49 protein-coding genes (1 of these 49 only partly in view) are annotated in these 57,671 nt (G+C 57.9%); 33 read left to right on the forward strand and 16 right to left on the reverse strand.

The window, feature by feature from the left end; genetic code table 11:
- The first annotated feature begins 253 nt into the window (after positions 1-253).
- Complete coding sequence (locus tag UB31_RS42250) at positions 254-421, forward strand: hypothetical protein (RefSeq protein WP_197087134.1); 168 nt, start codon at positions 254-256, stop codon at positions 419-421.
- Positions 422-664: 243 nt separating this feature from the next.
- On the opposite strand, the gene UB31_RS26490 is transcribed toward UB31_RS42250, so the two are convergent.
- From UB31_RS26490 to UB31_RS26510, 5 genes are all read right to left on the reverse strand, one after another.
- Positions 665-982 (reverse strand): hypothetical protein, encoded by a 318-nt coding sequence (locus UB31_RS26490; RefSeq protein ID WP_045013007.1) that lies wholly within the window; start codon positions 980-982, stop codon positions 665-667.
- A gap of 230 nt (positions 983-1,212) precedes the next feature.
- Positions 1,213-1,806: a DsrE family protein gene (locus UB31_RS26495; RefSeq protein WP_082078621.1), complete on the reverse strand. Its 594-nt coding sequence runs from the start codon at positions 1,804-1,806 to the stop codon at positions 1,213-1,215.
- A 31-nt stretch (positions 1,807-1,837) separates the two neighbouring features.
- Complete coding sequence (locus tag UB31_RS26500) at positions 1,838-2,443, reverse strand: hypothetical protein (protein ID WP_245306063.1); 606 nt, start codon at positions 2,441-2,443, stop codon at positions 1,838-1,840.
- 23 nt (positions 2,444-2,466) lie between these two features.
- Complete coding sequence (locus UB31_RS26505) at positions 2,467-3,507, reverse strand: TAXI family TRAP transporter solute-binding subunit (protein WP_156175569.1); 1,041 nt, start codon at positions 3,505-3,507, stop codon at positions 2,467-2,469.
- A 122-nt stretch (positions 3,508-3,629) separates the two neighbouring features.
- On the reverse strand, positions 3,630-5,126 hold the full coding sequence (locus tag UB31_RS26510) for a coiled-coil domain-containing protein (RefSeq protein WP_245306064.1): 1,497 nt from the start codon (positions 5,124-5,126) through the stop codon (positions 3,630-3,632).
- 918 nt (positions 5,127-6,044) lie between these two features.
- On the opposite strand from UB31_RS26510, the gene UB31_RS26515 reads away from it, so the two are divergent.
- Complete coding sequence (locus UB31_RS26515; protein WP_245306065.1) at positions 6,045-7,262, forward strand: serine/threonine protein kinase; 1,218 nt, start codon at positions 6,045-6,047, stop codon at positions 7,260-7,262.
- Positions 7,263-7,323: 61 nt separating this feature from the next.
- Positions 7,324-8,328 (forward strand): nucleotidyltransferase family protein, encoded by a 1,005-nt coding sequence (locus UB31_RS26520; RefSeq protein WP_045013027.1) that lies wholly within the window; start codon positions 7,324-7,326, stop codon positions 8,326-8,328.
- 183 nt (positions 8,329-8,511) lie between these two features.
- On the opposite strand, the gene UB31_RS26525 is transcribed toward UB31_RS26520, so the two are convergent.
- Positions 8,512-8,898 (reverse strand): H-NS histone family protein, encoded by a 387-nt coding sequence (locus UB31_RS26525; protein ID WP_045013008.1) that lies wholly within the window; start codon positions 8,896-8,898, stop codon positions 8,512-8,514.
- Positions 8,899-9,571: 673 nt separating this feature from the next.
- Between UB31_RS26525 and UB31_RS26530 the strand changes: the two genes are divergently transcribed.
- Complete coding sequence (locus tag UB31_RS26530; protein ID WP_045001602.1) at positions 9,572-9,940, forward strand: H-NS histone family protein; 369 nt, start codon at positions 9,572-9,574, stop codon at positions 9,938-9,940.
- A gap of 22 nt (positions 9,941-9,962) precedes the next feature.
- On the opposite strand, the gene UB31_RS26535 is transcribed toward UB31_RS26530, so the two are convergent.
- The 3 genes from UB31_RS26535 to UB31_RS26545 all read right to left on the reverse strand — a co-directional run bounded on the left by UB31_RS26535 (position 9,963) and on the right by UB31_RS26545 (position 16,055).
- On the reverse strand, positions 9,963-11,420 hold the full coding sequence (locus UB31_RS26535; RefSeq protein WP_045013009.1) for an exopolysaccharide biosynthesis polyprenyl glycosylphosphotransferase: 1,458 nt from the start codon (positions 11,418-11,420) through the stop codon (positions 9,963-9,965).
- Positions 11,421-11,605: 185 nt separating this feature from the next.
- Positions 11,606-13,630, reverse strand: coding sequence for a hypothetical protein (locus UB31_RS26540; protein ID WP_045013010.1), 2,025 nt, complete (start codon positions 13,628-13,630; stop codon positions 11,606-11,608).
- 88 nt (positions 13,631-13,718) lie between these two features.
- Positions 13,719-16,055, reverse strand: a complete 2,337-nt coding sequence (locus UB31_RS26545) for an AAA family ATPase (protein ID WP_349643874.1) — start codon at positions 16,053-16,055, stop codon at positions 13,719-13,721.
- Between the two features lie 318 nt (positions 16,056-16,373).
- On the opposite strand from UB31_RS26545, the gene rfbC reads away from it, so the two are divergent.
- The 8 genes from rfbC to UB31_RS26585 are packed head-to-tail and all read left to right on the forward strand — an operon-like array spanning position 16,374 to position 25,043.
- Positions 16,374-16,931 carry a dTDP-4-dehydrorhamnose 3,5-epimerase gene (gene rfbC / locus UB31_RS26550; RefSeq protein ID WP_045001605.1) on the forward strand — a complete coding sequence of 186 codons (558 nt, stop codon included), beginning with the start codon at positions 16,374-16,376 and terminating at the stop codon, positions 16,929-16,931.
- Positions 16,932-16,944: 13 nt separating this feature from the next.
- Positions 16,945-18,003: a dTDP-glucose 4,6-dehydratase gene (gene rfbB, locus UB31_RS26555; protein ID WP_045013011.1), complete on the forward strand. Its 1,059-nt coding sequence runs from the start codon at positions 16,945-16,947 to the stop codon at positions 18,001-18,003.
- An 8-nt stretch (positions 18,004-18,011) separates the two neighbouring features.
- Complete coding sequence (gene rfbD / locus UB31_RS26560) at positions 18,012-19,001, forward strand: dTDP-4-dehydrorhamnose reductase (RefSeq protein WP_045013012.1); 990 nt, start codon at positions 18,012-18,014, stop codon at positions 18,999-19,001.
- Positions 18,910-19,827 carry a glucose-1-phosphate thymidylyltransferase RfbA gene (rfbA, locus tag UB31_RS26565; RefSeq protein WP_063775639.1) on the forward strand — a complete coding sequence of 306 codons (918 nt, stop codon included), beginning with the start codon at positions 18,910-18,912 and terminating at the stop codon, positions 19,825-19,827. The genes rfbD and rfbA overlap by 92 nt, the downstream gene beginning before the upstream one ends.
- Before the next feature lie 25 nt (positions 19,828-19,852).
- Positions 19,853-20,188, forward strand: coding sequence for a hypothetical protein (locus tag UB31_RS26570; protein WP_045001609.1), 336 nt, complete (start codon positions 19,853-19,855; stop codon positions 20,186-20,188).
- Positions 20,166-22,379 carry a peptidase domain-containing ABC transporter gene (locus UB31_RS26575; protein WP_082078623.1) on the forward strand — a complete coding sequence of 738 codons (2,214 nt, stop codon included), beginning with the start codon at positions 20,166-20,168 and terminating at the stop codon, positions 22,377-22,379. The genes UB31_RS26570 and UB31_RS26575 overlap by 23 nt, the downstream gene beginning before the upstream one ends.
- A complete protein-coding gene (locus tag UB31_RS26580; protein WP_082078624.1) occupies positions 22,376-23,803 on the forward strand; it encodes an HlyD family type I secretion periplasmic adaptor subunit in 1,428 nt (475 codons plus the stop codon). Before UB31_RS26575 ends, UB31_RS26580 begins: the two co-directional genes overlap by 4 nt.
- A gap of 22 nt (positions 23,804-23,825) precedes the next feature.
- Positions 23,826-25,043 (forward strand): hypothetical protein, encoded by a 1,218-nt coding sequence (locus UB31_RS26585; protein WP_245305426.1) that lies wholly within the window; start codon positions 23,826-23,828, stop codon positions 25,041-25,043.
- Here UB31_RS26585 and UB31_RS26590 read toward each other — a convergent pair.
- The gene (locus UB31_RS26590) at positions 25,040-25,927 is read right to left on the reverse strand and encodes a glycosyltransferase family 2 protein (protein ID WP_045001611.1); all 888 of its coding nucleotides are present in this window, start codon (positions 25,925-25,927) and stop codon (positions 25,040-25,042) included. The two genes, UB31_RS26585 and UB31_RS26590, sit on opposite strands and share 4 nt — an antisense overlap.
- Before the next feature lie 200 nt (positions 25,928-26,127).
- Between UB31_RS26590 and UB31_RS26595 the strand changes: the two genes are divergently transcribed.
- The 9 genes from UB31_RS26595 to UB31_RS26635 all read left to right on the forward strand — a co-directional run bounded on the left by UB31_RS26595 (position 26,128) and on the right by UB31_RS26635 (position 35,904).
- Positions 26,128-26,922, forward strand: a complete 795-nt coding sequence (locus UB31_RS26595; protein ID WP_045013030.1) for a WecB/TagA/CpsF family glycosyltransferase — start codon at positions 26,128-26,130, stop codon at positions 26,920-26,922.
- Positions 26,923-26,925: 3 nt separating this feature from the next.
- A complete protein-coding gene (wecB, locus tag UB31_RS26600) occupies positions 26,926-28,050 on the forward strand; it encodes a non-hydrolyzing UDP-N-acetylglucosamine 2-epimerase (RefSeq protein WP_045001612.1) in 1,125 nt (374 codons plus the stop codon).
- Positions 28,043-29,305 carry a UDP-N-acetyl-D-mannosamine dehydrogenase gene (wecC, locus tag UB31_RS26605; protein WP_045001614.1) on the forward strand — a complete coding sequence of 421 codons (1,263 nt, stop codon included), beginning with the start codon at positions 28,043-28,045 and terminating at the stop codon, positions 29,303-29,305. Before wecB ends, wecC begins: the two co-directional genes overlap by 8 nt.
- Before the next feature lie 68 nt (positions 29,306-29,373).
- Positions 29,374-30,435 (forward strand): Gfo/Idh/MocA family protein, encoded by a 1,062-nt coding sequence (locus tag UB31_RS26610; RefSeq protein WP_045001616.1) that lies wholly within the window; start codon positions 29,374-29,376, stop codon positions 30,433-30,435.
- Between the two features lie 48 nt (positions 30,436-30,483).
- Positions 30,484-31,953 carry an oligosaccharide flippase family protein gene (locus UB31_RS26615; protein ID WP_045013013.1) on the forward strand — a complete coding sequence of 490 codons (1,470 nt, stop codon included), beginning with the start codon at positions 30,484-30,486 and terminating at the stop codon, positions 31,951-31,953.
- A 22-nt stretch (positions 31,954-31,975) separates the two neighbouring features.
- Complete coding sequence (locus UB31_RS26620) at positions 31,976-32,482, forward strand: acyltransferase (RefSeq protein WP_045001619.1); 507 nt, start codon at positions 31,976-31,978, stop codon at positions 32,480-32,482.
- A gap of 112 nt (positions 32,483-32,594) precedes the next feature.
- Positions 32,595-33,773, forward strand: a complete 1,179-nt coding sequence (locus tag UB31_RS26625) for a DegT/DnrJ/EryC1/StrS family aminotransferase (RefSeq protein ID WP_045013014.1) — start codon at positions 32,595-32,597, stop codon at positions 33,771-33,773.
- Complete coding sequence (locus UB31_RS26630) at positions 33,770-34,768, forward strand: NAD-dependent epimerase/dehydratase family protein (RefSeq protein WP_045001621.1); 999 nt, start codon at positions 33,770-33,772, stop codon at positions 34,766-34,768. Before UB31_RS26625 ends, UB31_RS26630 begins: the two co-directional genes overlap by 4 nt.
- Positions 34,765-35,904, forward strand: a complete 1,140-nt coding sequence (locus tag UB31_RS26635; protein ID WP_045013015.1) for a DegT/DnrJ/EryC1/StrS family aminotransferase — start codon at positions 34,765-34,767, stop codon at positions 35,902-35,904. Before UB31_RS26630 ends, UB31_RS26635 begins: the two co-directional genes overlap by 4 nt.
- Before the next feature lie 24 nt (positions 35,905-35,928).
- On the opposite strand, the gene UB31_RS26640 is transcribed toward UB31_RS26635, so the two are convergent.
- Complete coding sequence (locus UB31_RS26640) at positions 35,929-37,263, reverse strand: glycosyltransferase family 4 protein (RefSeq protein WP_082078625.1); 1,335 nt, start codon at positions 37,261-37,263, stop codon at positions 35,929-35,931.
- Between the two features lie 327 nt (positions 37,264-37,590).
- On the opposite strand from UB31_RS26640, the gene UB31_RS26645 reads away from it, so the two are divergent.
- From UB31_RS26645 to UB31_RS26685, 9 genes are all read left to right on the forward strand, one after another.
- A complete protein-coding gene (locus UB31_RS26645) occupies positions 37,591-38,973 on the forward strand; it encodes a class I SAM-dependent methyltransferase (RefSeq protein WP_197087135.1) in 1,383 nt (460 codons plus the stop codon).
- 117 nt (positions 38,974-39,090) lie between these two features.
- Positions 39,091-40,341, forward strand: a complete 1,251-nt coding sequence (locus UB31_RS26650; protein ID WP_045013016.1) for an acyltransferase family protein — start codon at positions 39,091-39,093, stop codon at positions 40,339-40,341.
- Positions 40,338-41,342, forward strand: coding sequence for a glycosyltransferase family 2 protein (locus tag UB31_RS26655; RefSeq protein ID WP_045013017.1), 1,005 nt, complete (start codon positions 40,338-40,340; stop codon positions 41,340-41,342). Before UB31_RS26650 ends, UB31_RS26655 begins: the two co-directional genes overlap by 4 nt.
- On the forward strand, positions 41,342-42,265 hold the full coding sequence (locus tag UB31_RS40700; RefSeq protein WP_197090859.1) for a right-handed parallel beta-helix repeat-containing protein: 924 nt from the start codon (positions 41,342-41,344) through the stop codon (positions 42,263-42,265). The genes UB31_RS26655 and UB31_RS40700 overlap by 1 nt, the downstream gene beginning before the upstream one ends.
- A 93-nt stretch (positions 42,266-42,358) precedes the next feature.
- Positions 42,359-43,654 (forward strand): O-antigen ligase family protein, encoded by a 1,296-nt coding sequence (locus tag UB31_RS26665; protein WP_045001627.1) that lies wholly within the window; start codon positions 42,359-42,361, stop codon positions 43,652-43,654.
- Positions 43,641-44,408 (forward strand): class I SAM-dependent methyltransferase, encoded by a 768-nt coding sequence (locus UB31_RS26670; RefSeq protein ID WP_082078627.1) that lies wholly within the window; start codon positions 43,641-43,643, stop codon positions 44,406-44,408. The genes UB31_RS26665 and UB31_RS26670 overlap by 14 nt, the downstream gene beginning before the upstream one ends.
- Before the next feature lie 823 nt (positions 44,409-45,231).
- Positions 45,232-47,700 (forward strand): Ig-like domain-containing protein, encoded by a 2,469-nt coding sequence (locus UB31_RS26675; protein WP_050044835.1) that lies wholly within the window; start codon positions 45,232-45,234, stop codon positions 47,698-47,700.
- A gap of 325 nt (positions 47,701-48,025) precedes the next feature.
- The gene (locus UB31_RS26680; RefSeq protein WP_045001629.1) at positions 48,026-49,729 is read left to right on the forward strand and encodes a type I secretion system permease/ATPase; all 1,704 of its coding nucleotides are present in this window, start codon (positions 48,026-48,028) and stop codon (positions 49,727-49,729) included.
- The gene (locus UB31_RS26685; protein ID WP_045001631.1) at positions 49,726-51,042 is read left to right on the forward strand and encodes an HlyD family type I secretion periplasmic adaptor subunit; all 1,317 of its coding nucleotides are present in this window, start codon (positions 49,726-49,728) and stop codon (positions 51,040-51,042) included. The genes UB31_RS26680 and UB31_RS26685 overlap by 4 nt, the downstream gene beginning before the upstream one ends.
- Here the strand turns inward: UB31_RS26685 and UB31_RS26690 are convergent.
- The gene (locus UB31_RS26690; RefSeq protein WP_045001633.1) at positions 51,012-51,494 is read right to left on the reverse strand and encodes a hypothetical protein; all 483 of its coding nucleotides are present in this window, start codon (positions 51,492-51,494) and stop codon (positions 51,012-51,014) included. The genes UB31_RS26685 and UB31_RS26690 overlap by 31 nt on opposite strands.
- A gap of 434 nt (positions 51,495-51,928) precedes the next feature.
- Between UB31_RS26690 and UB31_RS40705 the strand changes: the two genes are divergently transcribed.
- Positions 51,929-52,540: a transglutaminase-like cysteine peptidase gene (locus UB31_RS40705; RefSeq protein WP_082078628.1), complete on the forward strand. Its 612-nt coding sequence runs from the start codon at positions 51,929-51,931 to the stop codon at positions 52,538-52,540.
- 42 nt (positions 52,541-52,582) lie between these two features.
- Here UB31_RS40705 and UB31_RS26700 read toward each other — a convergent pair whose 3' ends face one another.
- The 3 genes from UB31_RS26700 to UB31_RS26710 all read right to left on the reverse strand — a co-directional run bounded on the left by UB31_RS26700 (position 52,583) and on the right by UB31_RS26710 (position 55,531).
- Positions 52,583-53,584 (reverse strand): methionyl-tRNA formyltransferase, encoded by a 1,002-nt coding sequence (locus UB31_RS26700; RefSeq protein WP_045001635.1) that lies wholly within the window; start codon positions 53,582-53,584, stop codon positions 52,583-52,585.
- Positions 53,581-54,549, reverse strand: a complete 969-nt coding sequence (locus UB31_RS26705) for a hypothetical protein (RefSeq protein WP_045013020.1) — start codon at positions 54,547-54,549, stop codon at positions 53,581-53,583. The genes UB31_RS26700 and UB31_RS26705 overlap by 4 nt, the downstream gene beginning before the upstream one ends.
- Before the next feature lie 142 nt (positions 54,550-54,691).
- The gene (locus UB31_RS26710; RefSeq protein ID WP_082078633.1) at positions 54,692-55,531 is read right to left on the reverse strand and encodes a 2OG-Fe(II) oxygenase; all 840 of its coding nucleotides are present in this window, start codon (positions 55,529-55,531) and stop codon (positions 54,692-54,694) included.
- 316 nt (positions 55,532-55,847) lie between these two features.
- On the opposite strand from UB31_RS26710, the gene UB31_RS26715 reads away from it, so the two are divergent.
- Positions 55,848-56,090: a hypothetical protein gene (locus tag UB31_RS26715; RefSeq protein ID WP_045013021.1), complete on the forward strand. Its 243-nt coding sequence runs from the start codon at positions 55,848-55,850 to the stop codon at positions 56,088-56,090.
- A 54-nt stretch (positions 56,091-56,144) separates the two neighbouring features.
- On the opposite strand, the gene UB31_RS26720 is transcribed toward UB31_RS26715, so the two are convergent.
- Positions 56,145-56,483, reverse strand: a complete 339-nt coding sequence (locus tag UB31_RS26720) for an H-NS histone family protein (RefSeq protein WP_045001665.1) — start codon at positions 56,481-56,483, stop codon at positions 56,145-56,147.
- Positions 56,484-57,362: 879 nt separating this feature from the next.
- Here UB31_RS26720 and UB31_RS26725 point away from each other — a divergent pair.
- Positions 57,363-57,671: the beginning of a LuxR C-terminal-related transcriptional regulator gene (locus tag UB31_RS26725; protein WP_045001639.1), read on the forward strand. The gene runs 318 nt beyond the window's last position; 309 of the gene's 627 nt are visible here — the first part of the coding sequence; its start codon is at positions 57,363-57,365; the stop codon falls past the right edge of the window.

Below are 57,671 nucleotides of genomic sequence, written 5' to 3' on the forward strand. Positions count from 1 at the left end.
GGCTCTCGCACGCCGAGCCGCGCGCCGCGCACCTGCAATAGCGCGAACAATCTTGAACAGGCGGACGTGACCATGTTCATCCAGGATGAGGACGTGAACTAGCGCCGTCATTGACACCACCTGCGATCTTGTACGCGCCCTCTTCCTAACGGGAGGGTAGGATTCACAGAAATCCACTCCAGACAACCCGCAATTAGTTGCCATCCCCCATCGCTTAAGCCCAGCTTATGGGAAAGCGTGATTCGAGGGGATCATGGATCTGGAGCGCTTCAAGGACATGTCAATTGATGAGCTGTGGGATCTCCACAGCGTCGTCGATGCTATTCTTGCCGCGAGGCTCATTGCGAAGAAAGGCGAACTCGAAAAGCGTCTTGGGCTGCTCCACAAGAAATCACCGGTCGACCGTCAGTCAGAGCATTGATCGGGGGAATGCAAGATCGGTTCAGATCCGCCCTTGGAGAATGGCGCCGCGCTCGCCGCAAGTCTCGCAGCTCAAGTTACAAGGTTGACGTGAAATCGTTGAAGATTGCGCCGCGAAGTTTGCGATCAGGATCTCGGGCGAGGAGCGGACGCCTTGCTTGTCAGCGGCTCGGCCACGCCCCTCATATTCACCACAACTCTTCCCGATCAGAGCGTGCGCGTGCACAAACCGCGAATCCCCACCTCAATGCCTCATCGCTCTGTCCAGGAAATTCAATAGGGATGGTGTCACTTCATCGAACTCGACAACGCGGCGCCGCAGTTCATCCGCGACGTCTGCCGTTACATCGCGCGACCAACCCTCCGCCGTATTGAAGGCCACGATGCGAGTGGGATGCTCGTACAGGCCGTCTATCATGTGTCGCATCAATGTCGCGCGACTGGTGTCCTCTTCGGCCGTTTCGCACCAGGCTCGCCCGAGCCGGCCACCAAAATCCTCAAGCACAAGATAGACATCCTGGTCTGCCGCCACATGCGGTACAATGGATGGGGAGCGACCCATGCTCAGAAACTCCAGGCGAGGCAGAGGTATTTAACGGCAAAATGTTGCATTATTGAATTTAAAAGTAAATCGATATAATAAATTTCGGTTTAAGAACGGAATCACCGACGTGCTCTGTAGCCGCGATGCCGAATAAGTGGCGACTCCTTGCGAGTCGGAAAATGCAGGCCAGCCGACGTGCACTTTCTCCAAAGTTGAGTTCTACCTGTTCGTCTGTCGAAGCCGCCTCTTCACGGCTTAACGTAGGCCCATCCCTGCTCCTGCAGTTCCATCACTCTGACGACGCCTGATTTTACCACCTGCGCTTGCGGAACAATTGGTATGTCCTTGTTCTCGGCTTTTTGCATCTTCTCTTGAGTATTCCCGCAAGCCTTGAACGACACCTCTGGCGTGCTCAGGGCCATTTCCTCGATTCGAGCCTTCACCGGTGAAGTGTCGTTACGGAGCATGTGCAAGCCGGGGCCGAAAGTGATAACCTCAACTTTTACGTGTTCACCGAGGTCTTTATAGTATTGCGTGACATTGGTCGCGTTGTTCAATGCAAGATTCATCGCGGCCGAGTCGTTGCTGTTGACCTGGAGGATCAAGCGATGCTCCTTCGTGCTGGCAGATCGTGACATCATGCGAGCCATCGCCGATCGCTTTTGCGTTAGGGCAGTCGCCGTTGGATTTGTTGGCTTTGCTGCTGCGTGGTGCTTTGGCATAGGAGCCGGCGAAGTTGCTTGGGCAGCGCCGGCTTCCTGTGCTCCGGAGCCCGATAGGCCGACCAGTAATGAAATGATTGCCGCTGCTGTTCCTGTGATAACTTGCTGAAACATGCTCATTGTGCCTCTCCGAACAAGCCTCGATTCATTGTCAATTTCGGGACTTCGCAGCCGCGCGCGGCCACTTGCATATTGGTGCCATTTTCGCCCGCACGCTCTCGAAGCCTCCGAGCGCAAACACTGCGTCGTGGCCATTCTTGGTGCTCATGGAAAGATGCACGGCGAGTACGCCGCTATCGGGCAGAGACTGCACGAGGCGAATGACGTCCCCTCCGACAGCCACACCTTGCCTGGACACCGACGCTATTGCAGGGACCTGAAGAGATGGGCCGTCATTGATGCGCAGAGAAATGATGTCATCATTGCCGTGGCCAGAAATTTCGGATCCCTCCAACCACATTTCCGTCCGTCCACTGCGGCATCCTATCCAAAGCTTCATCGTGGGTCCGGCGCCGCCGCCCCGCGATGACGTCATCGCACTAATGATCGGCGAGTAATCCACTGGCGAGGTGGTCTCGCTAATGGTCCAGTTCGGGCCTTCACGAGGCGACGGGCTATCGGGGGATATCGTGCGGGACAATCGGTCCAAGCAATCCTGACGCTGCGTGCGGTCGACCAGAGAACAGGCACGAAGCTGTACCATGGGGTCTTCGAAGCCTTGCGCCCAAGCGATTCCGCTGCTGATTGCGAGCGTCATAAGGAGCACCACGACGAGGAATATCATTGCGAGGCCTGGATCGGCTGACGGTCAAGCCAGGCTTGTGCTGCTGGAAATCGCGTGAGGCCGGGCACTACCGCGGCCAGGTTGATCGATTTCCACTTCGGATCGAAGCCCGGCTCCTGCAGTTTTTCTATTCGAGAGAACAGGTGATCGACGAAGCGCGTAACACGTTGAAAGCGCTTCGACTTGAGCGGCCAGTTGAAAGCAACGAGCACGGTTGGCACGGCAACGGTCAATACGCGTTCGCCTTGCTTGATCAGATTGGGGTAATCCGTCGCGTCCAGCGAAGATGGCAAATAGTAATCTTCGAACCTGCTATCGTAGGGGATTGACAGGAATTTGAAGCCAGAGTCCCAACGGCCGCGCACGAAGGCATCTACAGGCTTTGACGTCACGAAGACGACGGCTGCGATCTCGCCCTTGCGCATCTGCTCGAGCGCGACTTGGTGGGGAATGAAGGTCTGATTCACCTCAAGCCGGAGGCGACTGAAGATCAGGGGCCCCGAATAGGCCGCAGCAGTACCCTTTGTGTTGAAGTTGACCGTCTTCCCGGCCAGATCGCTTAAACTCCGGATTTCAGGCCTGACGAAAATGTGCAGCTCGGACGGAAACAGATTGAGAATATATGCAATACGCTGCTGGATATCCGGCACCTGGCTCTTGTACTCTTCAAGCGCGTCAGAGTTGATGATCGCCGCATCGATGCCACGCAGGTAGAGCAGGGAATTGACGTTTTCTGTTGCGCCGCGTGTGACAACAGGAAGTACGTGCAGATTGTTTCCATCGTCGGTCACGCGTGCAATTTCCGCGGCAAGTCGGAGGGGGGCTCCTTCGAGAAGGCCTCCAGCAAGTCCGACGGTCCAGGCGTTCATCGCTGCAATTTCCGGTCTCACGTACTCCGCCCCATTTCGAGTCAGCTGAGTCTGGGACGGGCGCGAATGTTGCGCTTGCGGAATTGCGGGCCGTGGTTCCACGATCAAGAGCAACGGAGAAAGTACCATGAGAAAGGTCCATCGGCGTATTTCAATGATTTGCTGCATTGAAAGCTCCTTGGTCGAACCGTGTTAATCGCGGCAGTCTTCGCTTTGCTGTGTGCAACCAGATCGGGTTGACCAAGTCGTGGGCAGCCCGTCGAAATTTCGTGCTTGCCGTGACGACGCTGCTACTGGCGAACGGCGTCAAATCGCTCCTTCGCCTCCCTGATCCCCCCGGCTTCAGCCTTGGCGTAGAGCTCTCGTGCCTTAATCGGGTCGCCACGCATTCCGTAGGCGCCCCATTTCGTGAGTACATTCGGATCAAACGTTTCGGCGAGCGCGAACGCTGCCTGAGCACTACCCAGCTCGGCTGCACGTTCCAGGACAGCTCTTGCCGCGCCAATGTCGCCTTGCCGAAGCAGTCCGGTTGCACGGGCGGTCAGCCGCACCAGTTCGGCTGCGTAGTCGTGTTCGAGTTGCGTATCGCCGGCGCCGGCCAGGGGTCGAACCGTCTGCCCTTCAATGAAGGGTCCGCGCTCGATTTCGCCGGTAGTGGCGACGGCAGGACCGGCAGGCGGTGTCTTCGCCTTATCTGATGTTGCTGCAAGCTCCCCCAGAGACTGTGGCCGCTGCGGCAAGCGAAGCAGTCCCGCCCATGGTAGTTCTCGTCGAGACGGCGTGCCGGCTGCGTCTTCGCCTGGTTTGCCCGCCACGGACCTTGGCTCAGCAGCGCGACCTACTCTCGCTAGTTCTTCCTCAAGTCGGCTGGATCGATCGCGTTCGTGTCGAAGCAGCTCTTGCGACTCGTTTGCCTTATCGTCGTTTGCCGCAGCCTGCGCTTCGTATGCGAACAGTCTGGCGCGCGCCCGCGATAGATCCTGCACGAGTCCTTCTGCTTTTTCGCGGTCCTCTTTCAATGACAGCTTCGCTTTGGCGAGGGAGTTGTCCGCCGCCAGTTTGATCTGCGTCGTTTCTTCGTTCGCTCTCGCAATCTGCAAGGAACGCTTGTCGAGCTCGGATCGCGTCTTTCCGAGGTCCTCCTCGAGGTGCTTGGCACGTTCGTGCTCCTGTTGGAAGTTCGTTTGCAACTCTGTGAGCGCTTTCTCTGCCGCTTCCTTAGCGCTGATCGCCGCGGCAGCTCTGGCGGCCAGTGTTACCTGCGTCTCCAGTTCACGGCGGGCAGCGGCCAGAGCCTGCTCCAACTGGTTGGCCCGATCGCGCTCCCGCTGCGCAACGTCTTTCAGCTCCCGGAGATCGCGTTCTGCAGTTTGTTTGAGCTCGCTCCCGGGATCGTCGGCTCCAGGTGGTAGCGCCGCTTGGAGTTCGAGATCGCGGCGTGCGATGGTTAGGTCCTGTTCTAGCCGCTGTCCCCGCGCGCGTTCCTCCTGAAGCGATTTCTGCAGTCTTCCCGTTTCAGTTTCGGCGGCTTCCGCTATGCGGATCCATTGCTGGCGTGCTTGCTCTAACAACTTCAGGACGGATTCCAGCTCCTGTCGGGATGTTCGAAGATCGCGCGTAAGGGCCTGTACCTTCTGCTGTTCGCGGGCGATAGCTTGTCGCAGCTCCTCGGTATCGCCGCTTTTAGCTTGTGCGAGCTGCGGGACATCGGTGTTGTTGAGTTGTCCGCGGCGCGGCGAGCGCTGTCTCTCTCGGCTTGTCGTCCCGCCGGGGTCTGCTGTCGTCACGCGAGGCTCTAGCGCCACCGGAGTTGGCGTCAGCTCTGCGAGAGCGGGGGCTGTCAATACCAACATTGTCAGGACGGTACTGCAACCCACACCGAATTTGTTGGTGCGAGCGCGGCCGGACATAAATGGGAACCCTTATGCAAGCCTCACCCTGTTGCGGTTGTCGGACAGATCCGGCAGCCGAGTGTTGGCGCTTTAGCCATGTTCCTTGCTTGATTTATTCGGAACCTATTAAAATTAACCGCAATCTCATTAAATTTCAATATATTTATTTAATGTGGGTGTATTCTAGGGGCAGCGATCGCGGCTGACTTTCCACGCGAGCGGATAGATACGAGGCGGAAAAGAAAACCTGGTGTTGGCGAATGCCTGAGATCGGTGGCTCGTGCGTCGCGATCTTGGCGGAAGGGACTTCGGCAGTGCTCGAGGGTGTCTTGCACCCGCGCCATCGTTCCTATGGTCGGACTCGTGTGTGGAAATTTGTGGGGACCGAGTGGGTCCGCAGCTACCGCCGGCGTCTTTAGTGCTGAAAGACCATGTTGCGGTTCAAATCTCAAACAAATGAGACGATGAATTAAATTCGAAAATCCCGTTGCGTTAATTGTCGACGACGGCATAATCTAAGCTTGTAAATGTGTTCGGCTGGAGGGAACGATGTGGGATTTAATTCATAAAAATCACAGCTCAACCTCGTCTGCGCGGCAATTGGCCGAGATGCACCGGAAATTGATATGCATCGGCGAGAAAGAGCGGATTTTGAGAGAGCGGAGTGCCGATCGCGAGGCCCATCGGTATTTGCTCGATGCTCACAGGCTGTTTGCCCACGGGCGGCCTGTTAGAGACCATATATTGAACATGTCTCCACCTGAGACAGGTGAGAGCAATCATATGGTGGCGTGACCGGGGCGATTTACCGCGTTGAACGGCGAAGTGAGTTGCGGCATCCGGCTCTCTGCGGCGGTATCGTTGAAGTTAACTGGCGGCCGCCGCTCGTCCAGTCGGCGCAGATTTGTTGAGGCCGCGGTGCGCAAATTCCCATCGGAAATCATATTGAGACCGGCCGTCGACGCGCAGTTTGCGCTACTGGACGGTCGATCGGTGCTCTTCAGTGGGGCGAGACAGGAGATATATGAACTCGACAAGGTCGGGGCTTTCGTTTGGTGTAGTTTGGCGCAAAATGCCTCCTTGGAAGATATTTATCGGGGGCTTGGGAAGTTCGGTATTAGCGAAGGCATAGCCTGCCAATTCGCGAACCAGGCCATAGGCGCCTGGCTGGACAGAGCGCTTCTCGATGTTGATTGGGGAGCATCGAATGACTATTCCCTGTCAGCTATTCTAGATCGACGCAGGATCAGCATCTATGCCGCCAACCGGGGCCTATTGGAAAAATTGGTGTGTTTGTTCTGTGCTCTGGACGACGGTGCCAGCGATGATGACCTTGCCATCAAGGTCGTAGAGCTTGGCGGCCAAGTGATCTTCCGCGGAGATGACGCGAGTGTCCATAGGTGTGAAATCGAAGCATTGGCACCTACCATCAAGGCGTATATCACCGAGCGACTTATCCGAAGCCATCGTTCGGCCTTCGCTCTGCACGCAGCGTCACTTACGAGAGATGGTGGCGGCTTGTTACTGTGCGGCGAACCGGGAGCCGGGAAGTCTACGCTTACCCTGCGGCTGTTAGATGCGGGATTTCGGTATGCCGGCGACGACGTGGCGCTGATCGGGGTTGACGGAACCATCTCTGGAATTCCGTTTGCTCTCACCCTTAAGCAGGGGGCATGGGGACTATTCTCGCGATTGCAAGCCGATGGGCCCACCGCGACGTCTCGTCGATCAGATGGAACTTTAGTGCGGTACACGCCGGTAGCTGATCTATGCAATGCAACGCTGTCCGCAAACTGGGTTATCTTTTTGAACCGGATCACAGGCGGTCCCGCCAAGCTCAGGGCGCTTGATCAGCTCGAGTCGATGAAACGGCTGATTGAGAGTGCATTCGCTGTCGATGGGAAACTTTCGCAAGCCGGCTTTTCCGCATTGAAGCGCATTGTCGCAGGCGCGAGTTCATTTGAACTCACATACTGCGAGTCGATGGAAGCCCGGCGGATCATATTGGACCTGTGTGATGGTAGGGCATAGTCGGGCTTTGACAAGTCTATGCAATTGCTTGCGAGGTGTCCCGCCCGCCGGTGTCGAGTGGATGTCCGTAGTCGGTCTGGCAAATCAGACATTAACCACGCCGGGGCTCATTGACGTAGTCGACAAATTTACGTCGATGGTGCCGGACGATGTCTGCGCTTGCGTCCGCGATATCTATCGCCGGAACGTGCGGCGCAATGATCGGCTGTTCGCTCAATTGGAAGAAGCCGTTGCTGCGATGAATGACCGGGGAGTTACGCCGGTTCTGCTTAAGGGGGCAGCAACATTAGCTACCACGCCGTACGGGCGCCGAGGGGTGCGCCTGATGGCTGATCTCGATGTCATGGTCAGGCCGGAGGAAACGGAAAGGGCGGTAGCGGCTCTGACCGCAATTGGTTACGAGATTCCTGACCGAAGCCGTTCTGCAGGCCAAAGATGGTACGTTGAGCTTAACCGTTCGTGTGATGTTGGAGCAATCGATCTGCAACGAAGCGCACCTGGTCCGGCATGTTTCTACCGGGACTTTGGACATGCTCCGGATCACTGCCGGCTGGCACCACTGGGTCGTGGGATGGCGTATATTCCTACGCCGACTTACCAAGCGCTGATGCTGATCATACATGATCAGTTTCAGGATTATGGTTATTGGCTTGGCGACATCGATCTGCGGCATCTTGTCGAGTTGCGAGATCTGAACGGTTCGGTCGGTGGCATCGACTGGGCGGAACTTAGCTCCCATGTCTCGAGCGAATTGATGAGAAATGCCCTCGAAAGCCAGCTGCTCGCTCTCGCCGAATTGCTCGGCGTCGACGTTCCGTTGTCGCTCCGCTCGAGATTTATCCCCCGGCTGCAACTCGTGCGACGGCTGATGCAAGCCCGCTTTCCAGTTACACGGGTGCCTTTGCTTGCGATTACGGTTCTGGACCTCGGAAACTACAGGCGAGAGGCGGCAATCGAACACCAGCATGCCAGCAAGCGCCGCCACGGATCGTGGTCCATGCCAAGCGCCGACACGTTGCAGTTTCTATTGGGAAAGGCTGTCGGAGTTCGTGCGGGAAAGGTCTAACATTAGGCTACGCCAACCGTGTTCCAGAAAACAGAGTTGGTTTGAGCGCAAATCATTTCGGCCGAACGGCCTCTTGGCATCGGCTGCTTTCAATATCGGCAGATGCCCGCCGAATTTTCGCTGGTCTCAGCATGTGCTGGTCTCAGCATGTTAGGGCATGCCGTGTTTGTACTGCTTCGCGTGCTATGAATGCCCTCGGCCACCGGCCTTTGTATCCGGTGGCCCGCCGCTTTCAAGAATTCGAAACTCGTCCAATGAGTGTCCCGATTGGAGCGCGGCGACCAGCCAGCGAGGCTGTTTGCCGCGCCCAGACCAAGTTTCGGCGGGCCGGAGCGGGTTAAAGTATTTCGGTACGACCTTCGGGTATTTGCGGCGAGGCGGTTGCTCTGTCCCCGTCTCCGCCGCAACCATTTCGCTTTGACCAAGCCGATCCGGCCGGCTGAGTTGCGCTAGCCGTTTTTCCAGCTCCTGCTTTTCCGCAGTAATCTTCTCAGCAAGGATCTTTGTCAGCTCCTCGTGAAGGAGCCAAAGTTCCTCAAAATCCATGGTTTCGAGTTCTTGCCTATGCATAGCACTCTCGTCACCGTTCAACTGAAGTTGTCTGTCCCGTCATCCACGACTGTCGAGTAGCTAGCGCCCTGTGCGGCGAACTAGAGGTTTGCCGATGCTTGCTACTTAATTTGACGTCGCAATAAATATATTATAATTTATTTAAATTGCGTTGCTATAATTATTTTATCTAATTTGTCCGGCGAAATAAAATTGCTGGGCTGCAACGAGGCGGAAACATGTTGGTCCAGTATGCTCTCGGGCGTCTCCAGAAGTCGGTTAGTCAGTTTATCGTTCCATCGGGGGCACTGTCGGACGTCCAGGCGCTGGAGGTCCAAATCGAGCTCAGGTTGCGTGCCCTGAGGGACATAGAAATCATTCACACCCGTTTGCGGCAGTCCAAAGGGTATAATGTGAGAGGTGTACCCCGAAGGCGAAAAGGTGGCCACGGGAGAGGGGCGTACTCTAGAAGAGTCCAGCCTAACAGATTGTTCGTGCGCCCGATTTGACGTTTTACGGCTTGCGGCCTGGACTCGCAGGGCGGCCGGAATGCACTTTTTACGTGCGGCATTTATTGTTGGGGTCGGGGGGGCGGTTATATCGGCTCCATACATTTTTCTGTGTAATATTGAACTCACCCTTGATTAATGTTTTTCGCCGCAATATTAGTGAAGCGCAGCTATTGGGTAGTGGCATGGCACTGAAGAAACTAGAGTTAGAAACGATGTCGCTTGATGACCTGTGGTTACTCCACGAGGAAATCAGTGGCATTTTGTCGGCCCGCATCAAGGCGGAAAAGCACGAATTGGAGAAGCGCCTGGCGGTTCTTGGTGGCGGGATGCCGGTTTCGGCGGATCGCAGTGGGCCAGAGGGGGGCGCGGCTGGCAAACAGAGACGCAAGTACCCGCGAGTGCTTCCGAAATATCGGAACCCGCAAACATCCGAAACCTGGTCGGGGCGCGGCAAGCGGCCGAGATGGTTGGTCGCTGCTATGAAGTCTGGCCGCAGGATCGAGGATTTTCGGATAGGTGAAGCAAACTCGAAGGTTCGACAACGCGCATGATTTGATCTGCGCGACGTGGAGCCTAACAGGCATTGCGTCCCCGCAGGATCTCAATGGGAGTTCGAATCAGGATTGCGAGATCCAGCCGAAGGCTCCAGTTGTCGATGTACCAGAGATCATACTGTACGCGCCTTTCGATCATGTCAGCCGTAGGGGTTGGGCCACGGCAACCATGGATCTGCGCCCACCCGCTCAATCCTGGTTTGACCCTGCGGCGAAAGGCATAGTTCCGTACGAGCTTGTCGAATTGCCCATCGTGCGGTAGGGCGTGAGGACGCGGGCCTACCAGTGACATGCTTCCGTCAAGGACATTCAGCAGCTGCGGTAATTCGTCGAAGCTGGTTCGGCGCAGCCATTTGCCGACCCGAGTGACACGCGGGTCGATGGGGGTGGCCTGAATGATCACAGGTCCATCCTCAAGCACATGCATTGTCCGAAATTTGCGGATTGAAAAGATCTGGCCGTTGAAGCCGCAACGCTTTTGTCTAAAGAAGACGGGCCCTGCAGAATCCAATTTAATCGCGACGGCAGCCGCCGCGAGCCCCGGCGCAAGTATCATCAACGCCAGTCCCGCGCCGACAAGATCAATTATTCGTTTGCCCGCGCGTTCGACCGCCGTAAGAGGGCCGGGCTGGAGTTCGGCGCAGACCGCGCTTCCCAGGCTCCGGAGGGGGTGTCGAGCCCATTCGGATGCTGTCCCGACTGGGACGAACATGATAGGGAACGGTACTACCCTTAGATCGGCGACGAAGGCGCGAAGCTCGGACCAGCGCTCCGGGGCCGCTTCCAGCACGACCGCGTTGAGTTCGACGCTGCGTATGTAGTCAATTACATGGGCGCTGATCCGTCTTCGAAGGGCGGGACCTGATCCTATCGGAGGCAGGCTGAAGCGTCCTTTGACGCAAAAGCCCTGGGTTGCCAAAGTTTCCGAAAGCCCAGCATTTTTCGATAGCGGTTGATCGCTGATCAGAACGATGTTGGTGTTGGCGAACTTTCTTCCGCTCAGACCTTTTGCCAGAAGAACCTTAACGGCCCCCCGCTGCGCGATGAGGAGTGCTAAGCCGCAAACGGCGAAGACAAGTACTGGAGAATATTCAATATGGAGTTTGAAGCCACTCGCAGCCCAAATCAAAAGAAGCAACAATGTCCAGGCCATGCAGATTGCGCGAATCTGATTTCGGACGACGAGGAGCTCAGTTGGCCGATATAGCCCACGGGACTTCAGCAGAGAAACAAAGCACGCCGAGGAGACTAGCGTAAGACTGAAGGCGTTACCTGAATTGCCTCCATTATCCTGGACTTGATAGAGCCAGGTGGAGAGGGCGCCAGCAACAAAGATCGTCGCAATGTCAATACCGAGCGCCACGTGCTCGATTGAATCGTAACGAACAGGCCATTTGTGCCTGCGGGACCGGAGCGGCTGGGCTGCGATACGCGCCGTATCGCCCGGATCAGTGATATGCCGATTCACGAAATTCATTGGCGACGCGCCTGAAAATTAATATTTAATTATTTATTAATTAATCATATCCATCAAGTTAAAAATGCGCACTTGGGCGGTTAAATTTCAGCCAAAGTATTTTCTCGCCGGCGATCTGCGCTCCACCATCCGGGGTGGGTCATTGTCTGTGAGCCATGCGCGATGTTCGTGCGGCGACTCGGGAGCTAGGGACGCTGCCTGCGCATGTTAGGGAGATAAGTTGGATCGAGCTCGGAAACCAGATTATCCGCGAAAGCCCTTACGTCGACTGGCGCCGATTGATAGGCGGCAGCAATGGCGGCTCTAAGAGCAGGCCGCTTCGTAACCGCGATCTTGACGTCACGTTTTGTCAGCTCACGCAGGTCAGGATCATTTATTGCAGAGTCCGTGGCGAAAGCGACAGATAGACGTAGCGGAAGTAGGTCCAAATCATTTGGCGCCGTGTAGTATGAGATCTTTAGCAAAGTAACGACGTCATATTTGGTCGACTTGAGTTCCTTCGACATCGCTGCAAGCATCAGCCAAAGATCACCTCGCAACGGTGAGTGCCGCAAGGCATCTGCAAGGGTGTTCGAAACGTCCGACTGCAGGCCGTCTTCCCGCTGTGCGGCTTCAGCCCCGTCGATGGACGTTTGCGCCGCTGCGGCAAGCTGCCGTTCTCGCAAGCCGCTGTCGCGTGGCTGTGAGTGCAATGCGGAACCGAACATCGTCCCGAACCACACGCCGCTGGTCGCAGTTGGCGGACCAACGAGATACCTCTCATGCGTGAGCAGCCATGCTGATTGGACGGCCACCACGACTGCGACGGCGCCCAGCACTACGCGAGCGGATGCACTGCCGAGGGTAACTAAACGGAAGGGAAGCCACGTCGAGTTCCGGCTATTTACCCCATCCGCCGGCCGCGGCCGTCCCGAGGACGTGATCTCGCTACTCGATCGACTTTGCCCAAAAGCCAATCCGAAAAGCGCGGCCGCCAACAGAGACGCGCCGAAATCCAGAATGCCGTCCTCGATAAAGGCCAATATGGTCAGGGACACCGCGGCACTTGCGCCAACCGCCGCGTAGACATAGTCGTAGCGTCGCAGCAAGGAACGTCTGAACAAAGTGCAAATACCAAGTACAGTCACGATCAGTACACCCAAAAGGAATGGTCGGCCCATCTCGATCGCGACGGCAGCGGCAGCCGTTGGGCGCTCGCGCGATGCAATCGTGCCAATGTCTCGATGGATCGGGAGAAGCGCCACGTATGTTCCTGCACCGGATCCGACCTGATTTGTATCGAGGAGCATCCTTTCAGTCGCCATGTGGTTCTGCATCGATAGTGCGATCGTTGGATCGGTATTTTCCTTCATCGGTAGCATCGTGACGCTTGTAAGAAAGAGCACACCAATGGTGGCAAGAACGCCGACGGTGCTCCAAATCCGGTAGAACCATTTGCGTATCGCGAACACGGCGAGCAGCAGTGCCGTTCCAAGAAAAGCAGCAATGGCGATGCTAGAGCTGCCCTCAAGGAGAAGCGCCGCCCCACAGATGAGCATCGAAAAAAGTGCGAACGGCAGCGCTATGATTGGATTGGAGGCCAAACCTGACGGAAGCCTGCCCCGTTGAATTTTGTCGATCGTACGTACCACCATCGCGGCGGACAGCAAGACACCCAACACGGCAGGGACTGCACCACCCGCCAGGGAGGGAGCGTCCTGAGTGGACGGAAAACCATCCAGGCCGCCCGTGTGCCGCCAAATCATACGCGCGCACAAGAGTGTGGTGGCCGCTGCAAGCGTGTAAAGGAGTTGCGCCGCGCGCTGTCTCTCCTGAGCGACGAGGGCTGTAACAAGCCCCAGGGAAATGACCGCGCCGTACTGAACGGACGCCTGCAACGTCGCGCACATATCGACCGTGAGCCGCTCGGCGAGAAGCTCATTCAGCGCAGACGATGCGGTTGTCCATATCGGGTTGCCGAGTCCGCGGAAAGGTATTGGAGCGAGTTGCAGAATCATCCAAATGGCCGGGGCACTGATCGCGAGGGCGAGAAAGGGCGCTAGCAGTCTCGCAAAGCGGGTCAGCGTAGAAGAGGACGGTAAAACTGCTACGCCCAGCAATGCCGCCGCCAGAACAGCAGCCAACGTCGCCCGTATCTGCGGCGTCTCCGGCATGGCAAATGCGGAAATGACGATCGCCAGAAGTGTCAACATCAGGAGCCTAGCAACCATCTAACGGCATCCTTTGTGTCTGATTTTCCGGCAGATACCCGTCTCGCCAAACGATGGCTCGCTTGTCGTGCATATCCAGCAGATCATTTCAGGCATCCGAAAAGCCATAGCGGATATAATGGCTGTCATCATAATAATCGCTTCTGCGAGCGTCATATCGCGACATCGCTCTGATATCAGTCTTGTTGAGAATCGCGCCGATAAGCGCGTCGGAGACCATCGGAGCCGTATGGAGGGCATGCTGTATGACGTCTATCTTCGTGCGTCCCCATTCGACCACGAGAACGTAGCAATCGACCAAGGAACCCGTAACGCGTACATCCACAAGGGGGGTCAGCGGCGGAAGGTCGACAATAATGTAATCATAGTTCTGCCGGAGGCGATCAAAGAGTTTGGAGATCGATTCCGCGGACAGAATCTCGCTCGTGTGAAGCAAAGTTCCGCGCCGAACGGCCGGAAGAAATGCAAGATTGGTCTTGGGATCGTGCCAGATTGCTTCCTCAAGTGGACGACTACCATTCGCGACTTCAACAATGCCGGCCGTCGCTTTGGGAGCAACGCTCGACGAGAGTGAAGGATTTCTGAGGTCGCAATCGACGATGATCACTTTCTTGCCGCTGTGCCCGATCAGTTGCGCAAGGGAAGCTGCAATCGTGGTTTTTCCTTCGTTTGGGAGAGCCGACGTGACGCCAATCACCTGGTTGGACGCTTTCGCTGGGCTGTGGTCAATCGCAAGCTTAATCGATCGAATGGCCTCGGTGTATCGAGAGAGAGGCATGCTGACGACCGCATGATGGATCTCTGGAACGGTCGAGAGTGTCCGTTGGCTCAAGTCTTCGTGTGTCTGTTGAGCGCGGATCGTTCGCCGCCGCGTCTTGGGCACTAGCAGCAACGGCACGAGAGACAGGCAGGGCAATTCTAGTGCGGCCTCGAGTTGCGAAGATGTACGGAAAACGCGGTCCATTACGTCGCGGACGAAAGCAAGGAGAATTCCGAGCGCGAGCCCACCCAGCAGGCCGAAGGCAAGGACCACCTTGGTCTTCGGCTTACTCCGCGTTTGCGCGGCCGAAGCAGGAAAAATGACCCGCGTTTCGGAAATAGGGAACGTTTCCTGTTGCGCCGAGCCCATGTAGTGCTGCAGAAATGTCTCGTATAGCGCGCGCAAGCTCTTCGCCCGACTCTCTAGCTCCCTTATCGTTAATTCCGCCGAGTTTGTGACGCGCGATTGTGATACAGCTTGCGCGAGCTGTTTCTCCTGCTCTTGCAGCCGTTGCTGGGCGGCTTCAAATTCGTTGCGACTGGATTCGGCAAGTCGCCTGACCTCTTCGAGAATAGAGGTGCGAGTATCCCGCACGCGATTTCGCAGATTGACGACGGCGAGGTGATCGTGTCCATAACGTGTCGACCACTCGGCCTCGCGTCTGGAGAAATCGAGGTACTGCTGTCTGAGGCCGTTGATGATCTGGCTCTGAAGCACGTCGGCGCCGAGTGCCTCCGGAAGATCTGCCGCGGACGAATTCGTCGAGTTGCTCTGCAGAATGCTCTCGTAACGTTTGAGTTTTACCTGCGCGTCGGATGCCTGCGCCCGAGCGGCCACGAGGCGGGCATTGAGGTCATTGATCTGCTGTTCATCGATTGGTTTCCCGCCCGCGGAAACCATGTTGTTCTGCGATCTGTATGCATTGACGGCGCGTTCGGCGGTCAGCGCCTCGTCTCCCAGGCTGCGCAGCCGCTCCTGCAGCCAGCCCGTTGCGGTACGAGTGGCTTCAAACTTCGCGCTGAGCTGATCGGAAATGTAGACGTTGGCAACAGCGTTAGCGATGTCCGCGGCCAGCTGCGGATCGCTCGAGCTGAAATTGACTTCAATGACGTGGCTATAGCTCACCCGACCGGCGGAAAGGCGATCCAGAAAAGCGGCGATCGTGTTTTCTGAGAGCTGATTTGGCTTCGTAGATTGCCCACCTTCCGGAGGGTTTGATCTCCACTTCTGGATCCAGCGCTGAAGTGAAGACAGTGAAGAGCTCGCCTCCTTGAAGTCCGGATGATCAGCGAGCGCCAATTGCTTAATCACCGCAACCGCCGTCGCGCGCGATTTGATGATCTGCAACTGCGTCTCGATCTGAGCAACATCGACGAGAGGCTCGGAGAGAAGAGATTGTTGCTGAAGGAATTGCGCTCGGGGATTGCCAAGAAGAATCTGAACCTGAGCCGTGTAGGTCGGGGGAACCAATCGCAGATATAGCATGCTAGTCGCGCTTGCGAGGGCTGCAGTGACAAGAATCATCAGGTACTGGCGCCTGAGAAAGACAAGCGCCGACTTGATCAACGCTCCGATGTCCGCCCCGTCCTGCTGGCCGGATTGCATCTGCATGGTTAGTGGCAGGCGTGTTCTGTCGGTCTGCAGCGAAGGGGTCTGAAGCATCATTCTTATCTCTTTGCCGTAGATGGGATCGCGTCGATTCTAAAGACTGCCGATTAATTGAAAGGGGTGCGCGACATTAAAAACAATATATCTAATAAATTTAGGGTTGCCAAATTAAATGGGTATCGGCTATTAATATAAAATGCTAGCCGGTCGGAGCTGGCGACCGAAGGCGGCATTAAATCGTAATGGTGTAATTATATTCGGACCAGGCGGCCCGATCGTCTGAATCGGGTGCGCCGCTCGGTTAATTAGAAGACGTCGCATAGATCAAGATGGTTTTCAGCTGAGACGATTTAAAGGTGTCGGAGGATACCCACGATGGTGGAAGTACGATGTTTGGCGATCCCTGATGTCAAAATGGTCCGAACCGATCGCCTTTCCGACAGCCGTGGTTATTTCTGCGAGACGTTTCGGCGTTCGGCCTTTGCCGAGAAGGGAATTCCCCATGACTTCGTTCAGGACAACCAGTCATGCTCGGAGCGGGTTGGAACCGTTCGCGGTTTGCACTTCCAGCGGCCACCATTTGCGCAAGCCAAGTTAATCCGGGTGCTAAGCGGGGCAATTCTCGACGTTGTTGTCGACCTCCGGTGGGCGTCGCCGACCTATGGCAAGCATGTCTCGGTGAACCTGGATAGCGAGAACAACGATCAGCTGTTTGTTCCAAAAGGGTTCGCTCACGGCTTCTGTACGCTCCAGCGCCGGACGGTGGTCTTCTACAAGGTAGATGAGATCTATTCTCCCGAGCATGACGGCGGGCTCTATTGGGCCGATCCTGACTTGAGGATCGAGTGGCCGGTGACGGCATCGGCGGCTTTGGTTTCTCCAAAGGACCGGACGCTTCCCACGTTCGATCAACTTGCCTCGATTTTCGCTTAGGAAGGGGTGTGGGATGCGTGTCCTGGTAACGGGCGGCGCGGGCTTTATTGGTTCTGCGGTGTGTCGACAATTGGTGCTGAAGGCGGGTGCCGCGGTAGTCAATGTCGACAAGCTGACCTACGCAGCCAGCTTAGCTTCGTTGGCGTCGATCGACGGCATGAGTTCGTATCGCTTGGTGCAGCAGGATATCTGCGACCAGGAGGCGATGAATGACGTATTCGCCAGATGGGAGCCGAGCGCAGTAATCCATCTTGCGGCGGAGAGTCATGTCGATCGGTCAATTACAGGCTCTGCGGCGTTCATCAATACCAACATAGTCGGGACCTACAATTTGTTGGAGGCGGCCAGGAAATACTACGACGGATTACCAAGTGAGCGGCGCGAACAATTCAGGTTCATCCACGTTTCAACAGACGAGGTCTATGGCTCGTTGGGGCCACTTGGTTGCTTCTGTGAAGATACGCCGTACCGGCCGAGCTCGCCGTATTCGGCAAGCAAGGCAGCCTCAGACCACCTCGCTCTTGCGTGGTTCAAGACATATGGTCTTCCGATCATCGTATCGAATTGTTCAAATAATTATGGCCCCTTCCAATTCCCGGAGAAGCTCATTCCGTTGACAATCCTCAATGCGATCGAGCTCAAGCCGCTGCCGGTCTATGGCGACGGAAGCAATGTACGCGACTGGCTTCACGTTGAAGATCATGCAGCAGGGTTAATAAAGTTGCTGGTCGATGGCCAGCCCGGCGAGAAGTACAATCTAGGCGGCAATTGTGAGCGGTCCAATCTGAATGTCGTGACCCAGATTTGCGACTTGCTCGATCGGTTGTGTCCGGGTTCGGCCGCGAGGCGCTCGCTGATTAAGTTCGTGCCGGATCGTCCAGGGCATGATGCGCGCTACGCCATCGACGCGTCCAAAGTATACCGCGAACTCGGTTGGCAACCCGCGCGCACCTTCGAGCAAGGTCTAGTCGAGACCGTGGAATGGTATCTTGCTAGCCGCACTTGGTGGAGGTGTGCTCGCACCGAGGTCTACGACGGTTCTCGCCTCGGTCTTCTCGCCACGCAACACTGAGGTCACAAATGACTGAGCAACCGATTCTAATAGCTGGTCGGAATGGCCAATTGGCAAGATGCCTAGACGATCTCGCCGCTCTCCGCGGCCTGCGTACGGTGGCTCTTGGGCGCAACGAGCTTGACCTGGAGGCTCGCGTAGGAATCGACAGGACTATCGCTTCCCTCGCCCCCTCAATGATCGTCAACGCCGCCGCCTACACGGCAGTGGATCAGGCAGAATCGGAGCGCGGAAGGGCCTTCAGCATCAACCGGGACGGTGCGGCAGCGTTGGCAAATGTTGCATGGCAAAGGAACATCCCGTTTGTACATGTGTCGACCGATTATGTCTTCGACGGTGCGAAGCAGGGGGCCTACGACGAGGCGGATATTCCCGCACCATTAAGCGTCTACGGCGCCTCGAAGCTCGCGGGGGAGGCGGCTGTCTTGGCAGCGCATCCGCTTGCGACTGTGGTCAGATCCTCCTGGATCTACAGCCCATATGGCACCAACTTCGTTCGGACGATGTTGCGGCTGTCGGAAACGCGCCCGATTGTAAGGGTCGTTTGCGATCAACTTGGAAACCCGACCTCGGCGTCCGCGCTCGCGGCGGCGCTTCTCCAGATCGTGGAACGGGCGCTAACCGATGACCGGCGTACCGTCGCGGGCATCTTCCACCTCGCCGGCGAAGGGGCTACGAGCTGGCACGGTTTTGCGGAGGCAATCTTCGAAGGACTTGCCCGTCGTGGAGTGCGGCCTCCCAAACTCGAAGCGATCACGGCCGAACAGTATCCGTGCGCCGCGCGCAGACCTCCGAATTCGCGACTTGATTCATCCAAGGCCGAACGTGTGTTCGGAATTCGATTGCCGGCCTGGCAGCATTCTCTCGAAGCCTGCCTCGACCAACTCGTCGGAGAAGGAAATACCAATGCTGAAGGGAATCATTTTAGCAGGCGGCAGCGGAACCCGCCTCTATCCGATCACGCGCGTGGTCAGCAAGCAGTTGCTGCCCATCTATGACAAGCCGATGATCTATTATCCCCTGTCGACCCTGATGCTGGCGGGCATCCGAGAGATTCTGGTCATCACGACGCCGGCAGACCGGTGCCAATTTGAGCGACTGCTAGGTGATGGCAGCCAGTGGGGCGTTCGTCTCAGCTACGCGGAACAGCCCCGACCAGGAGGTCTCGCGGAAGCGTTCATTGTAGGCGCCGACTTCATCGGAAGCGATCGCGTGGCCATGATACTCGGGGACAATATCTTCTTCGGAGATGGCTTGAGCGAACTGCTCGCCAAAGCCGCGGCGCGCGAACAGGGCGCGACGGTCTTCGCGTATCACGTGCGCGATCCAGAACGATATGGCGTCGTCAGCTTTGACGAGACAGATCGCCCGGTGCGAATCGAGGAGAAGCCGAATAAGCCGGTGTCAAATTGGGCGATTACCGGCCTCTATTTCTTCGACAATCGCGTTGTTCAGTATGCTCGTCGCGTCGAACCGTCAGCGCGCGGAGAGCTTGAGATCACCGATCTGCAAACGCGCTACCTTTCGGCCAATGCTCTTCATGTGGAGCGAATGGGGCGGGGGTTCGCATGGCTGGATACCGGCACGGTCGAGTCGCTCATCGACGCGGGAATGTTCGTGCAGACACTTGAGAAACGCCAGGGAATGAAAGTGGCGTGCCTTGAGGAGGTCGCCTTCAGGCAGGGATTCATCGATCGCAAACAGGTCCTGGCGCTGGCCGAGCCGTTGGAGAAGAGTGGATACGGTAAGTATCTCAGTGAAATCCTTCGGTTCCCGCAGCCATTTCCGGCTCCGAAAATCGATGTCAGAGTCGATCAACATTAAATTGACGCCGCAAGGAAGCAAGCCGATGCATGACGAACTCTACACCGACGGGATTGACGAGGTCACAATCGGCGGATCGATCGTACGAGTGGACCTGGTAAGTCTTTCTCCCACGGAACGTGACGCCAACAATGCGCCCAAGAAAGTCTTTCTCCAGCGGTTGATCTTCTCAGCGGAGTCGTTCGCGAACTCCGTCGAGGTACTGCAGAACGCGCTTCAGGGGCTTGTCGACGCGGGCGTCATTCAGCGCTCTCAGCCGAGGGCGACCGTAGCGACGCCGCAAGCCTCCTCGTCGGCGGAGCGCATTTCGTTAGTTTCGGATCAACCGCGGTCTCCAAATGTCTCAACCAACTTCCGTTGAAATCGAGCGGTGTGAACCGGGCTCGTCAGCGTCCGACGACGAGGTTCGTTTCGCGGCGTGGACCGCACTTGAATGCCTTTCCAGGATTGCTACCCATCATGGTATCGACCTGCCGTCGGAGCGTCTGCGCCATGCCTATGCTGTCGGCGAACAGGAAGTCTCGACCAGCCTTGTGCTCCGCATGGCGCACGATGCCGGACTTCGTGCTCGATCGGCCCAGCTCGATTGGGAGGCGCTATGTCATCTCGGTGAAGCATACCCGGCCCTTGTTCAGCTCTCGAACCAGAACTGGGTCGTCGTCATGGGCGCTGGGACGCAGGGCGACGGTACGGAGACTGTAACGGTCTTCGATCCGCTGGCTGAGCGGAAGCACGAGCCGGTGGTTGTTGATACAGATCGGTTTTGTACGCGATGGTCTGGAACGGCGATCCTGTTCAAGCGCGAACGCCGGACAACGGACGCCCGCGGGGCCTTCGGACTGCGCTGGTTTGTACCGGAGATGCTACGGGAATGGCGTTTGTTCTCCGATGTCGCGATCGCTGCCGTCTTCCTTTATGCGCTCGGTCTCGCGCTTCCCATCTTCTTTCAACTCGTCATCGACAAAGTTCTTGTGCACGAGAGTTTCACGACGCTTTACGTACTCACGGCCGGCGCGATTGTTGCACTTTGCTTCGACGCCATATTCAGCTTTTTGCGTCGCTACCTGCTTTTGTATGCCACGAACAGGATTGATATCCGGGTCGCGACCAAGACATTCCGGCATCTTCTGGGACTTCCCGTAACGTTCTTCGAGCACATATCTGCCGGCGTCCTCGTGAAGCACATGCAGCAGGCCGGTCGGATCCGCGAATTCCTGACCGGCCGTCTGTTCTTGACCGCACTGGACGCGCTTTCGCTCTTTGTGTTCCTTCCTGTCCTGGCCCTCTACAGCATCAAGCTGACAGGCGTCGTACTGGCCTTCACCGCCGCGAGCGGGTGTGTGGTCGCCTTGTTGATGGGACCGTTCCGACGACGGCTCTATAGTCTCTATCAGGCCGAGGCCGGACGCCAGGCTCTTCTGGTTGAGACCGTGCACGGAATGCGCACGGTCAAGTCGTTGGCCATGGAGCCAACCCAGAACAGGGCGTGGGACGATCGCTGTGCGCAATCCGTTTCGATGCGCTTCGGTGTTGAAAAGATATCGGCGGGAGCTCAGGCGGTGACGGGCTTCCTCGAGAAGATGATGACGCTCGGCATCGTCGTTCTGGGCGCGCTGGATGTGTTCAGCGGCGAAATGACGATTGGCGCGCTGGTCGCCTTCAATATGTTGGCCGGACGCGTTTCGCAGCCGTTGGTTCAATTGGTGACCATGGTGCACGAATATCAGGAGGTTGCACTGGCCGTTAAGATGCTCGGGGAGGTCATGAACCAGCAGCAGGAACGGGACGGCCACCGCGAAGGGCTGCGGCCGGAGTTCGCCGGTCAAATCGAGTTCGAAAACGTGAGTTTCCGCTATGGCGACGGTCCACCCGTGCTGGACGATGTGTCGTTTTCGGTCGCACCTGGGTCGATCTTCGGAATTGTCGGCCGCAGCGGCTCGGGCAAGACGACGCTAACGCGACTTATCGCCGGAATGTATCCGGTGCAGCAGGGATTGCTGCGGATCGATGGTCACGATTCGCGTGAGCTGGATCTGGCCCATTTGCGGCGGAATCTCGGGATCGTACTTCAGGACAGCTTCTTGTTCCGGGGGACCGTGCGCGAGAATATTGCCTGCGTGAAGCGCGACGCGACGTTCGACGAAATCGTCAGGGCGGCTCGGCTAGCGGGCGCCGATGAGTTCATCGAGCGGCTGCCGAGAGGGTTCGACACCATGCTCGAGGAGCAGGCGTCGAACCTGTCCGGCGGGCAGAAGCAGCGCCTTGCGATCGCCCGCGCGCTGATCGTCGATCCGCGTATTCTGATCTTGGACGAAGCGACCAGCGCGCTCGACTCCGAGAGTGAAACGATCATCCGCCGCAACTTGCGCCGTATGGCGGAGGGACGGACCGTCATCATCGTATCGCACCGGCTCTCCATGTTGTCAGACGCGAGCCAGATTCTGGTAATTGACCGAGGCAGGATCGTCGACGTCGACCGTCACGATCGGCTGCTGTCGAAATGCACTATCTACAGGCATCTCTGGAATCAGCAGATGAGGCAGGTCGCATGACCGCCTCCAAGAATTCGCAAGCTGCAGCGGGGTTCGACAGAGCGGGGTCTCCGGCGGTTGCACGGCGGAGGCGGGGACTGTTGAGGCGAGCGCCGATAGAGCCGCGCGTCCTGGCGGAATTTCAGTCAGATGCCGTGGAGATCGAGCAACGTACGCCGCCGCGCGTAGGCCGGATCACGCTCTATTGCGTTGTAGCGGCGATAGCGGCCGGGGTCGTTTTTGCATGCGTCTCGCGTGTTGACACGGTCGTGACGGCGCAGGGCAAGCTGACTACCACGCGTCCCAACCTCGTTGTGCAACCGCTGGAAACCTCGGTTATCCGGGATGTTCATGTCAGGGCAGGTGACTCCGTTAACCGCGGTGAGGTGTTGGCGACGCTCGATCCGACATTTTCGCAGGCTGACCTTGATCAATTGCGCAGCCGGGTCGCCGCCTTCGACGCCTCCATTCACCGGATTCAGGCGGAGTTGGATGGTTCAGAGTACGTCGTTGTGGATCCTGCCGATTCCGACCAGGTCCTGCAACGCAAGGTGTTTATGCAGCGTAGGACCGCATTCGAGGCCCAAATCCAAAACTATGATGCTCAGATCGCGTCCGCTCAAGCCAATCTGAAGACTGCACACGACGAGGAGGATCTGCTGGGTCAACGATTGGACACGATGCGCTCTATCGAAGCCATGAGGAGCGCGTTGATGGCCAAGGAAGTCGGCTCAAGGCTGAACTTCCTGCTTTCCCAAGATGCGCGGCTTGAGGTCGAGAGCAATATGGCTCGCGTTCGCGGCAGCATCGTCGATAACACGCATCGTTTGGAAAAGGCACGCGCGGATCAGAGAGTATTCGCAGAAGAATTTCGGCGGACGGCCTATCAGGAGCTTGTGGAGACCATGCCGAAGCGCGACGGGGCCGCGGAGGAGCTCAAGAAGGTGCAGCTCCGCCGTCGGTTGATCGTACTGCAGGCCCCGGCCGACGCTGTGGTGCTCGAGGTTGCCAACCGAACTATCGGCTCGGTCGTACGCGAGGCCGAGACATTGTTCGTGCTGGTCCCTCGCGATGTGGCGCTCCAGGCGGAGGTCAGGATCGAGGGCAAGGACATCGGGCAGATTGCGGTCGGGCAGCCCGTGCGGATCAAATTCGAGGCATTCCCATTCCAGAAATACGGTACGGCGACCGGTGAGGTACGAGTCATCAGCCAGGACTCGTTCTCACCGGACCCGAAGGCCGAAGGTGCGAACCGCGCGCCAGCTCCCTATTATCGCGTACTGGTCGATTTGCGGGACACGCACCTTCGGCTGCCGTCGGAACGTGTTCAACTGATTCCTGGTATGGCGGTGGCGGCGGAGTTGAAGGTCGGAAAGCGCACGATCATTTCGTACTTCCTCTATCCCTTGATCCGCGGCCTGGATGAAAGCATTCGGGAATATTGACCTGGCAGCTGGGTTTGCAATCATGAACAGTCCGAATAGTAGTGTTAAGCTGGTGATGCCTGCTACGGCGAACAGGCCGTCGGCGAACTCTCCGCTGGTGAACTACGCGCTCAAGGGGTTGGAGCGCTGTTGGTTACCTAAAGAGCACCGTTGGTCGCACATTTATCACCTTGACGGTCGTGCTTCGGCAAACGAGTCGGTACCGCATAGCGACGTGTTTTATACCCTCAATGTGCTGCTTGGGATGTCGCGGGTTGCGGATCTGCCAAACGGTATTGATCTCTCTGAGATATTCCATCGAAATGCTATGAACCTCACCGCCCTTCCCGTGCGCACCTATGCCTTTGGTATGGCTTTGTGGGCCGCCGCCGAACTCGGCCTTCCGATTCCGGAGCAAGTGAATCGCAGATTGAAACAAATCCTTTCGGACCAGGCACGGTGGAATTCGTTCCGCGCGCAGGACCTAGGTATGCTGCTGACGGGAGTCGTGGCTCAAGCCAAGGCTGGCGAAAGGGAGTGGGCGTGTTTCGCCGAACCGCTCTATCGCTTCCTCAGGGAGCGTTTCGGTAGCGATTCCGGATTGTTCTTCGACGCGCCATTCGGGTTTCGGCGCCGTTTCGCATCATTTGCGACCGAGACCTATCTCTCGCTCGCTTGCTATCACTACGGCGAGTTCGCGGGTGACGCCTCCGCGCTTGTCATGGCGGATAAGTGTGTGCGCAATCTGATGGCGCTTCAAGGCCCCCAAGGCGAATGGCCTTGGTTTTTCGATGCGCTGAACGGCCGGGTGCTTGATTTCTACGAAGTCTATTCGGTCCATCAGTATGGAATGGCCCCAGCATTGCTGGAATGGGCGGAGCGCTATGAGCGGCGGGGAGCGCGGGACGCCCTTACTAAGGGATTCAACTGGGTGCTTGGTCAGAACCAGCTTGCACGATCCATGCTCGTGCCCGAACTGAACCTGACCATCCGCTCGCAGGTTCGCGAGCGTGAATTGAAGACCAAGGCACCGCGGGTGCTGCGAGCGCTCAAGAACGCCTGGCTCGGAGCCGGGCAGGAGACGCTGATCGACAGCGCTAGCGTGGGAGTTCGGCTCGAGTGCCGCAGCTACGAACTTGGTTGGATCTTGTGGTCCTTCGGCCGGCGTACCGACCTGCGGAATCTAAGCCACCATGCGGCCTTCGAGGAAATGCCGCCACCGTCCGATGGCGAACCTGAGCCTGGGCGTCCGGTACGCTAGCGGTTCCAGATGACAGCGCTCTGGCCACGGAGCAACGCCAGCATCTTGGCGGTCCGATGGCTTCGGACGGCGCAAAGAACGGCGATCGCCTTGACTCGATCGCTTATTCCCCGGACGCGGCTGGTGGTCAGAACGCTGATCGCGCTAACCGCCGGCGACCCGAAGATGAGAAGCGCGAGCGCGAACCAGCGGATCTGCCAGCCGCGTCTGCCTTGCGCCATGTTGCGGTAGTGCGTGATTTGCCGGTCCCACTTGGCATAGAGCTCCTGAAGGGAACGCCGCGCAGGATGGAGCACGATCATCTCCGGAACATAGCGGAATTGGCGGCCAGCCCGGATTGCCAGTTGTCCCCACTGCATATCTTCCGCGAACTGGATGCCCGGGAACGGTCCGATAGCCGCAAAGTCAGCACGGCGGACAGCAAGGTTCGCCGTCACCGAGTAACCGTGCTTCGTAACGTACAGGCGGTTACGAAAGCCGAAAACGCTTTCGTACGCTTCGATCGCCGTTAAGCGTCCTTTGGCGAGCGGCCAAATCCGAACCTCCCCGCCAAGAATGGTTCCTGGCCCCGCCTGCTGAAACGTTTCATCAATAGCGGTGAGCCAGTCGGGATGCGCGCGGCAGTCCGCGTCCATGAAGGCGAAAATGTCCCCTCGCGCATTCGCGGCTCCGGCGTTTCTCGCCGGCCCGGGCCCCGGCTGCGACTCATGCAGCAGCCGTACGCTACGATGGGCGGCAATAACGTCTACGGGAGGCGTGGCAGAGCCGTTGTCCACCACGATGATCTCGAACAGATCCCGAGACAGGCTCTGGACGTCCAAGCTGCACAGACAGGCTTCCAGCGCGGCGGGTTGGTTGAGGTGCGGAACAATCACCGAAATCATGCGCTGATAATCCCTTCATTATTTAATTTTCCAGGGCTGTTTGCAGCGATTCCTTTCGCTGCAGCTCTGCCGTTTCAGTGTCGATTTAGGCGCCCGGCTTTTAATAATTTAAAACTTGCTATTAAATGGTTGCCAGCTATATTTGGATTAATAAACTTAAATCTAAATTAAACCAAGTGATGTTTTTGGAGGATTTTCCCATGCGTGCGTCATTCTTGGGGTGCCCCGTCGACCTTCTGACGATGGCAGAAACAGTCGAGCTGGCGCGCAATGCCATGCGCACCCGCCGCAGGCTGCAGCATGTAGCGCTGAACGTCGCCAAATTCATCAATATGCGATCCGATCCCATGCTCGCGGCCGATGTCGCCAATAGCGACGTCGTCAGCATCGATGGCATGGGAATTCTATGGGGCGCTCGTGCGCTTGGCCTCCCGGCTACTTCGCGCGTCACGGGCGTGGATCTCCTCATTGAGCTGCTCGCGGTGTGCGCGCAGAACGGCTTCAAGCCCTATTTCCTGGGGGCGACTCCCGACGTCTTGCGGCAGGCAATGGAACACGCGTGCGAGAGGCATCCTTCACTCGTCTTTGCGGGCCTACACGACGGCTATTTCAAGCGCGACCAGGAGACTGAGGTCGTCCGGGACATCCAATCCAGCGGGGCCGATTGTCTCTTCATTGGCATGCCGACACCCCGGAAGGAGCGCTTCCTCGCGGCCCATCGCGATGATCTCGGTGTGCCGTTTATCATGGGTGTGGGTGGTGGGTTCGACATTCTGGCGGGCGCCGTTCAACGCGCTCCGATAAAAATTCAGAAGCTTGGTCTCGAGTGGCTGTACCGCATCTATCAGGAGCCCGGGCGTATGTGGTGGCGATACGCCAGGACGAATACGCTGTTCGCAGGCATTCTTGCGCCGGCCGTTATGCGGCAGGCGCTTCGACGTTCGCTTGGAGCGCTCGGCACGGTTCCGTCGGGTACCAGCCGGATTGGAGGGTGAGGCGTGCACAAGCATTTTCTCATTCTCCTCGGGACCCGACCGGAGGCAATCAAGCTCTTTCCAGTCATCAACCGACTCAAGGCCGAAAAGCGCAAGGACATTACCATAACCATCTGTGCGACTGCACAGCACCGGCAGTTGCTCGATCAAGTCCTGAAGCTGGCCAAAGTGGTCCCGGATTTTGATTTGAACGTCATGACGGCCAATCAGACTCTGGATCATCTCACCGCCCGGCTGCTCGGGGAAATCGGCGAGCTTATGGACAAAGTCAAGCCTACCAGGGTTATTGTGCAGGGCGACACCGCGACGGCCATGACGGGTGCGCTGGCGTCGTATTATCATCGTATTCCGGTCTCGCACATCGAAGCCGGACTGCGAAGTGGAGACATCTTCGCTCCCTGGCCCGAGGAGGTGAACCGAAAGATCGTCGGGTCGATCGCCGATCAGCATTTTGCACCAACACAGCGCGCCGCGAGCGCGTTGCGCTCTGAGAACGTTTCCGATGACCGCATTCACGTCACCGGAAATACCGTGGTCGACGCTCTCATCTTCGCGAAAGCCATGGTCGAAGCCGACCCACAACTCTCTTGTCGTTGGGACGGCATCAAGAAACGCCACGGGAACCGCCGTATTATCCTGGTGACCTGCCATCGGAGGGAGAATTTCGGGGGCGGTGTTACCAACATTGTCAATGCACTAGAGACGATCCTGCGCAGGGAGGACGTTGCTATTGTGCTTCCCGTCCACCCGAATCCGAATGTCCGCGATGTTTTCGCGTCTCGGCTCGCGGACCACCCGAGGGTCGTTCTTATTTCGCCTCAGGAATACACGGACTTTGTGAGCCTCCTGTCGTTATCTCACTTGGTGCTGACCGACTCGGGCGGCGTACAGGAGGAGGCGCCGACTTTCGGGAAGCCGGTCCTGGTGATGCGCGAGACGACCGAGCGTCCGGAGGGAGTGGAAGCGGGCACGGCTCGCTTGGTCGGAGCGGACTACGACAAGATCGTTGCGGAGACATTCCGCCTTCTGGACGATGACGAAACCTACGCCGCCATGGCGCGCTCGCATAATCCGTTCGGGGACGGGCATGCTAGCGAGCGGATTGTGAAAGTCCTTCTCGATGCCTGAATTTCAGAAAGTCTGTGTCGTTGGGCTTGGCTATATCGGGTTGCCGACCGCTGCCCTGATTGCGAGCCGGGGGCTCAAGGTGGTGGGTGTGGACACCAATCAACGTATCGTCGATACAGTGGCGAGCGGCAAGATTCACATCGCGGAGCCCGACCTCGATGGCCTCGTATCCAAGGTCGTATCGAGCGGTGTGCTTACGACGTCGAACAAACCGGAGCCAGCCGACGTTTTCATCATCGCGGTACCTACCCCGATTGATCGCGAGAACCGGCCAGACTTGTCAAGCGTGAATGCCGCCGTCGAGAGCGTCTTAGACCTTCTGGTGCCTGGCAACCTCGTCATTCTTGAATCGACCTCGCCGATCGGAACTACCGAGGGTATCGCAAAACGTCTTGGCGAACGCAGGCCCGATTTGCATATCGGCGTCAACGGCAAGGAAGACGGAGCGATCTACGTCGCTTATTGTCCGGAGCGCGTGCTGCCAGGACGGATTTTGACTGAGCTCATCAACAATGACAGGTGCATCGGCGGGATTACATCAGCCTGCACACGGCGCGCTCAACGCTTCTACAAGATGTTCGTTCGCGGCGCCTGCGTTGGCACCACGGCGCGCGCGGCCGAGCTGGTCAAGTTGACGGAAAACGCCTTCCGCGACACCAACATCGCATTTGCCAACGAGCTTTCGCTGATCTGCGACAGGTTCGACATCAATGTCTGGGAGGTGATCGATATTGCTAACCGTCATCCGCGCGTAAATGTACTGCGGCCAGGGCCGGGAGTCGGCGGGCACTGCATCGCAGTAGACCCCTGGTTCATCATTGATTCCGCGCCGGATCTCGCGCGCGTCATGCGGACGAGCCGCGAAGTTAATAATGCCAAGACGCAAAAGGTCATCGAGCGCATTGAGGCGCTGATCGACGATCATCCGTATGCAAACGTTGCCTGTTGTGGACTGGCGTTCAAGGCCAACGTCGACGATTTGCGCGAAAGCCCGGCGATGGAGATCGCGACCCATCTAGCCGCGAAATATGGTGAACGGATCAAAATTGTCGAACCGAATTTGCGGCGTCTCCCACCTCAGCTCGCGGACTATCGCGTTGCGTTCATGAGCATCGACGAAGCGCTGCGCAGTTGCGAAATCGCAGTTCTTCTTGTCGACCATGATGAATTCAAGATGGTGCCGCTGGCAGAGCGCCGTCATCTCGATGTCGTGGACACGCGAGGCATATGGCAGGACATGCCAGCACGGACGTGATGGCCATTTTGTTCGACCACCAGCCAAACCAGATCAAGGTCTAAACCCAGAACAACGCCGAGGACAGCATGCCAAGCAGCCAACTGGGAATCGGGATTGTGGGGTACGGCTATTGGGGGCCGAATCTCGTTCGTAACTTTGCGGGCAGCCCCGCCGCCCGCGTTGTCGGCGTGAGCGATCTCGATCCGGGCAAGCTGGCCGTCAGTAATCGTCTCTATCCGGGCATTGTGACGACCCAGCACTATGAAGAGCTTCTGAAAAACCCCGAGATTGACGCAATCGCCATCGCGACCCCGGTGCATACACACTACGATCTGGCCCTTGCGGCATTGAGGGCCGGGAAGCATGTTTTGGTGGAGAAGCCCCTTGCGCCAAGCGCGGACCTTGTCTGCCGGTTGATCGATGAAGCCGATCGGCGCGGTTTGACGTTGATGGTTGATCACACGTTTCTCTACACGCCGGCAGTTCAAAAGATTCGTGAGCTCCTGTTGAAGAAAGAGCTCGGGGACATCTACTATTACGATAGCACCCGATCGAGCCTCGGCTTGTTCCAAAAGGATATAAACGTAATATGGGATCTAGCGGTGCACGACATTTCAATCATCCGCTATATTCTCGATGAGGAGCCAATCGCGGTGTCGGCGACGGGATCGTGCCACGTCGCCGGATCGCCGGAGAACATGGCTCACATCACCTTGTTCTTTGCGAATGCGTGCGTGGCCCATGTGAGCGTCAATTGGCTCTCGCCGGTCAAGGTGCGGCAGACATTCATTGGCGGCAGCAAGAAGATGATTGTCTATGACGACCTCGAGCCGACCGAAAAGATCAAGGTCTACGACAAAGGAATTACACTCGACGCGCCGTCCGAAGATGCGCATCAATTTCGGATCGGTTATCGTGCCGGGGACATGTGGGCTCCCCACATCGCGCCGACCGAGGCGCTGCAAACGGAAGTCGAGCATTTTGTCGAGTGTGTGCGTACGGGCGCGCAGCCGATTTCGGACGGGATCTCGAGCCTCCAGGTGATCGAGGTGCTGGAGGCTGCATCGCTTTCTATCGCGCAGCGAGGCGCGCCCATATTCCTCAAACGGTTGCGCGGAATTCCGGAACGCACCAGAGCGACGGCATAATGGTGCCATGACGTAGCATCTCATCGTGGCAGGTGTGGCAGCAGCGCAATGAGCTCAGTACAGCGTTCGATCTTGTTTTCGGCGTTCGACCGCTACGCCAGCCTTCTGCTTTTCGTTGTCGTGACCGCGGTGCTTGCCCGTTTGTTGTCGCCGTCGGAGTTCGGCATCTATGCGGTTGCGAACGCCATCATATCGGTGATCTCTGCTTGTTTTCAGGAGTTTGCAGGTGCGAGCTATTTGGTTCAGAAGCGAGAATTGACGCGCGCAAATGTGCAGACCACGTTCACGATTACTATGGTGATCTCGGCGGCGGCCGCCATGGCTCTATTTGCGCTTGCCCAACCGCTTTCGCACCTATTCGAGATGCCAAGCTTGAAGCGCGGCATCGAGGTTTCTGCGCTCAATCTTCTCCTGTTGCCGTTTTCCGGAACCATATCGGCGCTGTTCCGGCGAGAGATGGAATTCGGCGTGCTGGCGATCTGCAATCTGATAGCCGGTATGGTGGTCGCGACCGTTTCCGTCGTCCTCGCAGTTGCTGACTTCAGCTACATGGCGCCGATCTGGGGTGGCGTGGCGGGCAACGCGATGTTAGCTCTGATGCTGCTGATGTGGCGGCGCGATTTTGGCGCGATGCGCCCGTCGCTGCTCGATTGCCGTGAGATCGTCGGCTTCGGTCTTTATTCCGGTGCGGTTAGCGTCGTTAACGTATTCTACGGCCTCGCGCCTCAGCTGTTTCTGGCAAAGATTCTCGACTTCGCCTCGGTCGGTCTGTACAGCCGGGCGACCGCCTTGACGCAAGTGTTCGACAAGTTGGTCACGCAGGTCCTAAGCCCTGTAATCATGCCGGCGGTTGTCGCCCGTAGCAAGGCCGGAGGCGACTTGAAGTCCGTCTACCTTGACGCCGTTCAGTTGCTCTCTGTTGTACAATGGCCGTTCATGATTTTTGTCGCAGTCATGGCGCGGCCTATCGTTTTGCTCTGGCTTGGTCCGACCTGGCTGGAAATCGTTCCGGTGGTGCGCCTTCTATGTGTCGGTAGCTTGGCGCTGTTCGCTGCCTGCCTGACCTACCCGGTATTCGTTACCGTCGGAAGGGTACATGATGCGCTGATCTCGTCTCTGATCTCGCTTCCGCCATCGCTTCTCGTCATTTTCGGGGCATCGTTCCTGGGCGTAGAGGCGGTGGCAGCATCGGCGATCCTGACGTTGCCATTCCAAGCCGCCGTGGCGGTATATTTTCTCGGGCGCCAACTCAACTTCAGGCCCGGAGAATTTGCGCGTGCTCTGCTAAAGAGCGGAATTGTAACGGCTATCGCATCATCCGGTGTGATTATAAGTGCAACGTTGACAGAGGCGGAGAGCCTCGCGCCCGTTGTCGCTTTGATGTCAGGGGGCGTCGCCGTCGCGTTATGTTGGTGGCTGGGGCTGGTTATCACGGGACACCCGCTGCTGCATGAACTTCATCGGGCTGCAATCGGTCTGGTCGAGTCGCTCCAGGGCCGTCGCGCCCGATACCCGTAGCCGTATAACTAGGAGTTCAAACATGCCCATAACGCAAGACGTCAAGCTTGGTCGTGACGTCCGCATCCTCCATCCCGAACTGGTCAATTTATATGGATGCGAAATCGGTGATGAGAGCAGGATTGGCACGTTCGTCGAAATCCAGGCTGGCGCAATTGTCGGTGCTCGCTGCAAGATATCGTCACACAGCTTCATCTGCGAAGGTGTAATCATCGAGGACGAGGTATTCGTCGGCCATGGCGTTATGTTTACGAACGACAAGCATCCGAAGGCGACCACGTCCGATGGCCGTCCTCAGGGGGCTTCCGACTGGACGCTACAGCGCACCCAGGTGGGGAAGGGAGCGTCCATTGGCTCGAATGCTACAATTCTATGCGGTGTGACGATCGGGGCCGGCGCATTGGTCGGCGCCGGAGCGGTGGTAACGAAGGATGTGCCGCCGGCAGCCATTGTTGCGGGAGTGCCGGCTCGCGTTGTTTCCGCGAAAAACACGACGTTGACTGACCGCATATCTCAAACAGCTCCATAAACCATCTTTACGAGTTGAGTCCTCGATATCCATTGCGCCGATTTAATGCTTGATTAATTAGAATAATAATAGTTTAAATATTTTAAATCTCGACAAGCTCTGAGGTCATACATTGATACCATTTCTGGATTTGAAAGCCCAATACAGCCAGATCAAGTTCGACATCGACGCGGCAGTCGCACGGGTTATCAACAGTGCGGAGTTTGTGCAGGGGTCGGAGGTGACGGCGTTCGAGCAACGTTTTGCGGATTATTGCCAGACGGCCCATTGTCGCGCAGTGAACAGTGGGACATCGGCGCTTCATTTGGCGCTGCTCGCGGCAGGCATTGGACCGGGCGATGAAGTCATCACCGTGTCGATGACGTTCGTCGCGACAACCGCGGCCATTCTCTACAGCGGCGCCAAGCCGGTGTTCGTCGATGTCGATCCGGCAACATGGACAATGGATCCAGCCGCCATCGAGGCCGCGATAACGCCGCGAACGAAAGCGATCCTACCCGTTCACCTTCACGGACTGATGGCCGAGATGGATCCGATCATGTCGATCGCCCGTCGCCATGGCCTGGTGGTCATTGAGGACGCGGCGCAGGCCCACGGTGCGGAATACAGGGGCCGCCGCGCCGGCTCGATTGGCGATCTCGGATGCTTCAGCTTCTATCCCGGCAAAAATCTGGGCGCATTTGGCGAAGGAGGAGCAGTCGTAACGAACCGGCCCGAATTCGCGCGCCGCGTGGCATTGCTGCGCGATTGGGGCCAGGAGGCAAAATACGACCACGTTATCGCCGGATACAACTATCGGATGGACGGCATTCAGGGCGCGGTACTGAACGTGAAGATGCGTCACATCGAATCCTGGACAGAGGCGCGACGTACGATCGCCCGGCAATACGATGCGTTGCTATCGAGCCTTCCATTCGCTCACCCCGAGCCGCCTTGGCACAGCCGCCACGTCTACCACGTGTATGCGATCAGGTTGCCGCAGCGCGAGGAGGCCCTGAAGAGGTTGCGTGAGGCGAGCATCGGCGCCGGAATTCACTACCCCGTTCCGGTGCACCTGCAGAAGGCATATGCGGAACTCGGCTATCGGCCCGGCGATCTTCCTGTCACCGAGATGCTTGCAAACGAATTCCTTTCACTTCCGGTCTATCCAGAGTTGCTGCCGGAACAGGTGGCCGAAGTCGTATCGACATTGGCGTGTCTGGCGACATCATCCTCCAGCCGGCCGGTTAGCGCCGAAGACCAAACTTCACAAGACCTCATGGCAAGGTCCCACAATAGGAGAGCGTCTTGATCGATCTCAAGGGAAAACGGGTTCTGGTCACCGGCGGGGCGGGATTCATCGGCTCGCATATCGTTGATCTGCTCTGCGACGAGGGCTGCATCGAAATCGTCGCCCTCGACAACATGGTCAGGGGCAGGCCTGAAAATGTACGGCGGGCGCTCGGCCGTGGACCGGTGCGGTTGGTTCATGGCGACATACGCGATCGCAAGCTGATGGAGGCGTTGGTCAAGTCCGCCGATATCGTCTTTCACCAGGCTGCCCTGCGCATCACTCATTGTGCAACCGAACCGCGCCTTGCCAAAGAAGTCATGGTGGACGCCACCTTCGACCTGCTCGAGCTGTGCACCAAATACGACATCGAGAAGATCATCGCAGCATCGTCCGCCTCCGTCTACGGTATGGCCGAGGAGTTTCCAACGACCGAGCGGCAAAATCCGTATAATAACCGAACTCTCTACGGCGCGGCCAAAGCGTTTAACGAAGGGCTGCTGCGGGCCTTCAATGATGTAAGCGGCCTCGACTACGTGGCATTTCGCTATTTTAATGTCTATGGCAGCCGCATGGATATCCACGGGCGGTACACCGAAGTGTTGATCAGGTGGATGGAGAGGCTCGAAGCAGGGTTGTGTCCAATCATCTTTGGTGATGGCCATCAAACCATGGATTTCGTGCACGTCCGCGACGTCGCGCGGGCCAATATTCTCGCGGCCAGGGCAAAGGTTACCGATGAGGTCTTTAACATCGGCAGCGGTACCGAGACCAGTTTGATCCAACTCGCTGAAGCTCTCGCATCGGTGATGGGGCGCCGCGGCCTCGCGCCCGAATTGGCACCTGAGCGCTCGGTCAACCCGGTCCCGCGTCGGCTGGCATCCACGGGCAAGGCGGAGCGCCTGCTGGGCTTCCGCACCGCGGTTTCACTTGAGCAGGGTCTTGCAGACCTGGTGAAATGGTGGCGCACCGAACGTGACGCGACGGTCCGTCAAGGACAGGCGGCGGCGTCGTGATTCCGATTGCGGCACCCCTTCTGGCCGAGGCGGAGGCTGACGCTGCCCGCGAAGTCGTGCTATCGGGCTGGCTCTCGCAAGGGCCGCAGGTCGCCGCATTCGAGCGCGAGTTCGCTTCCCAGGTCGGTGCCCCGCACGCGTGTGCCGTAGCGAATTGCACGACCGCCCTGCAGCTCGCCTTGGCCGCGTTGGAAATTGGTAGCGGCGATGAGGTGATTACGGTCAGTCACTCCTTCATCGCGACCGCGAACGCCATCCGATATCAGGGCGCTACTCCGGTGTTTGTCGATATTGATCCGGAGACATACAATCTGGATTGCCGGCAGCTAGCCGAAGCCATTACCGAGCGAACCCGAGCGGTCATCGCAGTCCATCAGATGGGTATGCCTTGCGACATGGCCGCGCTCTTGGCCGTGGCAAATCGCCACGGCATCACCGTGATCGAGGATGCGGCCTGTGCGATCGGCTCGCAAATCCGGATAGGCGAGGAGTGGCAGCCGATCGGCAGGCCCCATGGACACATTGCGTGCTTCTCCTTCCATCCCCGGAAGGTAATGACGACTGGCGAGGGCGGAATGCTCTCCACCGCAGACCCTGAGCTCGATCGCAAGTTCAGGCTCCTGCGCCAGCACGGTATGAGCGTTCCGGACAGTGTGCGTCACGGCTCGCCGCGCGTCATCTTCGAGGAATACCTCCTTGTCGGCTACAACTACCGAATGACCGATATACAAGCGGCGATTGGGCGCAAACAGCTCGAGCGGCTTCCGCAGCTGATTGCTCGACGGCGCAGGTTAGCATCTCGCTACGTCGAACTGCTTGGCAATACCGAGGGACTGCGGTTGCCTTTCGAACCGGAATGGGCCCGGTCGAACTGGCAGAGCTATTGTGTACGTTTGCCAGATCGAATCGACCAGCGGGCGATGATGCAATCGTTGCTCGATCAGGGAATCGCCACGCGCCGCGGCATTATGTGCTCGCATCGCGAAGCGCCTTATGCTGGCTTGAAGCCGCGTCATGTTCTGCGGCAATCGGAGCTCGCTCAGGATCACGCCATCCTGCTGCCGCTCTATGCACAGATGAGTGACGAGGATCAGGAGCGCGTCGCGACCGCTGTAAGGGCAGAACTCGCCCGCTGAGACTACGACGCGCCGTGTAGCAGGTCAGCGATCGGGGTGCTGGGATATCTCTGGGGCCGTATCCGACGCGACCATATCGGTTCGAGAGGCGATTGGTTTCATCGCGTGATGCGCTGTGGATAGAACGGCAGAGATTCGAGCGAGATCATTGTCGTCTTCCCCGGAAGCCGAACCAATCCATCGCCGGTACTTCCGCTGAAGCTTGTAGCCGGCAACGCTGGCAACGCATCGAGTGGCATCTGCGAAACGTTGTTGGGTAGATAGCTTGTTGCGCACGGCGCGCAGATAAATCTGCTCAATCGCTCGTGCTGCGTGCTCAAGGCTGAAGCGGTGTTCCACCAAACGGCGCCCGAATGCCCCCAAATCACGACGGAGCGGTGCAGAGGTGAGGGCGGTCTCGAGAGCCGATCGAAGTGCCTCTGCGCCGGCACCACGAGAGCCCATGCCGAGGCCGTACCAGCCCTGTCGTAGGAAAATCGGGGCAGTCTCCTGCGTCAAGAGTTCGCTGAATCCGTGCTCGCCAATGACCACCAGCGGCTTGCCAAACGCCATGCCTCGCAGGGCCGAACCTCCCTGGCCGATGATAATGTCCGCGGCAGCGTAGGCCGGGCGTGGATCCGACATCTCACCCACGAGCACGACTGCTGTTCGGCCGGCTGCGGCATTGGCCCCGGCTGCGCGCTCGGAGACGAGGGGCCGCGCGGGCCCGTCACCGATGATGATCAGCCGCACGGGCCGCCCGTCGAGGGCCATCGCCCCGACGGCGTCGCAGGCCGAAAGCAGACCCTCCAACTTAAGGTTCGGCACCAGCCGACAGATCATCGCGATCGTTATCTCGTCAGGTGCAATTCCGTAAGCAAGGCGAAAACCGGAGCCATCCAGCAGCGGGTGGTCGGATATCGTGTCGACCGGTGGCTCGAGCAGGGTGACGTCTCGATGTCCAGCCGCGAGGGCGGCTTGCCGGATCATTTCTGTGCCGACAGTCAGGGGAGTGTTGCGTGGAAGGAAGGGCGGCACGGACATCGACATAACCGTCCCGACCACGGCGGCCCTGCTCGATAGAGCTAGGCTCAGAAAGGCCTCGACTATGGGCGGCCACTCATGGCCGTGCACCACATCGATCGAACCTTCCTTGACGATACTGCGCAGCATGCGGCCGACGGTGGGCGACGGCCGGGCCCGATGCCGCGGAAATTCGACATGCCTAAGGCCCGCCTCCCTCACCCTGTCCAGGAGAGGACCAGGTTCGGAAGCCACAGTCACATCATGACCGAGATGTTGAACTGCCTCGGCAAGCTGCAAAGCATTGAGTTGTGATCCTCCCAACTCCATAGAATGTGGGTAGATCAGCACCTTCATGCCGGCATGATTCCTCAGGATGGCTGCCTCGGTCGGGGATGTTCGACGGAATTCACATCGTTTTTCAATGGTGGAACAGCGTTTAAATTAAATCAATAATAATGTCGACATTAAAAGATAAAATGTTTAGCTTGGGAGATATGTTTCTCATATTTGCAGCAGCGTAATCCCTGAAACCAAGATTTGGCGGGCGCGATGAATACGCATGTCACTCAGGAGGCGGTGAGGCGGGCGGCCCACGCTCCGCCTCGTGTGCTGGTCGCAATTGCGAGTTATGGGAGCACCAATGATCTTCATCTAGAACGTGTCGTCAAGGAATATAGGTCGATGGCATTCGCCGTCGATATCGTCGTGCTCTCAAATCTCGACAAACGGGCTTCGCTCGGAACAGATTGTATTGTCGGGCTGCCCAGCAAGAATCCGTGGTCTTTGCCATTCGCACACAAGAAGCTGTTTGCAGAGCGCTGCGACCAATACGACCTCTTCATTTATTCGGAAGACGACATCCTGGTCACCGAGCGGAACATCCGCGCTTGGCTCGAAGTGACACCATTCATGTCCGGGAACGAGATTGCCGGTTTTCTACGGGTGGAATTTGGGAAAGATGGCCGCCGAAACTACCCCGATGTTCATGCTCATTTTCACTGGGATCCTTCCTCGGTCAGACGGCGGGGCGATTGTGTTCTGGCGCATTTCACCAATGAGCACGCTGCCTGCTTTGTCCTGACGCGCGAGCAGCTCCGTAACGCGCTGCGTTCTGGGGGATTCGACGTTGTTCCGCATGAAGGTAAGTACGATCTTGCCTGCACAGCAGCAACAGATCCGTATACCCAGTGCGGGTTGACCAAATTGGTCCCGATCTCCCGTCTGGAGGATTTTACCGTACACCACCTGTCCAACCGCTATATCGGTCAGATGGGTGTCGGCGCAGAAGAGCTTCGCCGGCAGACGGACGCTCTGATGCAAGTCGCCGAAGGCATGTACGATGCCTGCTCCTTGCTGCCAACGGAAACCCGTCTCCGGCATGCAGCTTTTTCGAAGGACTATTATGAGCCAGCGGCAGACGAAATCGTGTCTCTGGTGCCGACAGCTGCGCGCAGTGTTCTCTCGGTCGGTTGCGGCTCCGGCGGCACGGAAAAGCGGCTGCAGGCCGGCGGTTTGCGAGTGGTGGCAATACCTCTGGATCCCGTGATCGTGGCCGGTCCGGCCGCGAACGGAATCGAAATGATCTACGGAGATATGAATGGTGCCGAACGAAGGCATCGCCAAGCATACGACTGTGTCATTTGCCTTAACCTCCTGCACCTCGCCCGTGATCCGCAGAAGCTGCTCCAGCAGCTACGGTGGTTCATGCACGAGCGATCGGTTGCCGTCATCCAAATGCCCAACATGAGGTCTCCGAGGGCGTTTCGATCCTACCTCCGGGCGGCGAGGCAATCCAAACGGTCCAGCAAATATCAGGTCTTTGGAGTCCATTTTGCGTCGGCTCGGCAACTGAGGAAGTGGTGCGCCGCAGCGGGACTGCACGTTGACAAGGTGCTCGGAATTCCAGCGCGTCGCGGTGATGGCCTGTTTGGCATGACGTCAGTTCTTGCAGGGATAATGCCGAGGGCTCTTTCACTTCCGCTCGCTGAGTCCATCGTCGTGATCGCTTCAAAAGCAGGGAAAGATGGCCGCGCCGTCGAACCGCAGGTGCTGGGTTCCGATTGAAAGGCAGCTCGATGCTCCGCGTGGTTCATGCATTAAATATAATCATTGTTTAATTTCTTTTGACATTTAATAATCTCGTCGGGATAATGCTTTAATATCAATTTGCGCGAGAATTCGATGTCTTTGATCCGGCGAGCGACGATCAGTGACCGGCTCGCCAGCGTGTCAGCCCGAGGACCTGGTTTTGACCAGATCAGGCTTGTGGCCGCGCTGATAGTCCTCGCTCACCACGCGTGGTGGGGCGTCAATGACGTTCTCTATCAGTTCAGCGGCGGTTTCATTCAGCTCGGTCTGTTTGCAGTCGTTATTTTCTTTTGCGTAAGTGGCTTCCTGCTCGCACCGGGCCTGGTTCGATCGGGCGACTTGGTTAAGTTCGCAGTGAATAGAGCGTTGCGGATTTTCCCCGCACTTTTCGTCGTTGTCGTCGCGTCTATGTTCGTGTTGGGCCCCGCCCTCACGACTTACTCCTTGGCTGACTATTTTGGGAGCCCCGAACTCTACTCGTACCTGAAAAACGCCGTCACGCTGATGTCTCACTACCTGCCCGGGGTCGTGCGGTATGGACATGAAGTTCAGATCAATGGCCCGCTCTGGACGCTCAATATCGAGATCTGGTCATATGCGGCGCTGGTAGTGCTGAGCGTCGTCGGATTTCTAGGCCGTCGCGTGCTGACGTTGGTTGTTTGGGGCCTGTTCTATCTTGCCTATGTCGCGCTGGCGTTCGCTCCTTCGCTGCACGCCCTTTGTCCGCAACGCCTCGTGGACTTCATCAGTCTCTTCATCTACTTCATCACCGGCACATGTCTCTATCTCTACGGCGACAGAATTCCGTTATCGGGATTCTGGGCGGGGCTGGCTGTGGGACTCGCATTGGTTGGCGCAGCCGGAGGATTCAGTGCGGTCGTGCTGCCGTTATGCATACCCTACGTCGTGGTGTATTTCGGACTTTCCGACCTCGCCGCTCGAGTGCCGCTCAAGCACGATCTGTCATATGGCGTATATTTGATCCATTCGCCAGTCATACTGGCGATGGTGACGATGTTTGATCTTCAGGCCGGCTGGCGGCTGGCCACTTTCGCAGCACTCGCGACTCTTATTCTGGCGTACGCCTCTTGGCGATTTGTCGAAGAGCCGGCGCTGAGGCAAAAGGCACCGGTCTTCAATTGGGTGTCCTCGCGCCTCCGGACCTTTGCCCGTCGGCAGCGTCTCGTAATCCCCGCTGCGGCGCGACAATACGAGCGGCGCCACAATGTGATGGAGAACCTTGAAGCTGATTCAGTGCAGCGGCGCGAAGGCGCGTATACACCCGATTTGAAGGCGGTAGTCCGCATCAGACGGAGAGCTCTTAAGGGAGCAGAGTTACGATGAGCAACGCTTTCGGTGGTGAAAAGCCGTTGGGATCGGGCAGCCAGCTGGATGTCTCGATCATTGTGGTGAGCTACAATACCCGAGACATCACGCTCGACTGCCTGTCGTCAATTGTCGTGGAAACATTGGTTGCGAGCTATGAAATAATCGTTGTCGACAACAACTCATCCGACGGCAGTGCCGCTGCGATCTCGCGTCAATTCCCTGAGGTCAAATTGGTTGCGCTGGATGACAACGTTGGGTTCGGTCGCGCCAACAATATGGCCGTACAGGAGGCGCGCGGTCGACGAATACTTCTACTCAATCCGGACACGATCATTCTTGACCATGCGATCGATCGCCTGGTCGAGTTTGCCGAAGAAAATCCTTCATTTCATGTGTGGGGCGGACGCACGCTCTTTCCGGATGGCAGCCTCAACCGTACGTCCTGCTTTCGAAGAATGAGCCTGTGGAATTTGTTATGCTTTGCGCTGGGGTTTACATATTTCGGCCGGGAAAATCGGATTTTCAATTCCGAGGCCTATGGCGGGTGGGACCGAGATACCGAGCGGCACGTCGACATCGTTACGGGCTGTTTTCTGCTGATAGACCGAATGCTCTGGGACAAGCTCGGAGGCTTCGATCCGATATTCTTCATGTACGGAGAAGAGGCGGACCTCTGCCAGCGTGCACGCTCATTGGGGGCGCACCCCGCCGTCACGCCTGACGCCACCATCGTCCACTATGGCGGCGCATCGGACATCGTGCCTGTCGACAAGCGGGTCAAAGTGTTCAAGGGGCGGATGACGCTGATCAATCGCCATTTTGGCTGGCCGGCGCGGACGATCGGCCATGTGTTGCATTTGATTGCACCGCTCACACGCTGGTGCGGCTACGGAATGGCGGCTGCGGTAGCGCGAAATTCGGAATGGCGAAGGAATGCCGAATACTGGGGAGCAGTCTGGAAGCGCCGCCGAGAGTGGGTCAACGGCTATCAGACATACAGGGCCGAAGCAGCGTGATGATGATGGTATCCGCCGGCAGTGCCGGATCGACGGCAGGCGGCTGTAAGCGCCGATGGGGACGCGGTGTGCTCGCCACAGCGTTCATTGTCGGTTGGGTTTCCCTATTCGAGATTGCGACAGGCCTGGCACTCGAGCCGAACGATCCGGCGAAGCCGCGATTGTCCGCATCTTGGCCCGATGCAACCAGTACAGGGCCCGGTGATCACAAGCTGGAGCGATCCGGGCCGCTTACGGTCACTTCTGGAGGTACGACTATTTCAGGCCTAGATATCCATGGCGGTGTTACCATCAGCGCCGACAACGTGACCATCGAGATGTCACGTATCTCGGCAAACGCCTGGGCCGTCATCAAAATCGATCCACACCAAACCGGAATTGTCGTGAGGGATTGCACGATCGATGGATTGGGCGCGGACCCTGATGGCAACGGAAACCAGGGCATCATGGGGCAGGGCACATTCCTGCGCAACAACATCTCCAACGTCGAAAATGGCATCGTGCTGACTGGAAATAGAAACCTGATCGAGGGCAATTTCATTCACGATCTCGATGCCGGCGGCACCCCGCACTATGACGGTATTCAGATCGATGGCGGAATTTCCGACGTGGTCATCCGGCACAACACGATCATCAATTCGCATGGCGCCGCCAGCGCTATCATGATTGACAACGAATTTGGACCGGTCTCCAACGTCGTAATCGAGGACAATCTCCTGGCGGGCGGCAGCTATACGATCTATTCCGACGGGAAGTTTAACGACAGTCCAATATCCGGCATCTCGATCACCAATAATCACATTGGTCCTGGACAGTACGGGCCCGTCCTGTTTCGGAAGAATAGGCCCAACTATCTTCAGAATGAGAACGATGGTTGGTCGTTGGTTCGTAATCTGAGATTTGATAGTTCGGCGCGGGAGTAGTCTGCACATGAAGCGCCGGCTTGTTGTGCCGCATCAACTGAGCGGCATGCGTGGTCCGCCACCGCTCGCCGACCGGTTCGAGGAGCTCGACGCATGAGTTACTCCGGCAATGCTCTTGTCGCGAGGCGGCCCTACGCGCGCGCCACCGCGGTCGAGCTTTCATCGACCGTGCAGCCGCGCACGAGTCTTGCTGTTCCGCTGCTTCTCGTCGGCATTGTGCTGCCGTCTGGCTTGCAGTTGCTGATCGCCGGCGCAAAGCTGACGCCGACGCGGATCGGCTTGATCATTTTGTTCCTGCCGGCGCTTAGCCGGTTAATGCAGCCTAACCGACGGCTGCTGATATCGGATGGGCTGGCGGCGATGCTCGCGATCGGAATGGTGGTCGCGGCTGGCTATGCTGCCGGGCTTCAGTCGGCGTTTTCCGCCGCTGCTGAGGCCCTTGACTTCGTTGGAGGGTATTTCGTTGCACGTGTGTTTGTCTTCGGGCCGACCGCGATTCGACAGTTCGTTCGCTTGCTGAAAGTGTTCACGGCGATTGCAATCTGCGTTGCGGTAGGGGACGTTCTGACCGGGCATTGGATCGCCCGGGAGGCCGTAGCTGCTATCTTTCCTCCGCAGGAAATGTTCCTGACGGATGATCCTTCGAGCGGAGATGGCGTGCGGGCCGGGCTCCGTCGCGCAATATCAACGTTCGATCACCCTATCCTCTATGGCGTATTCTGCTCGCTGGCCGCGGCGATCTTGCTGTACTCACCGGAAAGGGCCGCGAAGCGATTGATGTGGGCGGGCCTGTGCTTCGTTGGTGGGCTGCTGTCGCTTTCTTCGGCGGCTGTCATGGGTATAGCGATCGTCGGCTCGAGCTACGTCTATGATCAGTTGATGTGGCGCAGTTCTTGGCGATGGAGCCTGCTGTGGATTGGCGCCGGGGCTTTTGTTGTTGCGGTCACGCTTGCCGCAAACAATCCGCTCAGCTGGATATTGTCGCACGTAACGTTCGATCCGCAGACGGGCTTTTATCGTCTCATGATCTGGGACGCCGTGTCGGCCCAGGTCTGGCAGGCACCATTAACAGGCGCAGGATTTGTGACATTTGGATATTATCTGCTCGATCGCACGGTCGACAGCGTGTGGCTGGTTACCAGCCTGCATTACGGCGTGCCGGTTACCATCTTGCTGATTGGTCTGAACCTCTCGGCGCTGTTGCCGGTTCCGGGTCAGCGCCCGAGTGAAATTCAAAGAGGATTTACGATCGTCTGCCTGGTCTTCCTGCTGACCGGGCTGACGGTGCATTTCTGGAATTATATGTGGACATTCTGGGGCGTTTGCATCGGGGTGCGCGCCTCGCTCCGGGAATGGCAGATGTTGGGAGCGCAAGATGAGCAACTTTGATGTGGCCACGTCGTCGATTGGAAGCTTCAGGGGACGTTTGCGTCCATACGTCTGGTCGATACGCAGTGGGCTTCGGACGATCCGCTTCTTGTTCGGAAGATTCGAGAGAATGTGCCCGGTATGCGGATATCGGGGGCGTTTCTTTGCCTATGCCAATCCGCTTGGATTGGGCATCAACATCGATTCGCTGTGCCCGAGCTGTCTCTCGCATGAGCGGCACCGATTGTTGGCGTTATGCGATGCCGAGCGGGACTTGTTTGCGGGCAAGGATATCTTGCACTTCGCACCTGAGGCCGGGCTCAAAAAGTATCTACAAGCGAGAAAGCCGCGCAGCTATGTGACCTGCGAATTTGGCGGCAGGGGCGCAGATCTAGATATCAATATTGAAAACATTGGCATCGAGAATGACAAATTCGATGTGATTATCTGCTGCCATATTCTGGAACACGTGGACGACCGTCTCGCAATACCGGAATTGTTCCGGATCTTGCGCAAAGGCGGCACGTTGGTTGCGATGATTCCTATCATCGAGGGTTGGCAGAAGACGTTTGAGGATCAGGCGAGGCAGAAGTCGGTGGACGACCGCATATTGTATTTTAATCAGCACGATCACGTCCGTTTTTTCGGTAGCGATTTCCGAGAACGGCTCGAGCAGGCCGGCTTTATCGTCGATGAATTCACCGCGGTCGAACCGGCGGTTTCACAATGTGGACTTATTCGGGGGGAGAAGGTGTTTCTGTGCCGAAAGGTCTAGTTGGAAGTTCCGAGCCCACATAGGGACGGCGGACTGCCTTCGCAGAACACAACTATCGCAGACTCATGCTTGTCAAGGTGTGGGCACCACTCGCGGCGCGGCCCCCGGTTCGGAACGGCGGCTTCGAAGCTTCGTTGCAGTAACACTTGCGATAGCACCTCCATGAACAATTTCACGGACATTGTGCCGATGGACGCGCGCGCACGCGAATGACATCTCCATGCAGCACCTGGATCGCTCGATGCGGCCGACATCTGGGTCCTTGCCACAGAGAGACCTGGATTGAGGTCACTAATTTAATCCCTATAATCGGTGCCAATTATATATGCGATCGTATTCTTAATTAATATCTTCGTATAAAGGGTTGTTTGCCTCCCTGATCGGCCAGGGGTGTGTGCCCGTCTCCGCAAGAAAAGTGTCTTTAAAACCGCCTGTCATCGGATTTCATCGCGATCCAGGGCGCGGCTAGAAGCAAATTGCGTTTATTTTCCGTGATGTAAATTCTAAAGTGAAGTCTCGCGATTCGTGAGTTTGACGACGCACGCAGCTAAATGACCTTAGCGGAGCCGTGGTGTCGTCAAAAAAAGGCCTTCTGTAGCCGACCATTAACGCTGCGTTAAGCATGGCATCGGCGGATCTCGTTTGGGCGATTAAATCGCGAGATCGGAAAGTTCGAAAAAGTCCGAAAGCGTCGAGTGTCAATTAACGGGGACAACACAGAGACGGAGAGACTATTTTGGCAGCAACTTCAACGACTGCATGGCCTGACGCGACGAACACCGGCGTGCCGGCGGGAGTAACTCTAACTCCATCTGGTGACGTAGTGATCACCAAGGCAGGGGCGGTGATCTCGGGACTCAACATCACAGGAAGCGTCTATATCCAGGCCGACAATGTGACGCTTGTGAACTGCAAGATCACGTCTGGTGATTGGGCGGTTGTGAACATCGATTCCGGAGTGACGGGCGCGGTGGTCAAGAACTGCACCATCGATGGCACCGGCCGTGCTCCCGACGGTACAGGCAACCAGGGCATCATGGGGAGCGGCACGTTTGTCGGGAATAATATCTTCAATGTCGAGAACGGGATTGTGCCCGGAAGCAACTCCGTTATCCAGGGCAACTACATCCATGATCTCCATGCGGGTGGATCGCCGCACTACGATGGCATCCAGATCGATGGAGGGCTCTCCAACATTCAAATCACCGGCAACTCGATCATCAACCAATGGGGATGGACCTCAGCGGTCATGATTGACAACGACTTCGGGGCGGTCTCCAACGTCACGGTCACCAATAACCTGCTGTATGGTGGCGCGTACACTGTCTACTCGGACTCCAACGGTGGTAGCGCCCCGATCACGGGGGTGTCGTTTACCAACAATCACATCGGTGGGGCCCAGTACGGCGATGCGCTGATCCGTGGGAATAATGCGGTCTTTTCCGGCAACGTCGATGACGGTGCGGCGCTGACCGCAGCGCTGAACACGTCGGCGAATTCCAGCGCGCCGGCGAATTCCGGCACGACGAGCGCGGCTCCAGGCTCTCCCGTCATTGCGTCGTGGTCGCCCGATACCGGCATTTCCGGTGACGGCGTCACTGACGCGAACAAGATTACTCTGCACGGGACCGCCGCCGCAGGCAGCACTGTAAAGGTATATGACGGCTCGACGCAGATCGGCACCGCAACAACAAACTCGAGCGGTGGCTGGGACTACATCACTTCGGTTCTGACTGACGCGAAGCATGTGCTGACGGCTACCGCGACCAGTTCGTCGGGCAAGGCCAGCGTGGCGTCGGCTGCGCTGGCGGTTACCGTCGACACCAAGGCGCCTGCCGCGCCGACGATCGTCAGCGATACCGTCAACAGCGCGAATCAGGTAGTCGCGTCCGGTAAGGCGGAAGCAAACAGCACCATCAAGGTGTATGACGGAACGACGCAGGTCGGCAGCGCAACAACCAACGCCAGCGGTGCCTGGACGGTGACGACCGTTGCTCTTGCGGCCGGTGCACACGTTCTCACGGCGAAAGCGACTGACCTCGCGGGCAACGTAAGCGCCGCGTCGGCGGCGTCCGATCCCGTCGTCGGATCTTCGAGTTCGTCCGGGTCGAGTTCGTCCGGTACAGGTTCGTCAGGTTCAGGGAGCACCGGTTCGAGTTCGTCGACACCGCCTGCCGCACCGAAGATTGCCTCGTTCTCTACAGATACCGGGGTTGTCGGGGACCACATCACCAGCGACAAGACGTTGACGCTGACGGGGAGCGCGGCTGCGAAGAGCACCGTGAAGGTTTACGACGGCAAAACCCAGCTTGGCACCGTGACGGCGGATGCTAGCGGAGCATGGCACTATACGACTGCCGCGTTGCCCGACGGCAAGCACAGCTTCACCGCCACGGATATGGTTTCCGGTGTTACCAGCGCAGCCTCTGCTGCACTGGGGGTGACGGTGGATGCGAAGGCTCCGACTGCGCCGGTGCTGTTGAGCGATCTGACGACGCACAATCACGCGACGGTAGCCGGGACGGCGGAAGCGGGCAGTACGGTCAAGCTCTACGAGGGGACGACTCTGCTTGGGACAACAACGGCCGCGACCGACGGCAACTGGAGCGTTACGACCTCGAATCTCAAGCACGGGTCCCACACTTTCGTAGCTTCGGCCACTGACGCTGCCGGGAACACAAGCGCCTTGTCCCAGCCGATCGATCCACCGATTGGCTCGCACGGCGGCAACGGCACCTCCACGGTCGAGATCTCCAACGTAAATCAGCACTGGAATCACTCCGCGACGATCAACGGCACTGCTGACCCCAGTAGCCAGGTCAAGCTGTCTGACGGGACGGTATCCGCCGGATCAGTCGCGGTGGGAGCCGACGGCAAGTGGAGCTTCCAGACATCCGATCTGTCGGGGAAGACTCATGCCTTCACAGCGGAGCAGGTTGACACGGCTGGCCACGTGGTCGGTAAGAGCTCGGGCGAGGCGATCGTCGGTTCGAGCGGGCGCGACACGTTGACCGGCACGACCGGAAATGACGTCATGGTCGGCAAGGGAGGGGCGGATACCTTCGTATTTGCCACGAACTTCGGCCACGACGCTATCAAGGACTTTGCAACAAGCGGTCGTGCGCAGGATACGGTCCAGTTCAGCAAGACCGTGTTCGACAGTTTTGCGAGCGTTCTCTCCCACGCGACCCAGTCCGGCCACGACGTCGTTGTCACGACGGGGAGCGACACCCTCACGCTGAAGAATACGAAGCTCGATGCGTTGAACAGCCACGACTTCCATTTCGCGTAGCAGATAGGTCGACGACACGAAGCAGTACTCAACAGTGCCTTGGGGATCTCTTTGGGGGGTCTTCGGACAAAGGCATGGTTCAAGGGCGGGTGCCATGAATGACTTTGGACGGCGGGGGGTATCCCCCCCGCCTGCGAGTTTTTATCGAATACAGATATCATACCTGACCGGGCTTTGGTCTGCCGGACGACAGTGGGCCGAAGCTGCCGAGCTGCGAGCGCCGCGGTTGATTGACTTGGTAACGAACCTCGTCGAAGCCTTGCGGAAACGATTATTCCCCGACCGGCTTCGGCCGGCTGACGACTATGACGAGCCGCAATCAGAGATGTCGGCCTTTCTGCGGTCCTGCCGCCGGATTTTCTGGGCTCTCGGGGCTTTCAGCGGCATGAGCAATCTTCTGATGCTCACCGGCTCGTTCTTCATGTTGCAGGTTTACGATCGGGTCTTACCTGGGCGCAGCATCCCCACGCTCATCTCACTCATGGTGCTGGCGACCGTGCTTTACCTGTTCCAGGGTGGGCTCGACTTCGTCAGGAGCAGGATCAGCGTACGCATCGGCCGCTATTTCGACGAGAGGCTGGGCATTCGTGTATTCGATGCACTCGTGCGGCTTCCGCTGAAAACCAGGACTGACGGCGACGGCCTGCAGCCGTTGCGCGATCTTGACCAGGTCCGTAGCTTCCTGTCGGGCGGAGGGCCGACGGCGCTGTTCGATCTCCCATGGATGCCGATCTATCTCGGTGTCTGTTTCCTCTTTCATTTCTGGATCGGGATCACCGCGCTGATTGGAGCGCTGGTGTTGATCGGCATTACCATGCTCGCTGAAACGCGAACGCGAGGGCCGGCAACAGCATCTTCGCGTCTGGCGGTGTCTCGCAGCGCCCTGGCCCAAGAGGGGCGACGGAATGCCGAAGTTCTACAGGCGATGGGCATGCGGCAGCAGGCAGCCCTGCGTTGGCATGATGTCAACGCGAAGTATCTCGCAGCCCACGAAAGGGCGAGCGATGTCGCAAATGGCCTCGGCGGCATCTCCAAGGTCTTTCGTTCGATCTTGCAATCGTTGGTTCTTGCCGTTGGCGCGGTTCTCGTCATCAATCAGGAATCGACAGCCGGCATCATCATTGCCGGATCGATCCTCACTGCGCGGGCGCTGGCGCCAGTCGAGGTCGCCATTGCGAACTGGAAAGGATTTGTTACCGCGCGGCAATCGGGACTGCGGCTGGACCAGTTGCTGCGGCTTCTGCCGGCCGAAGAGGAGCGACTGGCGCTGCCTCCCCCTGTGGAAACGCTTACGATCGAACAGCTCTATGTCGGTGCACCAAATGCGGAGCGGCCCACCCTCAGTGAAGTGTCGTTCCAGCTTTGTAAAGGTGAGGCTGTTGGAATCATTGGTCCGAGCGGATCTGGAAAATCGACACTCGCGCGCGCATTGGTTGGCGCGTGGCCATGCGCGCGCGGCAGGATTAAGCTTGACAACGCTGCACTCGACCACTGGTCTTCGGACGCGCTCGGCAAGCACATAGGCTATCTGCCTCAGGACATTGAACTGTCCGACGGTAGCATTGCGATGAACATTGCGCGCTTCGATCCCCAGGCGACGGCCGCTGCGGTTCTGGAAGCATCCCACTCTGCGGGCGCACATGACCTCGTTCTTTCTCTTCCGGACGGCTACAGCACGAAAATCGGCGAAGGTGGAGTGGCGCTATCGGCAGGTCAACGGCAGCGTATCGGACTTGCGCGCGCCTTCTACGGCAAGCCGTTCCTGGTCGTACTCGATGAGCCGTCTTCGAATCTCGACTCGGAGGGCGAAGAGGCGCTTACCAAGGCCATCCTCAATGTGCGTCGCCGCGGCGGGATTGTCGCCATTGTCGCGCATCGCCCTAAGGCGCTCGAAGGTGTGGATCATGTTCTGGTCCTCGGGGACGGGAGGGTTCAATCATTCGGGAAGAGGGAGGAGGTCCTCAGGAGGGTGCTGCGCAATCCCGTACCGCTCAAGGTGGTCGCGGACGGTCTCGGAGGCAGCCGATGAACAGCCAGATAACATTACCAGCCATGCAATCCATCCAGCGCTACATGATCGTCGGCATGATCATGTTTGGCTCCGTGGCGTTTGGCGTCGGTGGCTGGGCGACAACGACCGAACTGTCGGGTGCGGTGATCACCCAGGGTGTCGTCGTGGTAGATTCGAGCGTGAAGAAAGTTCAGCACGCCACGGGCGGGATCGTCGGCGAGCTTCGCGTGCGGGAGGGGGACCGGGTCAATGTCGGCGACGTTTTGGTTCGTCTCGACGAGACCCAAACGCTGGCAAACGCAACAATTGTCACCAAGGGTCTTGATGAACTGCTCGCACGGCAGGCTCGCCTCGAAGCGGAGCGCGACGGTGTCGAGCAAATTGCGTTTCCCAAGGTGCTGATCGACCGGACTAAAGAAAGCAACTCTGAGGCGGGCCGGGCGATCACCGCGGAGCGGACGTTATTCGACCTGCGTCGCCTGTCCAGGAGTGGCCAAAAGGCGCAGTTGCAAGAGAAAAGTGTGCAGCTGGAAAACGAGATCAAGGGATTGACGGGCCAGACCGAGGCCAAGCAAAGAGAGATCGATCTGATCCGCCAGGAGCTAGAAGGCGTGCGCAGCCTCTGGCAAAAAAGCCTGGTGCCGATCACGCGGCTCAATTCCCTCGAACGCGATACCGCCCGTCTCGACGGCGAGCGTAGCCAGCTGGCAGGAATGATAGCCCAGTCGAAGGGCAAGATAGCGGAAATTGGACTCCAGATCATTCAGATCGATCAGGACCTGCGGACGGAGGTCGGCAAGGACCTGATCGAAACGCGTTCGAAACTCTCCGAACTTTCCGAGCGCAAGACGGCGGCAGTCGATCAGCTGAATCGGATTGATATCCGGGCGCCGCAGTCCGGCCGGGTCCACGAACTCAGCGTTCATACCGTCGGGGGTGTAATTTCTCCCGGCGAGCAAATCATGCTGATCGTGCCCGATGCTGACTCGCTTGCAGTTGAGGTCAAGATCACGCCTCGGGACATTGATCAGGTTTATGTGGGGCAAACCACGACGATGCGCTTTGCGGCCTTCAATCAGAAAACCACGCCCGAGATCGACGGGGAGGTCGGCGTTGTCTCCGCGGACATTACACAGGATCAGCGCACCGGCACGAGCTACTACACCGGTCGTGTCTTGCTGAACGCGGAGGACCTGGCGAAGCTTGGGTCGGCGAAGCTGTTGCCCGGCATGCCGGTCGAAGTCTTCATCAAGACGTCGGGGCGGACCGCGCTGTCCTATCTTCTCAAGCCGCTACGGGATCAGGCGGAGCGCGCCTTCAAGGAGCGTTGACGCTTCACTGGGCGGAATAGCAGAGCCTCGACAGCGTGAGCGCTCGGACTTGGCGCGGTGCGTCTGAGAGCGCCGGGCTTGCCACCAGGCCGTCGCAAGACGTTGCGACCGGAATCGGTGGCAATGGCCGTTCCGGCTCGACGGAAACGTGCCGCAAGCAACGACGGTCTTCGCAGCGCTGTTCGAAGACCCGATTGTAGGCTTCTGGCCAGGCCGCCCCACAGCGACAGACTGAATGGATTGATCCTGATCCGCGACCGCATCAACGGCAGCAGATCCCGCACGCCGGCGCGGAGTGATTGCGGCAAGTGCCCCTTGTCCCGCGTGACTGACGACGGCTCGAAGAACCGCCCACTCAGTACATCCGTGCGCCTGACGTGCAGGGTCATCGCCGCGATGAAGATGAGCATTGTGGCCTCGACTCCCAGGATAACCAGCAGCTCGTCCGGCATTTGCAAACACTCCCGTTGCAGGGGGCTCCATTCAGAGAAAGATCGCGTCGGCGACAGATTAAATCAATAATTAGATCTCAAGAAGTAATTTAATTCTCTCATAAATTCGGATTATTAGAATCGACCGTGTCGGTTCGCCTAGTGGATCGGCTCGCTGTTGCGAGACCCGCTCAGTGTGCCCCGGGGTCTAGCCGATCGCTGTGGGATTGCTCAATCGTCCCTCCCGGATCTGCCGCAGACCCAGATGCGGCCTCTCGTCATGCATCTGCGATCAGTCATTTAAATGCGTCGCCTTGATTTAATTGTTGATTTTATATTTTAATAATAATATATATTTAAAATCAGATAATTCAATTAATTGCGTACAGCCACGCTCATCGCTGCCCTGTCAGTTCATCCGAACCTCCGTTTTGCGTTCTCAAGGGGATCGGCAGATGCATACCTCCTGCTCAGTGATCGCGGTGACGGTTGCCGTCATGATCGGAGGGATTCAGGGGGCGCGTGTGGGCCGTGTGGCCGTGCCCGCGGTCTGGCAGCGGGCCCCTCAGCACATTGTGCTCGGACGCGCCACACTTGCTCCGTTCGCGTACACCGTCTTTTGCCTGCGTCATGCAGCTGAATGTCGTCCGCGGCGATCATTCCGCGGCGGGCCGGTCCGGCTGACTGAGGAACGCTGGGTGGATCTGCAAGAGATTAACCGTGCAGTCAACCTCGCGATCGTGCCCGTTCGCAACGAACTGGGCGTTGCAGGCGAGGAGTGGGTCATCAACCCCGATCGGGGCGATTGCAACGATTACGCGGTGAGCAAGCGCCACGAGTTGCTCCAGCGGGGCTGGCCGGCCAGAGTCCTGCTGTTGAGCGAGGTCGTCCTCAATTCGGGAGAGCATCATCTGGTGCTTCTCGTACGCACCCGGAGCGGCGATCTCGTCCTCGACAATCTCACGCCTCAGATCAAATCGTGGTCGCGGGTGCCCTATCGCTGGGTTCGTCTGCAATTGCCAGGCGATAATCGGCTGTGGGCGACGGTTGTGCAGGAAAGGGTATAAGTGCCGGGCACCTGCCGCTTTCCACCAGCGGCAAGCTGCAGACTATTCCTGAACGCATTTGACTTGCTCGAGCGAGGCTAGCCTGTCTTCGAGCGCGACGATCCGGCGGAGAAGATCGAGGCGCGACAGACCAAGAGTAGCGCGTGTCGATCCTAAGACGGATGCGGCAGCACAGGGGTGTTCGGAATTGGATGTAAGAATACGGAATATGCGCAGGACGCCATCGCCAGTGAGCACGTCCACCCAACCCTCGGCGGCTGAGCGGCCTACGATCCGTCCTGGAACGCGGCCGACATAAGCAGGAGCGTCGTGCCGTGGCGACGCGCCGGCGATGATGAGCTGTTGAGCATCGAGGTGGGTGAAGGCGCCGGGGAATGGCGGTGTCAAGCCGCGGATCAGTCGGTCAATGACATCGGTGGGCTGTCGCCAATCTATCTCTCCATCTTCCGGCACACGAGCGCAGCCATAGGAAGCTTGATCGGGAGTCTGAGCGACGCCCTGATAACCCGTGATGGCTCGGAGCACCACGCCGCCAAGCTCACGTTCCTGGATTGCGTTGAGACGATCGTAGAGGGATGTGACTGTGTCGCTCGAACCGATCGGAATCGCGTGCTGAAACAGCAGATTGCCGCCATCGAGCTCCGGGATGACCAGATGAATGCTGATGCCGGCGGCCGTTTCGCCGTTGATGAGCGCCCAGTTCACGTTAGCGCGGCCGCGATAGTGCGGTAGAAGCGAATAGTGCACATTGATGAAACGGCACAACGCGAGAATCTGCGCCGGGATGATGCGGTCAAAAGAGGAAATCACGACCGCAGCCGGGCGTAGGTCGGTGATCAGATTCCGAAGCTGATTCAACTCACGCAACTCCGAAATCGGGATATCGCGGTCTTTCGCAAACGCCCTGAACGCATTGTCCTCCGGTTGATCTGGCTTTCGGAAGACATGGGCCACGCGGCACTGCGCGGCCAACGAGCGAAGAGCTGCCAAGCCGGTTGGTCCGTCCGCAAGAAGTACGACATCCGGTTCCAGCCGCTTCGTCATGTCAATCCCTGCCACGGTACGAGCTGAGCGAAGCCGTCCGGCTTTATGGCGCCGCCGCGCCGAACCCATTCGGCCGCGCGCAATCCTCCCGTCTGCAGCCGTACGATGGGCTCGGGGCCAATCTCCGATAGAAGAATGCCCATATGGCCCAGCCCGACAGGCTGCGCGGGCCAGAGCGCAAGCCCGTTTCGAGTGAGGGCGGCGCGGTCCATGTCGCCCCAGAATTGTACCACGACAGCGCCTGCGGGTGCGCAGGCGGCGAGATGTGCAGCCTCCGCTACACCGATGCGTAGCGTTGCCGCCGGCTGGAGCGCGACGAGAATTGCATCCCACGCGTCGGAATGAACCGCCGCGACACTATTGAATGTCTCAACGCTCGCGCCTGCACCTGCAAGCCCGGCGCGCAGCGGTTCAAGGAAGTCGTTGTCACATAGCAAGGCGATTCTGCTGCCATAGACCGCCAGACCGCAATCGTGCAATTGCTTCACGCTGAGCGGCCCGAGGAACGAGAAGACATCGACGGCAGGATGTCGCTCGTTCACGCCGACGACCGGGATTTTGCGCCTCGCGCACGCTTCGATATCCAGGTCTTCACGGCGAAACTCCCAGGCCTCGAACATCAAGGCAATCACGGCGTCACTGCGCAACTGGTCGATCAGCGCGGCCGTCAGGGGTCGAAGGTGACCGCTATTGGTCACTATATCGACGCTCTGGAGCACACCGAGGCTGATCTCCTCCACAATCTCAATGCGATCGGCGACGCCGAGCATAGCGGCAAGGTCGAGCGTCTGCAGCCGGACATCGGCCACCGTCCCGTGGCGGGTGGGCTTGGTGAGCGCGTAGACATGTGCCGCTCCGGCCATCGCGGCGATGACGGCGGTCACAGCATAAGCTCCGGTCGCGGCTTCGGTCAGTACGGTCAATCCGGAAAGATCCAGCTCCGTTGCCGCGACGGCGCGCGTCATCAGGGTTCGGAGGCGGGCGAGTGAGAAGCCGGGTCGGCCGGAAACTCGTGTCTCCGCACCAGCGGGTCGCACGTGTCTGAAGGATTGTCCGGCGTCGGTTCCGGTCATGGGGCGGGTCCCACCGTTGCCACTGAGAAAAAATTCATGATGCTTTCGGGCGGCGAGGCCTTGATATCCGGTCGCGCGCAGCCCTGAGCGCGTTGTACAGCCGGTCGGGGATGAGCGCGCGAAGCTGATCCTGCCAGCTCATGCGCTCGATCGACTGGTCTTCGCCAGGACGGGCGGCCCAATACCGGACACGGCGCTCGCCGCGTGCGGGGATACGGCGCGTCGTGGTGTAGTAGTAGGCTGCGACCGAGAGGCGCATTCGTTCGGCTGGGCAAGCGACGGGATCAGGCAAGCCATGCAGCGTGGCTCCATGTGTCTCCCAGACGATCATGGTGTTGAATCTTGGGAAGATTCGGCGTCCAAGCGCTGACATATCTGGAGGCCACAATTCCAAACTGCCTCCATAATCGTCGGGCCAGTCCCTATTGAGATAAATGAGCAGATTTACACGGTGGAAGAGGCCGGTCGCTGGGTGAATCTCGAAGTCGCGATGAATTTTCGTGAAGCCACCTGCGGGCGTTCTGTGCACCCCGGCGAATTTGTGCGTCGGATCGGCGATAAGATTTTCGACTCCGGTTATGCCCGAGATGAAGTCTCTGAAACGATCACTGTCGACGAACTCTAGTAGATGCTCGGTAGCCGGCCCCAAACCTTCCGAACTTTCCTGCTTCACCAAGCGATCAGTGTTGGTTGCAATAAGCCGGGCTGCCTTGATCGCCGCGCATTCGGCGGCGACCATGTCCAACAGTCTCTCGGGAAACGCGTCATTGACGACGATGTGGGGCCAAGGCTGGGCATTGGCGTACTCGTACCGCAGGGAATCCGTCCGGGCGAAGAGTCTGCTGAGTGAGTGAAGCTGAAAATCGACGTACAATCCGCATCTCCTGACGGTTATTGCTTCAGCCACGTGATCATTTCCGATTATATCAAAATAGATAAATCCGATCAAATTAAATGTCAAAATTAATAATATTATGGAACCGGGGGGCGGCGTGAGCGCGATTGCCGGCCCTATTTGCAGAGAGCGTTTCGACGCTTCTTGCGCGACGACTTGGTGCCTGTTTCGTCCAATGTCGAGAGACTGCAGCGAGGAGTGATTGCAAGTTGAAACTTAAAACCGTACAATTAACATATTTAAGTTGTGATTTGTCGGTTTTGGGTTATTATTAAATAGGCGTTCGTGTGTGGTGATGACCCACCTTGATATCGAAGAGAGTGAGGATCGCCGGGAGTTCTTAAAGAGCTGCGGAAAATTTGCAGCCGTGACTCCGCCGGTGATGACCCTTTTGCTTTCCACCTCTCTAACCTCGACCGCGATAGCCAGCTCGGGCGGCCACGCTGTGCATCGCAACAATGGCAATGGCTATGGCTATGGCTATGGCAACGGCGGCGGCGACGGTAGTCCGAACGGTAAAGAGGACCGTGACCGCTGAGAGAGGCCAAGCCGCCAATTTTGGTATGCGAACGCCGTACCGGTCCAGCAGGGCTCAGCCGGTCCGCCGCCGCTTGGATGGCCGGTCGATCAGGAGATCATCCAGCTTCTTTCCGGCTCTGAGCTGGGCTTTCAGCCACCGGGGCTGCTTACCGCGACCCGACCAGGTTTCGGAGGGGTTCTTCGGGTTCTGGTACTTGGGCAAGACTGCCGGATAAGGGCGGCGCACAGTTTCATCGCTTCGGGCTGTGCCGGCGGCCCCCTCTATTCGGCGAAGCCGCTCCTCCAGCTTGGCTTTTTCTGCAGCCAGTCTGCGACTGAGGACAGCGGTCACCCCGTCGTAGAGCGCCCACAGCTCGGCTGTGGGCATTGATGCCCAATCGTCTTTCTGCATAGAACCCTTCCCCATCCAAGTGGAGGGAACTATCAGGTCATACCCCGATTGAGCAAGTACGATCCTGCTTGAGGGCCGGCGGCCTAGCTCCATGAAGTGCCGGCACTACCGGCTCAGTCCGCGCTTACGAACGCGCCGGAATCTCGCCTGCATGTTCGCCCGTCGCCGTGTACCGAGCAGTCGCTGCTCGGCCTCCAGCACGCGACTGCGCAAATTCTGCAATTCCGCGAATTGAACGATTAGAGCTTGGTGTGCTTGGCGTAAAATAATTGAACAGTACATGTGACAACCTACTCATTACTAGCGGTTGTGCCGGTTCGGAGACAGAACTCGCACCTCTGAGCCCCTCGGGCCGGCACGCGACCGAACTTGAAAAAGGTTGAAGCCAATTTTTAAAAGAAGGAAATTCCTTTTTGTCACTCCCTTGAGTCGAGTCCTCACTCCTCTGGGCGAACTCTGGCTCATGGTAGATTTGAAATCGAAATGTCCCTATATGTCGTTGGTAATAGGGCCTGACGTAACAATAGTGGATGTCGGTCATCATATGACGGGATGTCCCAGCCATGGCGCCGCCACACTTATTGCGCGAACTTCTATATAGAAACTATCGTCAATTGATCTCAACTCCGCCCTTTTCGCGATGAATTTGCATTTTTGGAGTTTATTCAAAGCCCTGCGTACTTGAGGTACCTTACGCATCCTTTGGTTGAGATTTGGTGATGTTGCTCTCAGGTGTTGCCGGAGTAAGTCCGAGGGGAGTGCGACATTCTGTCAGAGCGAAATTGCAGCCTTGGTAAATATGGCCTGCTTTACAATGAATTGTCGTCTAACGGGATTAAGCTAGCGCCCGCAGGGTTTCTGGGAATAGGTTGACGAAGCATGCGCCGCATCACAGTCGTCATCGCAGACCGACATCCCATTGTCCTGCAAGGGATCAATATCACTCTTGCAGCGCAGCATGACTTCGCTGTCGTGGCGTCCTGCGGCCGCGGTGCAGACTGCATCGAGGCGATGCGACGTCTTGTTCCCGACATTTTGCTTCTCGATGTCGCAATGCCCGACATGAATGGAGTGGAAATCCTCGCTTTCGCTAAGTCCGCAGGCCTGCGTACGCGCGCGGTATTCTTTACCGGTTTAGCCGAGGACCGTGAATTGGCGAGACTGGCTGCGAATGGCGCTCATGCCGTG

This window comes from Bradyrhizobium sp. LTSP849 (genome assembly GCF_000938255.1).
Lineage (GTDB): Bacteria > Pseudomonadota > Alphaproteobacteria > Rhizobiales > Xanthobacteraceae > Bradyrhizobium.

Coding starts and splice junctions, on each gene's coding strand:
- UB31_RS26615 (WP_045013013.1), top strand. CDS start 30,484: ATGAGCTCAGTACAGCGTTCGATCTTGTTTTCGGCGTTCGACCGCTAC.
- rfbC (WP_045001605.1), top strand. CDS start 16,374: ATGGTGGAAGTACGATGTTTGGCGATCCCTGATGTCAAAATGGTCCGA.
- UB31_RS26715 (WP_045013021.1), top strand. CDS start 55,848: ATGACCCACCTTGATATCGAAGAGAGTGAGGATCGCCGGGAGTTCTTA.
- rfbD (WP_045013012.1), top strand. CDS start 18,012: ATGACTGAGCAACCGATTCTAATAGCTGGTCGGAATGGCCAATTGGCA.
- UB31_RS26720 (WP_045001665.1), bottom strand. CDS start 56,483: ATGCAGAAAGACGATTGGGCATCAATGCCCACAGCCGAGCTGTGGGCG.
- UB31_RS26545 (WP_349643874.1), bottom strand. CDS start 16,055: ATGATGCTTCAGACCCCTTCGCTGCAGACCGACAGAACACGCCTGCCA.
- UB31_RS26680 (WP_045001629.1), top strand. CDS start 48,026: ATGTCGGCCTTTCTGCGGTCCTGCCGCCGGATTTTCTGGGCTCTCGGG.
- UB31_RS26690 (WP_045001633.1), bottom strand. CDS start 51,494: ATGCCGGACGAGCTGCTGGTTATCCTGGGAGTCGAGGCCACAATGCTC.
- UB31_RS40700 (WP_197090859.1), top strand. CDS start 41,342: ATGATGATGGTATCCGCCGGCAGTGCCGGATCGACGGCAGGCGGCTGT.
- UB31_RS26570 (WP_045001609.1), top strand. CDS start 19,853: ATGCATGACGAACTCTACACCGACGGGATTGACGAGGTCACAATCGGC.
- UB31_RS26495 (WP_082078621.1), bottom strand. CDS start 1,806: ATGAGCATGTTTCAGCAAGTTATCACAGGAACAGCAGCGGCAATCATT.
- UB31_RS26655 (WP_045013017.1), top strand. CDS start 40,338: ATGAGCAACGCTTTCGGTGGTGAAAAGCCGTTGGGATCGGGCAGCCAG.
- UB31_RS26575 (WP_082078623.1), top strand. CDS start 20,166: ATGTCTCAACCAACTTCCGTTGAAATCGAGCGGTGTGAACCGGGCTCG.
- UB31_RS26585 (WP_245305426.1), top strand. CDS start 23,826: ATGAACAGTCCGAATAGTAGTGTTAAGCTGGTGATGCCTGCTACGGCG.
- UB31_RS40705 (WP_082078628.1), top strand. CDS start 51,929: ATGCATACCTCCTGCTCAGTGATCGCGGTGACGGTTGCCGTCATGATC.
- UB31_RS26620 (WP_045001619.1), top strand. CDS start 31,976: ATGCCCATAACGCAAGACGTCAAGCTTGGTCGTGACGTCCGCATCCTC.
- rfbB (WP_045013011.1), top strand. CDS start 16,945: ATGCGTGTCCTGGTAACGGGCGGCGCGGGCTTTATTGGTTCTGCGGTG.
- UB31_RS26500 (WP_245306063.1), bottom strand. CDS start 2,443: ATGACGCTCGCAATCAGCAGCGGAATCGCTTGGGCGCAAGGCTTCGAA.
- UB31_RS26505 (WP_156175569.1), bottom strand. CDS start 3,507: ATGCAGCAAATCATTGAAATACGCCGATGGACCTTTCTCATGGTACTT.
- wecC (WP_045001614.1), top strand. CDS start 28,043: ATGCCTGAATTTCAGAAAGTCTGTGTCGTTGGGCTTGGCTATATCGGG.
- UB31_RS26595 (WP_045013030.1), top strand. CDS start 26,128: ATGCGTGCGTCATTCTTGGGGTGCCCCGTCGACCTTCTGACGATGGCA.
- UB31_RS26520 (WP_045013027.1), top strand. CDS start 7,324: ATGTCCGTAGTCGGTCTGGCAAATCAGACATTAACCACGCCGGGGCTC.
- UB31_RS26540 (WP_045013010.1), bottom strand. CDS start 13,630: ATGGTTGCTAGGCTCCTGATGTTGACACTTCTGGCGATCGTCATTTCC.
- UB31_RS26650 (WP_045013016.1), top strand. CDS start 39,091: ATGTCTTTGATCCGGCGAGCGACGATCAGTGACCGGCTCGCCAGCGTG.
- UB31_RS26525 (WP_045013008.1), bottom strand. CDS start 8,898: ATGCATAGGCAAGAACTCGAAACCATGGATTTTGAGGAACTTTGGCTC.
- UB31_RS26610 (WP_045001616.1), top strand. CDS start 29,374: ATGCCAAGCAGCCAACTGGGAATCGGGATTGTGGGGTACGGCTATTGG.
- UB31_RS26530 (WP_045001602.1), top strand. CDS start 9,572: ATGGCACTGAAGAAACTAGAGTTAGAAACGATGTCGCTTGATGACCTG.
- UB31_RS26590 (WP_045001611.1), bottom strand. CDS start 25,927: ATGATTTCGGTGATTGTTCCGCACCTCAACCAACCCGCCGCGCTGGAA.
- UB31_RS26640 (WP_082078625.1), bottom strand. CDS start 37,263: ATGAAGGTGCTGATCTACCCACATTCTATGGAGTTGGGAGGATCACAA.
- rfbA (WP_063775639.1), top strand. CDS start 18,910: ATGCTGAAGGGAATCATTTTAGCAGGCGGCAGCGGAACCCGCCTCTAT.
- UB31_RS26670 (WP_082078627.1), top strand. CDS start 43,641: ATGAGCAACTTTGATGTGGCCACGTCGTCGATTGGAAGCTTCAGGGGA.
- UB31_RS42250 (WP_197087134.1), top strand. CDS start 254: ATGGATCTGGAGCGCTTCAAGGACATGTCAATTGATGAGCTGTGGGAT.
- UB31_RS26535 (WP_045013009.1), bottom strand. CDS start 11,420: ATGAATTTCGTGAATCGGCATATCACTGATCCGGGCGATACGGCGCGT.
- UB31_RS26490 (WP_045013007.1), bottom strand. CDS start 982: ATGGGTCGCTCCCCATCCATTGTACCGCATGTGGCGGCAGACCAGGAT.
- UB31_RS26580 (WP_082078624.1), top strand. CDS start 22,376: ATGACCGCCTCCAAGAATTCGCAAGCTGCAGCGGGGTTCGACAGAGCG.
- UB31_RS26705 (WP_045013020.1), bottom strand. CDS start 54,549: ATGACGCGCGCCGTCGCGGCAACGGAGCTGGATCTTTCCGGATTGACC.
- UB31_RS26700 (WP_045001635.1), bottom strand. CDS start 53,584: ATGACGAAGCGGCTGGAACCGGATGTCGTACTTCTTGCGGACGGACCA.
- UB31_RS26665 (WP_045001627.1), top strand. CDS start 42,359: ATGAGTTACTCCGGCAATGCTCTTGTCGCGAGGCGGCCCTACGCGCGC.
- UB31_RS26645 (WP_197087135.1), top strand. CDS start 37,591: ATGGCATTCGCCGTCGATATCGTCGTGCTCTCAAATCTCGACAAACGG.
- UB31_RS26685 (WP_045001631.1), top strand. CDS start 49,726: ATGAACAGCCAGATAACATTACCAGCCATGCAATCCATCCAGCGCTAC.